General features: G+C 66.8%; 47 protein-coding genes (2 of these 47 running past the window's edge). 16 read left to right on the top strand and 31 right to left on the bottom strand.

Features of this window, described 5'->3' with window-relative positions; all coding sequences use genetic code 11:
• On the bottom strand, positions 1–973 hold the 5' portion of the coding sequence (locus H289_RS0119840) for an amidohydrolase family protein (protein WP_020102565.1). 107 nt of this gene lie to the left of the window's left edge; only the first 973 of its 1,080 coding nucleotides appear in the window; it begins with the start codon at positions 971–973; its stop codon lies off the left edge, out of view.
• 102 nt (positions 974–1,075) lie between these two features.
• On the opposite strand from H289_RS0119840, the gene H289_RS0119835 reads away from it, so the two are divergent.
• Positions 1,076–2,074, top strand: coding sequence for an acyl-CoA dehydrogenase family protein (locus H289_RS0119835; protein WP_020102564.1), 999 nt, complete (start codon positions 1,076–1,078; stop codon positions 2,072–2,074).
• Positions 2,058–3,236, top strand: a complete 1,179-nt coding sequence (locus H289_RS0119830; RefSeq protein ID WP_020102563.1) for an acyl-CoA dehydrogenase family protein — start codon at positions 2,058–2,060, stop codon at positions 3,234–3,236. Before H289_RS0119835 ends, H289_RS0119830 begins: the two co-directional genes overlap by 17 nt.
• A 21-nt stretch (positions 3,237–3,257) precedes the next feature.
• On the opposite strand, the gene H289_RS0119825 is transcribed toward H289_RS0119830, so the two are convergent.
• The 5 genes from H289_RS0119825 to H289_RS0119805 all read right to left on the bottom strand — a co-directional run bounded on the left by H289_RS0119825 (position 3,258) and on the right by H289_RS0119805 (position 7,279).
• A complete protein-coding gene (locus H289_RS0119825) occupies positions 3,258–4,019 on the bottom strand; it encodes a MerR family transcriptional regulator (RefSeq protein WP_029105478.1) in 762 nt (253 codons plus the stop codon).
• A gap of 77 nt (positions 4,020–4,096) precedes the next feature.
• Positions 4,097–5,440, bottom strand: a complete 1,344-nt coding sequence (locus H289_RS0119820) for a cytochrome P450 (RefSeq protein ID WP_020102561.1) — start codon at positions 5,438–5,440, stop codon at positions 4,097–4,099.
• Positions 5,441–5,483: 43 nt separating this feature from the next.
• Positions 5,484–5,678, bottom strand: a complete 195-nt coding sequence (locus H289_RS0119815; protein ID WP_029105477.1) for a ferredoxin — start codon at positions 5,676–5,678, stop codon at positions 5,484–5,486.
• A 12-nt stretch (positions 5,679–5,690) separates the two neighbouring features.
• Complete coding sequence (locus H289_RS0119810; protein ID WP_020102559.1) at positions 5,691–6,551, bottom strand: mycofactocin-coupled SDR family oxidoreductase; 861 nt, start codon at positions 6,549–6,551, stop codon at positions 5,691–5,693.
• 26 nt (positions 6,552–6,577) lie between these two features.
• Complete coding sequence (locus H289_RS0119805) at positions 6,578–7,279, bottom strand: SDR family NAD(P)-dependent oxidoreductase (RefSeq protein WP_020102558.1); 702 nt, start codon at positions 7,277–7,279, stop codon at positions 6,578–6,580.
• 246 nt (positions 7,280–7,525) lie between these two features.
• Here H289_RS0119805 and H289_RS0119800 point away from each other — a divergent pair, with 246 nt between their 5' ends.
• A complete protein-coding gene (locus tag H289_RS0119800; protein ID WP_020102557.1) occupies positions 7,526–8,731 on the top strand; it encodes a CaiB/BaiF CoA transferase family protein in 1,206 nt (401 codons plus the stop codon).
• A gap of 202 nt (positions 8,732–8,933) precedes the next feature.
• On the opposite strand, the gene H289_RS0119795 is transcribed toward H289_RS0119800, so the two are convergent.
• Positions 8,934–10,220, bottom strand: a complete 1,287-nt coding sequence (locus tag H289_RS0119795; RefSeq protein WP_020102556.1) for a cytochrome P450 — start codon at positions 10,218–10,220, stop codon at positions 8,934–8,936.
• A gap of 145 nt (positions 10,221–10,365) precedes the next feature.
• Here H289_RS0119795 and H289_RS0119790 point away from each other — a divergent pair, with 145 nt between their 5' ends.
• Together H289_RS0119790 and H289_RS0119785 are read left to right on the top strand one after the other, a co-directional pair.
• Positions 10,366–10,956, top strand: a complete 591-nt coding sequence (locus tag H289_RS0119790; protein ID WP_020102555.1) for a TetR/AcrR family transcriptional regulator — start codon at positions 10,366–10,368, stop codon at positions 10,954–10,956.
• Positions 10,957–11,041: 85 nt separating this feature from the next.
• Positions 11,042–12,232 carry an amidohydrolase family protein gene (locus H289_RS0119785; protein WP_020102554.1) on the top strand — a complete coding sequence of 397 codons (1,191 nt, stop codon included), beginning with the start codon at positions 11,042–11,044 and terminating at the stop codon, positions 12,230–12,232.
• Positions 12,233–12,312: 80 nt separating this feature from the next.
• Here the strand turns inward: H289_RS0119785 and H289_RS0119780 are convergent, their stop codons facing one another.
• From H289_RS0119780 to H289_RS0119730, 11 genes are read right to left on the bottom strand one after another with little or no spacing between them, the layout of a single operon-like run.
• Positions 12,313–13,731, bottom strand: coding sequence for an aldehyde dehydrogenase family protein (locus tag H289_RS0119780; protein ID WP_020102553.1), 1,419 nt, complete (start codon positions 13,729–13,731; stop codon positions 12,313–12,315).
• A 10-nt stretch (positions 13,732–13,741) separates the two neighbouring features.
• Positions 13,742–15,454 carry a thiamine pyrophosphate-binding protein gene (locus H289_RS0119775; RefSeq protein WP_020102552.1) on the bottom strand — a complete coding sequence of 571 codons (1,713 nt, stop codon included), beginning with the start codon at positions 15,452–15,454 and terminating at the stop codon, positions 13,742–13,744.
• A 12-nt stretch (positions 15,455–15,466) separates the two neighbouring features.
• Positions 15,467–16,414, bottom strand: a complete 948-nt coding sequence (locus tag H289_RS0119770; protein WP_020102551.1) for an acyl-CoA dehydrogenase family protein — start codon at positions 16,412–16,414, stop codon at positions 15,467–15,469.
• On the bottom strand, positions 16,411–17,568 hold the full coding sequence (locus H289_RS0119765; protein ID WP_020102550.1) for an acyl-CoA dehydrogenase family protein: 1,158 nt from the start codon (positions 17,566–17,568) through the stop codon (positions 16,411–16,413). Before H289_RS0119765 ends, H289_RS0119770 begins: the two co-directional genes overlap by 4 nt.
• Positions 17,565–18,455 carry an acyl-CoA dehydrogenase family protein gene (locus H289_RS0119760; protein ID WP_020102549.1) on the bottom strand — a complete coding sequence of 297 codons (891 nt, stop codon included), beginning with the start codon at positions 18,453–18,455 and terminating at the stop codon, positions 17,565–17,567. Before H289_RS0119760 ends, H289_RS0119765 begins: the two co-directional genes overlap by 4 nt.
• Entirely contained in the window at positions 18,452–19,600 is a 1,149-nt protein-coding gene (locus tag H289_RS0119755; protein WP_020102548.1) for an acyl-CoA dehydrogenase family protein, read from the bottom strand. Before H289_RS0119755 ends, H289_RS0119760 begins: the two co-directional genes overlap by 4 nt.
• A 2-nt stretch (positions 19,601–19,602) precedes the next feature.
• On the bottom strand, positions 19,603–20,733 hold the full coding sequence (locus H289_RS0119750; RefSeq protein ID WP_036420921.1) for a CaiB/BaiF CoA transferase family protein: 1,131 nt from the start codon (positions 20,731–20,733) through the stop codon (positions 19,603–19,605).
• The gene (locus tag H289_RS0119745; RefSeq protein ID WP_020102546.1) at positions 20,726–21,637 is read right to left on the bottom strand and encodes an SDR family NAD(P)-dependent oxidoreductase; all 912 of its coding nucleotides are present in this window, start codon (positions 21,635–21,637) and stop codon (positions 20,726–20,728) included. Before H289_RS0119745 ends, H289_RS0119750 begins: the two co-directional genes overlap by 8 nt.
• Positions 21,638–23,485, bottom strand: a complete 1,848-nt coding sequence (locus H289_RS0119740; RefSeq protein ID WP_020102545.1) for a flavin-containing monooxygenase — start codon at positions 23,483–23,485, stop codon at positions 21,638–21,640.
• The gene (locus H289_RS0119735; RefSeq protein ID WP_020102544.1) at positions 23,482–24,822 is read right to left on the bottom strand and encodes an aromatic ring-hydroxylating oxygenase subunit alpha; all 1,341 of its coding nucleotides are present in this window, start codon (positions 24,820–24,822) and stop codon (positions 23,482–23,484) included. The genes H289_RS0119740 and H289_RS0119735 overlap by 4 nt, the downstream gene beginning before the upstream one ends.
• Positions 24,822–25,673, bottom strand: coding sequence for an SDR family NAD(P)-dependent oxidoreductase (locus H289_RS0119730; RefSeq protein ID WP_020102543.1), 852 nt, complete (start codon positions 25,671–25,673; stop codon positions 24,822–24,824). Before H289_RS0119730 ends, H289_RS0119735 begins: the two co-directional genes overlap by 1 nt.
• A 138-nt stretch (positions 25,674–25,811) precedes the next feature.
• Between H289_RS0119730 and H289_RS0119725 the strand changes: the two genes are divergently transcribed.
• Genes H289_RS0119725 through H289_RS0119705 form a run of 5 tightly spaced genes read left to right on the top strand, consistent with a single transcriptional unit; the run spans position 25,812 to position 31,806 of the window.
• Complete coding sequence (locus tag H289_RS0119725; protein ID WP_020102542.1) at positions 25,812–27,395, top strand: SMP-30/gluconolactonase/LRE family protein; 1,584 nt, start codon at positions 25,812–25,814, stop codon at positions 27,393–27,395.
• Positions 27,392–28,123 carry a GntR family transcriptional regulator gene (locus tag H289_RS0119720; RefSeq protein ID WP_020102541.1) on the top strand — a complete coding sequence of 244 codons (732 nt, stop codon included), beginning with the start codon at positions 27,392–27,394 and terminating at the stop codon, positions 28,121–28,123. The genes H289_RS0119725 and H289_RS0119720 overlap by 4 nt, the downstream gene beginning before the upstream one ends.
• 7 nt (positions 28,124–28,130) lie before the next feature.
• Entirely contained in the window at positions 28,131–29,585 is a 1,455-nt protein-coding gene (locus H289_RS0119715) for an AMP-binding protein (protein WP_020102540.1), read from the top strand.
• Positions 29,576–30,343: an SDR family NAD(P)-dependent oxidoreductase gene (locus H289_RS0119710; RefSeq protein ID WP_020102539.1), complete on the top strand. Its 768-nt coding sequence runs from the start codon at positions 29,576–29,578 to the stop codon at positions 30,341–30,343. Before H289_RS0119715 ends, H289_RS0119710 begins: the two co-directional genes overlap by 10 nt.
• Positions 30,340–31,806 (top strand): acyl-CoA synthetase, encoded by a 1,467-nt coding sequence (locus H289_RS0119705; RefSeq protein ID WP_036420983.1) that lies wholly within the window; start codon positions 30,340–30,342, stop codon positions 31,804–31,806. Before H289_RS0119710 ends, H289_RS0119705 begins: the two co-directional genes overlap by 4 nt.
• Here the strand turns inward: H289_RS0119705 and H289_RS0119700 are convergent.
• On the bottom strand, positions 31,798–32,562 hold the full coding sequence (locus H289_RS0119700) for an enoyl-CoA hydratase/isomerase family protein (RefSeq protein WP_020102537.1): 765 nt from the start codon (positions 32,560–32,562) through the stop codon (positions 31,798–31,800). The genes H289_RS0119705 and H289_RS0119700 overlap by 9 nt on opposite strands.
• 56 nt (positions 32,563–32,618) lie before the next feature.
• On the opposite strand from H289_RS0119700, the gene H289_RS0119695 reads away from it, so the two are divergent.
• Genes H289_RS0119695 through H289_RS0119685 form a run of 3 tightly spaced genes read left to right on the top strand, consistent with a single transcriptional unit; the run spans position 32,619 to position 37,140 of the window.
• Positions 32,619–34,172: an AMP-binding protein gene (locus tag H289_RS0119695; protein ID WP_029105475.1), complete on the top strand. Its 1,554-nt coding sequence runs from the start codon at positions 32,619–32,621 to the stop codon at positions 34,170–34,172.
• Entirely contained in the window at positions 34,169–35,647 is a 1,479-nt protein-coding gene (locus H289_RS0119690; protein WP_020102535.1) for a FadD3 family acyl-CoA ligase, read from the top strand. The genes H289_RS0119695 and H289_RS0119690 overlap by 4 nt, the downstream gene beginning before the upstream one ends.
• On the top strand, positions 35,644–37,140 hold the full coding sequence (locus H289_RS0119685) for a class I adenylate-forming enzyme family protein (protein ID WP_020102534.1): 1,497 nt from the start codon (positions 35,644–35,646) through the stop codon (positions 37,138–37,140). The genes H289_RS0119690 and H289_RS0119685 overlap by 4 nt, the downstream gene beginning before the upstream one ends.
• Before the next feature lie 6 nt (positions 37,141–37,146).
• Here the strand turns inward: H289_RS0119685 and H289_RS0119680 are convergent, their stop codons facing one another.
• The 3 genes from H289_RS0119680 to H289_RS0119670 all read right to left on the bottom strand — a co-directional run bounded on the left by H289_RS0119680 (position 37,147) and on the right by H289_RS0119670 (position 41,538).
• Positions 37,147–38,625 (bottom strand): mechanosensitive ion channel domain-containing protein, encoded by a 1,479-nt coding sequence (locus H289_RS0119680; RefSeq protein ID WP_020102533.1) that lies wholly within the window; start codon positions 38,623–38,625, stop codon positions 37,147–37,149.
• Between the two features lie 3 nt (positions 38,626–38,628).
• Positions 38,629–40,827, bottom strand: coding sequence for an adenylate/guanylate cyclase domain-containing protein (locus H289_RS0119675; RefSeq protein WP_020102532.1), 2,199 nt, complete (start codon positions 40,825–40,827; stop codon positions 38,629–38,631).
• 126 nt (positions 40,828–40,953) lie between these two features.
• The gene (locus tag H289_RS0119670) at positions 40,954–41,538 is read right to left on the bottom strand and encodes a TetR/AcrR family transcriptional regulator (protein WP_029105473.1); all 585 of its coding nucleotides are present in this window, start codon (positions 41,536–41,538) and stop codon (positions 40,954–40,956) included.
• 124 nt (positions 41,539–41,662) lie between these two features.
• On the opposite strand from H289_RS0119670, the gene H289_RS0119665 reads away from it, so the two are divergent.
• Complete coding sequence (locus tag H289_RS0119665) at positions 41,663–43,426, top strand: acyl-CoA dehydrogenase (protein ID WP_020102530.1); 1,764 nt, start codon at positions 41,663–41,665, stop codon at positions 43,424–43,426.
• 67 nt (positions 43,427–43,493) lie between these two features.
• Here H289_RS0119665 and H289_RS30890 read toward each other — a convergent pair whose 3' ends face one another.
• From H289_RS30890 to H289_RS0119645, 4 genes are all read right to left on the bottom strand, one after another.
• Positions 43,494–45,797 carry an alkaline phosphatase family protein gene (locus H289_RS30890; RefSeq protein ID WP_020102529.1) on the bottom strand — a complete coding sequence of 768 codons (2,304 nt, stop codon included), beginning with the start codon at positions 45,795–45,797 and terminating at the stop codon, positions 43,494–43,496.
• A gap of 203 nt (positions 45,798–46,000) precedes the next feature.
• Positions 46,001–46,411 (bottom strand): hypothetical protein, encoded by a 411-nt coding sequence (locus H289_RS0119655; RefSeq protein ID WP_020102528.1) that lies wholly within the window; start codon positions 46,409–46,411, stop codon positions 46,001–46,003.
• A gap of 186 nt (positions 46,412–46,597) precedes the next feature.
• Positions 46,598–46,951 (bottom strand): GerW family sporulation protein, encoded by a 354-nt coding sequence (locus H289_RS30885; RefSeq protein ID WP_020102527.1) that lies wholly within the window; start codon positions 46,949–46,951, stop codon positions 46,598–46,600.
• 57 nt (positions 46,952–47,008) lie between these two features.
• The gene (locus H289_RS0119645; RefSeq protein ID WP_020102526.1) at positions 47,009–47,506 is read right to left on the bottom strand and encodes a TspO/MBR family protein; all 498 of its coding nucleotides are present in this window, start codon (positions 47,504–47,506) and stop codon (positions 47,009–47,011) included.
• A gap of 466 nt (positions 47,507–47,972) precedes the next feature.
• Here H289_RS0119645 and H289_RS30880 point away from each other — a divergent pair, with 466 nt between their 5' ends.
• Positions 47,973–48,212 carry a hypothetical protein gene (locus H289_RS30880; RefSeq protein ID WP_051128539.1) on the top strand — a complete coding sequence of 80 codons (240 nt, stop codon included), beginning with the start codon at positions 47,973–47,975 and terminating at the stop codon, positions 48,210–48,212.
• Between the two features lie 109 nt (positions 48,213–48,321).
• Here the strand turns inward: H289_RS30880 and H289_RS0119635 are convergent, their stop codons facing one another.
• The 5 genes from H289_RS0119635 to H289_RS0119615 all read right to left on the bottom strand — a co-directional run bounded on the left by H289_RS0119635 (position 48,322) and on the right by H289_RS0119615 (position 56,508).
• On the bottom strand, positions 48,322–49,674 hold the full coding sequence (locus H289_RS0119635) for a cryptochrome/photolyase family protein (RefSeq protein ID WP_020102524.1): 1,353 nt from the start codon (positions 49,672–49,674) through the stop codon (positions 48,322–48,324).
• Between the two features lie 615 nt (positions 49,675–50,289).
• Positions 50,290–52,224 carry a glycosyltransferase family 39 protein gene (locus H289_RS0119630; RefSeq protein ID WP_029105471.1) on the bottom strand — a complete coding sequence of 645 codons (1,935 nt, stop codon included), beginning with the start codon at positions 52,222–52,224 and terminating at the stop codon, positions 50,290–50,292.
• Between the two features lie 61 nt (positions 52,225–52,285).
• Entirely contained in the window at positions 52,286–53,536 is a 1,251-nt protein-coding gene (locus H289_RS30875) for an ATP-binding protein (RefSeq protein ID WP_231388081.1), read from the bottom strand.
• A gap of 293 nt (positions 53,537–53,829) precedes the next feature.
• Positions 53,830–54,588, bottom strand: coding sequence for a DeoR/GlpR family DNA-binding transcription regulator (locus tag H289_RS0119620; RefSeq protein WP_020102522.1), 759 nt, complete (start codon positions 54,586–54,588; stop codon positions 53,830–53,832).
• Positions 54,589–54,612: 24 nt separating this feature from the next.
• On the bottom strand, positions 54,613–56,508 hold the full coding sequence (locus H289_RS0119615; protein ID WP_231388087.1) for a PTS mannitol transporter subunit IICBA: 1,896 nt from the start codon (positions 56,506–56,508) through the stop codon (positions 54,613–54,615).
• Positions 56,509–56,799: 291 nt separating this feature from the next.
• Between H289_RS0119615 and H289_RS0119610 the strand changes: the two genes are divergently transcribed.
• A protein-coding gene (locus tag H289_RS0119610) for a zinc-dependent dehydrogenase (protein WP_020102520.1) crosses the window boundary here: on the top strand, positions 56,800–57,671 show its 5' portion. It continues 202 nt past the right edge of the window; only the first 872 of its 1,074 coding nucleotides appear in the window; it begins with the start codon at positions 56,800–56,802; its stop codon lies beyond the right edge, outside the window.

Genomic DNA, 57,671 nt, shown 5'->3' with positions numbered 1-57,671 from the left:
GTTGCCAGTGCGGATAGCTGGACCCGTACATCACCATGTCGTCCTTGCCCGTGAAACCCAGCCATTCGCCGGCGATTTCGGCGTCGTCGGGGCCGTCCAGCGCGCCCTGGACGAAATAGACGTGCCCGGGCAGGTAGTCGCTCGGCATCTTCGGCGCCCACGGTGTCTGCTCGAGGTGCGGCCTGCCGAAACAGTCCATGCGCCACATGAACGGGGTCAACAGATCGGCGGCGCCGTCGGCCCAGACGAACTTCAACTCGGGCATCCGCTCGAACACGCCCTCGGCAATCATGTTCATGAGGTGATAGAGGTAGTTCAGCGCCATGAAGCCGACGTACTGCTCGTAGGTGTTCGGCACGCCCGACGGCGTCGGTGCGGACGCGATGCCGGCGCCGACCTCGATGTGCGCGGCCACCGGCAGCTTCGCGTCGATGGCGGCTTCCCACAACGGCCAGAACTGCGGTTTGCCGAACAGTTCCCGCGACTGCAGCGGAATGCCGAGCTGCACCACGCGGGGGTGGTCCTTGTACTTCTCGATCTCGCGCAGCGCGCCGGGGATGTCGTCGGGATTGACGCGGATCGTGCCGCGGAAGCGGTCGCCGAATTCCGGGTGGTCCAGCCAGCGTGACACCAGCATCTCGTTGTGCGCCGCGGCGAGCGCGCTGCCGAGGTGACGGTCGGGCATGACGCCGCGCGACATCGGATGCAGCACAGCGACATCGACGCCGCGCTGTTCGAACAGGTCTCGGGCGACGACCGCGGGGTCGGAGCCGGGGTACTGGCCGTCAGGCCCCTCGGTACCGGACGCGTACTCGCCGCCGGGCGCGCCGTACCAATCCATTTCGTAGTCCGGGAAGCCCCGGCTCTTGAACGGTTCACGCAGCACGTCGCGCAGGTCCCGGTTCGATCCGAAGAAGATGTGCACGCTGGCATCGATGACGGGGGTACGCGTCCCGTCGCCGTGGTCGATCACTTGGCTGCCCTCCCGAGCTCTCGACCCAGTGTAAATCTTAATTACCTCAAAAGAGAATGCTATTCTCACTTCGCGACCGAATTTAGCCGTAGGAGGCGCTGCATGCTTTTGGAGTTCGACGCTGATCAGCGGTTATGGCAGGAGACGGTCCGCGACGCCGTCACCAAGCAGTGTCCAGCCACCCTGATTCGGGACATTGCAGAGAGGGACGCCGACCCGGCTCCGCTCTGGGGAACGTGGGTCGATGCCGGTTGGACCGAGATGGCCGACCCGGATAACGCCGTCGAATTGGCGATCGTGCTCGAGGAACTGGGCCGCGCGACGGACCCGACGCCGTTCCTGGCCACGATGACCCAGTTCGCGCCGCTGGCCGGCGACCGATTCGATCCGCAGCACGCGGGTGCCGCTGTCTACCAAGGAGTTTCGGCGCGCCGGGACGGCAGCGGCTGGGCGCTGGACGGGACCGCGCGTTACGTGCTCGACGGCGACCGCGCCGAAAGCGTCGCCGTGGTGACCGCGGCCGGCGTCTTCCTCGTCGACGCACGGGCGGTGAGGGTCCGGCGGGACCTGGTGTTCGACCCGGTGCTGCACATCGCGGACCTGTCGTTCGAGGGGGTTCGAGTACCCGATTCGGCACGCCTCGGCACCGACGCCGGACGGGCCCGTCACGTCGCACTGACCGGCATGGCGATCACCATGGTCGGAGCGTGCCAGCGCATCCTCGACCTGGTGTTGGAGTACGTGAAGGAACGCCATCAGTTCGGTGTCCCGATCGGCTCATTCCAGGCCATCCAGCACAAGGCGGCTGACATGCACGTCGCCATCGAGCGGGCCCGGGCGCTGTCCTATTTCGCCGCGCTGACCATCAGCGTCGACGACCCGCGCCGGCGCCTGGCCGCAGCGATGGCCAAGGCATCGGCGGGAGAGTGCCAGGCCCTGGTGTTCCGGCAGGGGCTGCAGTCGTTCGGCGCCATGGGATTCACCTGGGAGAACGACCTGCAGTTCGCGCTCAAGCGCGCCAAGGCCGGCGAACTGATGCTCGGCGGCGCCGCAGAACACCGCGCGATGATCGCAGAGGAGTACCGTGCAACTCTCGTATGACGCCGACGTCGAAGCATTCCGCGCCGAGTTCGCGGCGTTCCTCGACGAGCATCTGCCCACGGAGACAGACACTTTGGAGCGGCCCCGGTCGGTGTCGCACATGCCGCAGTGGGCGCGTGACTGGCAACGGCTGCTGTTCGACAACGGCTGGCTGCTGCCCGCCCAGCCGCCGGAGTTCGGCGGCCGCAACGCCACCGTGGTGCAGCAGTTCGTCCATCTCGATGAGCTGTGCCGCCGCCGGATTTACCACAGCTTCAACCCACAGGGCGTGAACATCATTGCGGCATCGCTGCTCACGTTCGGCACCGAGGAGCAGAAGCATCGCTGGGCGGTGCCGGTGCTCCGGGGCGAGAAGACCGCGTCGCTCGGCATGAGCGAACCCAGCGCCGGGTCCGATTTGGCGTCATTGCGCACCCGCGCGGTGCGCGATGGTGACCATTTCGTCGTCAACGGTCAGAAGGTCTGGACGTCGGGCGCACATGACGCCGACTTCCTGCTGACGTTCGTCCGCACCGACCCGGATGCGCCAAAGCACAAGGGCATCAGTGTGCTCATCATCCCGACCGATACACCCGGCGTGGTGTGCCGTCCGTTCGCGGACCTGTGCAGTGAAGAGAACCTGGACTTCAACGAGGTGTTCTTCACGGACGCAAGGGTTCCCGCGGAGAACCTGGTCGGTCCGCTCAACGGTGGCTGGGGTGTCGCGAACGGCTCACTCGGTCACGAACGCACCATGATGTGGCTGGGTTTCGCCGACCGGATCGCCAACATGATCGCGGACTTCCGGCCGCGCACGGCACTCGAGCGCGACCAGTACGCCACGACCATCATGGATTACCACGCCCTGCGCGCCATGGGATCCGCGGCGCTGGCCCGGGCCTCGCGCGGCGAGATGGACACCCAGTCGGTGTCGGTGCTCAAACTCCTGGGGTCGGAGGCCGAGCGCACCGCACTCGAAAATGCGTTGTCCGCGGCGGGAATCGAGGGGCTCAACCACCCCGCGACGTCGGGGCGGTATGAGCACATGAACCTCGACCACTACTTCGTCAGCTGGTTCGAACGCTATGCCCGCAGTTTCGGCGGCACCATCGCCGGCGGCACCTCCGAAATTCAGCGCAACATCATCGCCCAGCACGTGCTGGGCCTGCCGCGAGCCCGCTGACGCCGGCGCGGGCCGAACCGGTCAGTTGCCGGTTCGGTCCGCGTTCGCGTGGATGGCCGCGCGGCAGTAGGCCGCAAGGCCTGGGAGCCCGAATGATTCGTCGTAGGTCGCGACGTACCGCGGGTCGCTGACATACATGTCGCCCAGATTGCGGTGGAAGGCCGGCGGGCAGTCGTAGAACCACCGGTTCACGTGGCGCCGGTGCTGCTCGGCCGCATCCATCGCCTCGACCGAGTCGGGCGGGAGCCCGGCGCGAAAAGCATCGGACAACGCCTTCTCGACGGCCTCGCCCTCGGCCTTGATCTGTACCCAGTCCTCTTTGCCGTAGGACTTCGCCCGGCGCTGCGATTCCTTCCACTCCGGCGTTTCGCCCCACTTCTCCTCGGCTTCCGCCTGATAGTCGTCGAACCCGTCCCCGAAGAGCTCGCGCATGTCGTCGTCCGTCATGGGGGTGTTCGTCATCGCCTTCTCCAATGCCTGATCGATGGCCTCGACGAGTGCTTTCATCTCGTCGAGTTGGGTCATGACGCGTTCGCGCTGCCGAATCAGGTGGCTGACCTCGTCGCCCTCATCCAGCAGGCTCGCGATCTCCTCGAGAGGGAATTCGAGCCTGCGGTAGACGATGATCTGCGACAAGCGCGTCAGATCGGTCGGCGTGTACACCCGGTACCCCGAGGCGCCGCGCCGGCTCGGGGTCAACAACCCGATTTCGTCATAGTGGTGGAGCGTCCGGACCGTGATGCCGAAGCGCTGCGCGACTTCGCCCACGGTGAGTCCGTCCACCGGCATCTCCTGCGTCACATCGATCAGGTTGGTGCCTCACGTCGCGTGAGGGTCAAGTCCAAACCTAGACGACGGGCCTAGATGACGGCCGCTTCCTTGCGCTCGGTGATGGGGCGGGCCAGCTCCTGCTCGTTACAGATGTGCTGCAACTTCTCCAGCGTCTCGTCCAGGCCGGGGCCCAGGCGCTTGCCCGGGGTGAAGTGCGCCGGCAGATTTCGCATGCCCTGGATGACGCCGATGCTGTCGTAGTGCACCGTGCCCTCGGGGTCGCACACGTAGTCGGGCATCCGGTCCAGGACCGCCGTCAGCATTGACTTGAACACCGTGCGGGCCACGTTGGATCCGACGCAGCGGTGCACGCCGATGCCGAAGCTGAAGTGCCGGTTGCCTTTCCGGTCCATGATCAGCTCGTTGGGCTTTTCGAACACCGCGGGGTCGCGGTTCGCCATCGCCCACGACAGCCACAGCCGCTCGTACCGCTTGAACCGATGACCTTCGACCTCGACGTCGTCGGAGAACGTGCGGCCGTCGCCGGGGGCGGGGGTGAAGAAGCGGAGGAACTCCTCGGTGGCGGGATTGAGCAGAGTGGCCCGGTCGCGGCTGAGTCGTGCCCGCTCGTCGGGGTGTTCCCCGAGCCATTCCAGGGCATGGGCGGTGAGCGCGGTCGTGGTGTCGAAGCCGCCGCCGATGATGAGCCCCAGATTGCCCAGGATTTCCAGGTCGGGCGCCGGTTCGCCGTCGATCCGCAACTGCAGCATCGCATTCACCAGCCCGGGCCGCGGATGCTGCCGGATCTCCATCATGTTGTTGATGATGTCGATGCCCATCGCGCGGTGCTGTTCGTTGATCTTCTCGCGTTCGGGCGCGTGCTCGGGGGTGTACACCGACGCGTGGGTGGGCTCGCTGTAGACGTTCCACTTCTTCAGCTCGATGCCCATCATCGCCAGTGTGAACACGGCGGGCACCACGTTGGCGAGATGCTCGACGAAGTCGATGCGGCCCGACTCGATGTGTTCATCCAATGCGGCGCGGGTGATCTCGTCGACGAACGGCTCCCAGCGCTTGATCGCGGCGGGGGAGAGATAGGGGTTCAGCGCACCGCGGTAGGTGCTGTGTTCGGGCTCGTCCATCTCGAGGATGCCGCCCCGGACGGCGCTGGCGCGGCTCGCCTTCGGAATGGTGATGCCCTGGAACGGCGTATCTCCGCTGACGTCGTGGTGGTTGGACACGGCGGGGCAGCGCGCCAACTCGAAGACATGCTTGCTGTCGGCGGCGACCCAGTGACCGTTGTAGGTGTCCGTCCAGGCCACCGGGCACTGTGCCTGCATCTCCTCGGTGATCTGCTCGAACTGCAGCCGGTATTCCGGGGTGTGCCTGTCGAAGTGGAAGGTGTCCTTCTTGCGCTCGTCTTGGACGCTCAAAGTTCCTGTCTCCCTGCTGGTCTCATGTGCGGTCTGGCTTCCGCTACTCTTCGATCGTGATGGCCTGTTCGGGGCAGGACTGCGCAGCCTCGCGGACCGCGTCTTCGAGCCCCGGCGCCACGACGTCGTGAACCGGTGACGACGTACCGTCGATGTCGTTGAGTACGAACGCATCCGGCGCGATCATCGCGCACAACGTGTGTCCCTGGCAGCGCTGCCCGTCAACCCAAACCTTCACTGTCACTCCCGATCAGACGTGGTAGTCGTACCACTTGAGGTAGCCGCCGGCGTCGACTCGCAACTGGGTGCCGGTGATGTAGCGAGCCTCGTCCGAGACCAGCCACAGGATGGCGTTGCTGATGTCCTCGGGTTCGACGAAGTTGACCTTCATGGCCTGCTGGACACCGAAGACCGGCTCGGCGTCCTCGCGCGTCGGATTCGGCAGGTCCGGTCGGAACGACTTGTACATCGGCGGGCTCTGCAACATCGCGGTGTTGACGTTGGTCGGGTGCACCACGTTGAGACGGATACCGCGTGGCGACAGCTCGGTGGCGAGATCGTGTGCGTATTGGGACAGAAGGCGTTTCGACGTCATGTAGGCGAAGCCGCCGATGTCGTTGCCGGGGTCCATCTTCAGATGGGTGTCCATCAGAGCGGCCGTGGAGCCGGTGGCGACGATCGCGGCGCCCTCCCGCAGATGGGGCAGACACACCTGGATGGCGTTGATGGTGCCGATCAGGTTGGTGTTGATGGTGTCGATCCAGGCCTGCAGCGGGATATCGCTTTTCATGCCCGCGACGCCCGCCTGCGCGAGGACGATGTCGACCTTGCCGAACTCGGACAGGCCGGCCTCGAGCGCCGTCCGCAGCTGCGTCACCTCGCGGACGTCGGCATGGGCGGTGACGATGCGCTGACCGGTCTTCTCCACGAGGTTCCTGGTCTCGTCGAGATCCTCGGGCGTGGCCATCGGGTATCCGATGGACTCGATGTCTTCACACAGGTCGACGGCGATGATGTCGGCGCCCTCTTCGGCCAGCCGGACTGCGTGGCTGCGGCCCTGGCCGCGTGCCGCGCCGGTGATGAAGGCGACCTTGCCCGCTACCCGTCCCACTGAAGTCATTGAAAAGCTCTCCCTTGCTAGGTGTTTCGTCCGCCGTTGACGCCAAGGATCTGCCCGGTGATGTAACCGGCTTCTTCTGAGATCAAGAACGCACATGCGGCCGCGATGTCCTCGGGGCGGCCGATGCGCCGCACCGGTGTCGCGTCGATGCTCTGCTGGACCCTGAGGTATCCGCGCTCCTCGGACTTGCGCAGCATGGGAGTGTCGATGAAACCGGGCGGGACCGCGTTCACCGTGATGCCCGCGGGCCCGTACTCCAGCGCAAGCGATTTCGTCAGTCCGTTGACGGCCGACTTGGCGGCGACGTACGGCGACATGTACGGCTGCCCGGAGTGGGTGCTCGACGACGAGATGTTGACGATGCGACCCCAGCCCGCGTCCAGCATGTCCGGCAGCACCGCCTGGATGCAGTGGAAGACACCGTTGAGGTTGACGTCGATGACGCGCTGCCAGTCCGCGAATTCGAGGTCGGTGAACCGCTTGAACTTCTCGAGCCCGGCGGAATTGACCAGCACGGTGATCGGCCCGAGCTTCGCGCGGATGCCGTCGAGCGCGGCATCGACCTGAGTGCGGTCGGTGACATCGGCCGTGAAGCCGAAGTCGTCGTCGTCCGACGGGTTGAGATCAAGGGTCGCGACGTTCAGGCCATCGGCCCGCAGGCGTGCCACGATGGCGCGACCGATGCCGGACCCACCTCCGGTAACGACGGCATTCTTCACGACTGGCTACCGATGTAGATCACCTTGAGAAATCTCCCTTCCGATTTTGAGAACGATACTCTCCGCGTTTGGCATCCCGCAATAGAACCGCCGATAGGGGAGTCGACCTGCGCGGACTGTCCGGTCCGCCGCCGCGGGTCGCCAGGCGGCGGTCGGCCTGGATGTCGGATACCCATCGGAAAAGACGTGCTGTGCGAGTAGGATTACCGAAATTGAAGAATGAGCTTTCCCAACAGAGGAGGTCGGATGGGGCCCTTGGATGGTGTCCGAGTCCTGGAGGTCGCGATGTACGGCTTCGTGCCGTCCGGTGGCGCGGTGCTCGGCGAGTGGGGTGCCGACGTGATCAAGGTCGAGCATGCCGTGACGGGCGACCCGCAGCGCGGCCTGCGCCAGACCGGCGTGTTGCGCGTCGAGGGCGACCCCAATCCCAACATCGAGCACGCCAACCGCGGTAAGCGGAGCATCGGGCTCGACATGTCGGTTCCCGAGGGGCGCGAGGTCCTGCTGGAACTGGCGCGGCGCGCCGATGTCTTCCTGACGAGTTTCCTGCCCGGTCATCGCCGGAAGTTCGGCATCGACGTCGACGACATCCGGGCCGTCAACCCGGCGATCATCTACGCGCGCGGTAGCGCGCTCGGCCCGCGCGGGGCGGAGTCCGAAAAGGGCGGCTACGACATGACGGCATTCTGGTGCCGGGCCGGTACTGCCGCGACGATCACGCCGCCGGGTACGCCCGGCATGATCGGGCCGCCGGGACCGGCCTACGGCGACACCATTTCCGGGACCAACCTGGCCGGCGGCATAGCCGCCGCTCTGTTCAAGCGCGAGCGCACCGGTGAGCCGTCGATCGTCGACGTCTCGCTGCTGGGCAGCGGACTGTGGTCGATGGGCCACACCATCGCATTGACGTCCCACCTCGGCCAGTTGATGCAGGCGCCGCCCCCGGGCGTGCACGGTTCGCCCATCAATCCTCTTGTGGGCCTTTATGAAACGGCTGACGGGCACATCATCTCGCTGGTCATGATGCAGCCGACGAAGTTCTGGGCCGACGTGTGCCGGCACATGGAACTGGATCAGTACATCGACGATCCGCGCTTCGCGACGGCGCAGGTCATCGCGTCCAACACCACGGCGGCCGTGGAGATTCTGAGCAAGGCGATGGCGACCAAGACGCTGGCGGAGTGGCGAGAGCGATTCGCCACCCTCTCCGGCCCGTGGGCCCCGGTCCAGGACACGCTGCAGGCTGCCGACGACGCGCAGGTCCGGGCGAACGACTACCTGGTGCAGGCGGGCGAGCTCGAATTGGTCGCCAACCCAGTGCAATTCGACGTGGCCCCGCCGCAGACCGGCCCGGCGCCGGGCTTCGCCGAGCAGACCGAGGAGATCCTGCTGGAACTCGGGTTGGACTGGGACCGGATCATCGAGCTCAAGTCGGCCGGGGCGGTCACCTAGGCCCGCACCGGTCCTCTTGTGGCACTTGCGAATTGGAGACGTCAACTTTCCTTGGCCGTTAGGGAAAGTTGACGTCTCCAGATCGAACATGCCACTGGCAGGCGGTGGGCGGCGGCCACCCCGACGGTGCGCACAGATCGCCTTCCGGCCGCATTTCTTGATCTGTACGCACATTCGCGGTGTCGCCGCCGTCGCCGCAGGCTCAGGCCCTGGCGGCCAATGGGGTGAAGTTGATGTGCAGATCGGTGACGCCGCGCAGGACGAACGTCGGCTCGTAGTTGTAGTGCCGGTCGCCGTCGGCGCCGTGCGCGGTCTCGTCGAGCTGGATGTCACCCAGGCGGTCCAGGATCCGCTCCAGTGACACCCGGCCTTCGACGCGGGCCAGTGGGGCACCAGGGCACGAGTGCACGCCGCGGCTGAAGGCCAGGTGTTCGCGAACGTTCTTGCGGTCCAACTGGAATTCGTGCGGCTGCTCGAACCGGCGCGGATCACGGTTGACCGCGCCCGGGCTGATCATGACGATGGTGCCGGCCGGGGCGTCCATGTCGCCGACCTTCGTAGACTTGCGCGCCAACCGGTGCAATGTCTTGACCGGGCTTTCCATGCGCAGGCATTCCTCGACGAAGTTCGGAATCCGGCTGCGATCCTCGCGCAGCCGCTGCTGCAACTCGGGTTGCTCGCCGAGGAAGCGCATCGCGGCGGTGAGCAGCTTGGCCGTCGTCTCCTGTCCGGCGCCGAAGAGGAACGTCGCGGTCTTGACGACGTCGCTGATCTCCGGAGTGGATCCGTCTTCGTACTTCGCCGTGGCAAGGGAGGTCAGCACGTCGTCGCGCGGATGGCTGCGCCGGTCTTCGAGGTACTGACCGACCTTCTCGTCGGCCCATTCCAGCGGGTTCGACGCCAGCGGTTCGTGGTCGAGCGCGCCGACACGACTGCCGGGGCGCTCGGCGCCGAACGCCTCACGGAACTCCTCGTGGTCCTCTTCGGGGACGCCGAGGAGATCGGCGACGACGAGCAGCGAGAATGGCCGCGCATAGGCGGCCAGAAACTCGCACTTGCCGTCTGCGATGAACTCGTCGATGTGGCGGTCGGCGAGCCGCCACATGAAGTCCTCGTTCTCCTTGAGGCGCTTGGGCGTCAGGAGCCGGGACAGCAGCGAGCGGGCGCGCGTGTGCTCCGGCGGATCCATGGTGATCATGTGCTCGAACATCGGGATGGCGGTGCGATGCTCGGCGAGCTGGGCGCAGATGTCGTCGCCTTCGGGCGTGAACGGCAGCGGGGTGAACGGCCCGGTCACCGCCACGCATGCGGAGAACGAGTCGGCGTCCTTGTAGACCGCGTTGGCCTCTTCCCAGCCGGTGACGGCCACGACACCGTAGTGGTTCTCCCGCGTCACCGGACACTTGCTGCGCAGGTGATCGAAGTACGGGTGCGGGTCGGCTACGAGTGACTGGTCGGTGTAGTAGTCGACCTCGTCGAAGTTCGTCATGTGTGGGCTGGCCTCCAGGCATCGATTTGCAACCAAAGTGCTGGGCACTTGCTTAGCATCTGGATTGTGGCGTGGTCAAGGTCACACGGCGGGATGTGGACAATTACGATCGGCGCGGCAGCGATCGAGAACGGACTGTGACGGCATGGCATCGGAACGAAGGATCGGCGGACCCGAGGCGAAGAACCGCGGGGCCCTACTGGATGCCGCCGAGGCGCTGATGCTCGACGAGGGCTACGCCGCGGTGACCTCCCGCCGGGTCGCCGAAAGAGCCGGTCTCAAGCCGCAACTCGTCCACTACTACTTCCGCACCATGGACGACCTGTTCCTGGCCGCCTTCCGGCGCCGGACCGAGCAGGGGCTGGCGGCCCAGTCGATGATCCTGTTGGCGCCGAACCCGTTGCGGGCGCTGTGGACCTTCCTCATCGAGAACCGCGATACCGCGCTCATCATGGAATATGCCGCACTGGCCAACCATCGCAAGGAACTCGGGTCCGAGATCGCCGGCGCCGCACAGCAATTCCTCGAAGGGCAGGCGGAGTTGGTCGGCTCGGTCCTCGCGCAACACGGCGTCGATGCCGATGAGCTGCCGCCGATCGTCGCGATCTCCTTGATCGTGGGGATGTCACAGCTTCTGACGATGGAGGCCGCGCTCGGGGTCTCCGTCGGCCACGACGAGATTCTCGCCTACTTCGACCGGTACCTGCGCAAGCTCGATCCGGCCGCCGACAACTAGGCCTCCGACCAGTAACCACGGTGAAGTGATTGCGTGTTCGCGCCATATGAGAATAAGATTCTCATGAATCGCGAAGGAGAATTTCATGGGACAACTGTCGCATCGGGTCGATATTCCGTTTCCGCTGTTCGACGCGGACAACCATCTCTACGAGCCGCCCGAGGCACTGACCAAGTACCTGCCCAAGGAGTACAAGGACGTCGTCCAGTACGTCGAGGTCAACGGCCGCACCAAGATCGCGATCCGAGGCCAGATCAGCAACTACATCCCGAACCCCACGTTCTCCGTGGTGGCCCGGCCCGGTGCCTGGGAGGAGTACTTCAAGTACGGCAACCCCGAGGGCAAGACCCGGCGCGAGCTCTTCGGTGAGCCGATGAAGGCCATCCCGGCGTTCTTCGAGCCCGCTCCGCGGCTCGAGCTCATGGACCAACTGGGCCTCGATCGCACACTGATGTTCCCGACGCTTGCCAGCTTGATCGAAGAGCGGCTGCGTGACGACCCGGTCGCCATCCACGTCCTCATCCACTCGCTCAACCAGTGGCTCGACGAAGTGTGGGGGTTCAACTACAAGAACCGGATCTTCACCACGCCGGTGATCACCCTCCCCATCGTGGAGGAGGCCATCGAGGAGCTGGAGTGGTGCGTCAAGCGTGGTGCGCGCGCCATCCTGATCCGGCCGGCGCCGGTGCCCGGTTTCCGTGGTCCCCGGTCGTTCGCGCTGCCCGAGTTCGATCCGTTCTGGCAGAAGTGCGTCGAGTACGACGTCTTCATCGGGATGCACTCCTCCGACAGCGGCTACTCCCGCTACACGTCCGAGTGGGACGGCGCGGCACAGGAGATGCTGCCGTTCCAGACCAACGCAATGGCCATCCTCAACGAATGGCGCCCGATCCAGGATGCGGTGGCTTCGTGGGTGATCCACGGCGCGCTGTTCCGCCACCCGAAGCTGAAGGTCGGCATCGTCGAGGCGGGGTCGAAATGGATGTTCCCGTTGCTCGATCAGATGGCCGAGGTCTATAAGAAGGCCCCGGAGTCCTTCCTCGGAAATCCCATGGAGGAGATCAAGAACCGCATTCACGTCAGCCCCTTCTACGAGGAGGGCATCGACGACCTGATCAACCTGGTCGGTGTCGACCAGGTGCTCTACGGATCCGACTGGCCGCACCCCGAGGGTCTGGCCGAGCCGACGCACTACGTGACCGCGCTGCAGCACCTGCCGGTCGACGATCAGGCAAAGATCATGGGCGGCAATCTCGCCCGGCTCGTCACGGTGTAACTCCGGGCGAACTGCGCAACTCGAGACGAAGAAGGGGCCGCCGGCGATATTGCCGGCGGCCCCTTCTTCGGATCGGAATGTCAGCCGTGGCCGAGGACGCTCTTGGTCTCCACGTACTCGTGGAAACCCGCCTCGCCCCACTCGCGGCCGTTGCCGCTGTGCTTGTAGCCGCCGAACGGCGCGTTCATGTCGAAGGCATGGTTGATCGAAATCCAGCCGGCCCGGATTCTGCGGGCCACCGCACGGGCGGCGTCGATGTCGGCGCCCGAAACATAGCCGGCCAGGCCGTATTCGGTGTCGTTGGCGATGTCGACGGCGTCATCGATATCGTCGTATCCGAGCATGCACAGCACCGGTCCGAAGATCTCCTCGCGGGCAATGGTCATGTCGTTCGTGACATCGGCGAATACCGTTGGGCGGACGTAGAATCCGCGGTCCACGCCATCAGGACGTCCCTCGCCACCGGCGACCAGCTTGGCGCCGCCGGCGACCCCCTTGGCGATGAGGCCCTGGATGCGCTCGAACTGGGCGCGCGAGGCGACCGGCCCGATGGCTCTCGGGTTGTCGACGTCGGCGACCTGCACACTGTCGATGGTCTCCGCGGCGATCGAAATGGCTTCGGCCATCCGGGAGTTCGGCACCAACATGCGTGACGGCGCATTGCAGCTCTGGCCCGAGTTCGGCATCATCGCCGAAACGCCGGCCGCGACGCTGGTGGCGAAGGCGTCGTCGTCCAGCACGATGTTCGGGCTCTTACCGCCGAGCTCCTGGCTGACCCGCTTGACGGTCGGCGCCGCGGACCTTGCGACCTCGATTCCGGCCCGGGTCGAGCCGGTGAAGGACACCATGTCGATGCCGGGATGGCTCGAAATGGCCGCTCCCACACCGGCTCCGTCGCCGTAGACCAGGTTGTACACGCCGGCGGGCACTCCCGCGGCGTCGATGACCTCGGTGAAGATCTGCGCCGAGAACGGGGCGACCTCCGACGGCTTGAGGACCACGGTGCAGCCGGTCGCCAACGCGGGGAACACCTTGACGGCGATCTGGTTGAGCGGCCAGTTCCATGGCGTGATGAGGCCGCAGACACCGATCGGTTCGCTCGTCACCAGCGTCTTGCCGAGCTGACGCGAGAACTCGAAATTCTTGAGCACCTCGATGGCGGTCATCAGATGTCCGATGCCGAGCTGCACCTGCGCACCTGCGGCCAGTGCCGGCGGGGCACCGATCTCCTCGCTCACGGCCGCGGCGAGATCGCCTTGGCGCCTGAGATATTCGGCGCTGATCGCCTGCAGCAGGTCGAGGCGTTCTTCGCGGCTGGTCTGCGACCACGACCCGAACGCACGACGTGCGGCCGCGACCGCCTTGTCCACGTCTGCCGCCGAACCCAGGGCAATGCGGCCCGCAACCTCTTCGGTGGCGGGGTTCTCGACGTCCAGTGGCGACAGCCCGACCGGGTCGACCCACTGTCCGTCGATATAGAACTGCAGATACTCGCGCATTGCCTCTCCTTTACTGTGTGCCCTCGGCGTACCAGGTGCGGAATCGGTCGTACTTGGGCATCTCCTCAGAGTTTGCCTTCGGGTCTATGCACACATGCACCACTCCGACCTTGCCGCTGGCGTAGGCACGCGCAATGGCCGGGCCGATCTCGTCTTCTTTCTCAACGTACTCGCCGTGGCAGCCGAAGCCCTCGGCGATCTTGTCCATCCGGACGTCCTTGCTCCAGTGCACTCCGGGTTGCGGCGACGGCTGTGCGAAGGTCCGCTTGTAGACGCCGACCTCCAGGCCCCACTGATGGTCGACACCAACTACACATACCAGTGGAAGGCCCTCGCGCGCAGCGGTTTCCAACTCCGCGATGTGGAACAGGAACGCCGAGTCGCTCGTCAGTAGCATGACCGGCCGTTGGCGGCCCTCGGCGATCGAGGCGCCGACCGCGTAGGGGAGACCGGTGCCCAGGTGGCCGAAGTTCTGATTCCAGATGACGTCGCGCGGCTTGGACTGGGAATAGGTCCACTGGAAGATCACGGTCGCGCCACCGTCGCGCACCAGGATGCCGTCATCGAGCTCGTTGAACGCCTTGGTCGCCTCGACGACATAACGTGCAGAGTGGATGGGCGCCCGTCCGGTCGGCGCGCGCTCGGCGAGCCCCGCGAGTTCGGCGGCGTCGGACGCGATCAGGGCCTCGAGGTTGGCCGACGGTTCCCGCGGGGTGTCGCGCAGGGCCTCGACGAGCTGCGGGACGACTCCGCGCAGGTCGCCGACCAGCGCCACGTCGAACGAGCGATTGACGCCGATGGCCGTCGGATCCTGTTCGATGTAAACCCATTTGCGATCGGCGTTGCCCGCCGCCCAGTGCTGGGTCCGGCCGTAGTGCATGGGTTCACCGAGTTCGGTGCCCAGCGCGACGCACAGATCGGATTCCTCGACGGCCTGGTTCGCGGCCGGCGAGAACAGGTACGGGAACGTCCGGTCCTGCAGGCCGGGGATGAAGGACGTGCCGCCGGAGGTTTGGATGACGGGGCAGTTCATCAGCTCGGCGAGTTCCTTGACCTCCCGCTGGGTGCGCGAGGTGTGCACGCCGTGACCGACCAGCAGGATCGGGCTCGCGGCCTCCCGGATGAGCTTCGCGGCGTCGGCGACCTCACGCGCGCCCGCGCCCTGGTTGACAAGGCGGTAGGACGCGGGGCTCGGTGCGTCTGCCACCTCGAGTTCGTCGAGGATGACATGCGATGGGAACTCGACGTAGGCCGGTCCCGGGGTGCCCGACATCGCCCGGCGGATTGCCTCGTGGATGATCTCGTCGGTCTGATCGGCGTATTCGATGGAGCTGCTGTACTTCACCGACGGCGCGAAAAGTCCTTCTTGCTGGACGAATTGGATCCGTCCGCGGCGCACCCGGCGTTCGGTGATGCGGGCACGCTGGCCGCCCAGGAAGATGACCGGCGAGTTCTCGACCAGTGCACACATCATCGCGCCCGCGATGTTCGCGACGCCCGGACCGAGTGTGCCGATGCACAGACCCGGTTTCCCCGTCATCCGCGAGGCGGCCTCGGCCATGAAGCCGGCGCTCAATTCGTGGTGTGGCGCCACGACGGACCAGCCGCGGGCCTCGGCTTCGGTGAACATGTGCACGAAGTTCGGGTCCGGGATGCCGAACAACGTGTTGACGCCCTCGGCCTCGAACAGGTCGAGAATCCTCTTGTAGACCGGTACACCCATCTCAAAACTCCTTTATCGGTAGCGCTTGGCCAGTTGTCTGCGATGTGCCGCAGGGGAGCCGAACAATGAACGGTTGAGCGCAGCGCGTTTGAGGTAGACGTGGATGCCGCTTTCCCACGTGTAGCCGATGCCGCCGTGGAGCTGCATGGCCTTGCCCGCGACATCGACGGCCGCACTGCAGGCGTACGCCTTGGCCATCGACGGGACGGAATCCGCCCGGCCCTGCACCACGGATTCGACTGCCGCGCTGACGAGTTGGCGCGCCACCTCGACCTGGACGAGCATGTCCGCGCAGGCATGTTTGACGGCCTGGAACGAGCCGATCGGCCGGCCGAATTGATGGCGTACCTTGGCGTAGTCCACCGTCGCGGCGAGCATCGCTTCGGCGATACCGAGGCTGTCGGCGGCAACCGCCACGGCCGCGCGGTCCCGCAGGCGCCCGACCGGGTCTGCAGAAGCGTCCGCGTAGCGCAAGGTTTCGGCGCGCCGGCCGTCAGTGGTTACGTTCGCCAGCCGACGCGTCTCATCGAGCACGGGTCGGGGCACAGCACGTGAGTCGGCGATGCAGACGCCACTGTCGGTGACGCGCAGGATGCGGTCGGCGCCGTCAGCATCGGGTACGAAGTCGCACGAATCGATCGCCACGGCGAGTCGGATGCTGCCGGCAGCCACGCCGGTCAACAGCTCGTCGCGAAGCGCGCTGGGCGCCAGCATGTTCAGCGCGCCGACGGTCAGCACCGCGCTGCCGAGGTAGGCGGTGGCACTGGCCGCCCGGCCCATCTCCGCGCAGATGACGGCGACTTCGGCGAACGTCGCGCCAGCGCCGCCGAACTCCTCCGGTACCTCCAGCTCCGCCCAGCCGGCCTCGACGACGGCCGGCCACTCGACGTCGCGGCCTTTGGCCAGCAGCTCGCCGGCCACCGACCGCAGTTCGTCATGGAATTCGGTGAATTCGGTCACGGCGCACTCAGTTCCCGCGGCAGCCCGAGGCCCCGTTCGCCGATGATGGTGCGCTGAATCTCGCTTGCCCCGCCGGGAATGGTCCACTCCCACGAGCCGATGAAGTCCAGCAGCCACGAACCCGATTCCCAGCCGCTCGACATCGGTTTCGCCAGGTCGGTGTGGGCGTCGAGGCCGCCGGCCTCGACGCCGAAATCGGTGAGGCGTTGCAGCAGTTCACTGTAGAAGAGTTTGACGATCGACGCGCCGGCCGGTCCCACGGTTCCTTCTTCTGCGTTCTCCACCAGCCGGCGGCACAGACCACGCAGCCCGGTGATCTCGATCTCGAACTGGGCGAGCCGGTCGGCGATCACCGGATCCTCGGCGGCGCAGGACTCGACGAGGCGGCGAAAGCCGTTGTGGAACAGGCGCTCCGACAGCTCCAGCATCGTCAGACCACGCTCTGCGCCCAGCGTCGACTGGGCCACCTGCCAGCCGGCGTTCTCCGGGCCGACGAGATTGGCCGCCGGAATGACCACGTCGGTCAGGAAGATTTCGCAGAAGTGCGAGTCGCCCATCGCGTTGCGGATCGGCCGGACGTCCACGCCCGGGCTGCGCATGTCGAGCAGGAAGTACGAGATGCCCTTGCGTTTCGGGGCATTGGGATCGGTGCGGGCCAACAGCAGGCACCAGTCGGCATGCGCGCCGCCACTGGCCCACAGCTTCTGGCCGTTGACGACGTACGAGTCGCCGGATCGGCGGGCCGAGGTCCGAAGGCTCGCCAGATCGGAGCCTGCCTCGGGCTCGGAGAATCCCTGCACCCAGATTTCGCCGTCGAGAATCGCCGGAAGATGGCGCCGCCGTTGCGCTTCGGTGCCCGCCGCCAGCAAGGTGGCCGCGGCGTGGTGGATGCCGACGAACGCCAGCACCAGCCGCGGTGCGTCGTGCGCGGCCAGCTCCTGGTACAGCACGATCTGGTCGGCGACGCTCATGCCGCCGCCCCACTCGCGGGGCCAGTGCGGGACAGCGAAGCCCGCGGCATGCAGCTCGGCGAACCACGCCTTCTGGAACCTGACGAATTCGGCTTCTGTGACGCCGGTCTGGGTCCGCCGCCAGTCCCGGGGGACATACTCGTCGCACCAACGGCGGACATGGTCGCGGAAGTCGGCGGTCATGACATCCTCCGCGTCAGTTCCGCTTTCGTCGCAGACAGTCCGAGCGGCAGGCGGCGCAGCGGTTGGCTGTAGCGCGACAGCCACGACAGGGTGGTCTCGTCACAGAAGCCGACGGCGCCGTGCAGCTGATGGCAGACCCGGAACACGACATCGGCGGCTTCGATGGCCGACATCCGAAGCGCCAGGGCGTCATTCAGTGCTTCTGACCGGCAAGTCCCGACGCTCCACAGTGCGTGCTTGGCGAGGATGTCCAGTCCACTGCGTTCCACCTCGGCTTCGGTCAGCTGGAACTGCACACCCTGGAATGACGACAGGGGCGCACCGAACTGCTTGCGCATCGTGACATGCGCGATGGTCAGCTCCAGCGCGCGGTCGAGCATGCCCAGCAGGGTCCAGCACGGCAGCATCAAGGCGAGCGCCACATCTGCCGCGCCGCGGTCGTCGACAGCCGACAGCTCGAGGGGAGCCACGAACGCCGGTGCGGCCGGTCCGTGTCCGGCCACCTCGCTGCGGATGCCGGCGACGGTGACGGCCGCCCACCGGCCGTCGAGTCCGGCGACCGGGGCGGCGGGGTTGACGTCGGCCACCACCGACAAGCCGCCGACCTCGAGATCGTCGGGCCGGGAGAGGGTTTCGGCCACCGGATAGGGCAGCGCCCAGTACCCGGCGCTGCGGCAGAGCGCGGCCGCGGCTTCGAGTTCGTCGGCGTCGGATCGCGGGCTCAGGTCCCAGGTGCCCAGCTCGCGGAGCACGCCGTCGGCGAGCTCGGCACGGGTATCCGGCTTGGCCTCCGCCTGCTGCACGAGCGCGTCGCCGCCGGCCGCTTCGAAGGCCCGAAGTGCCTGTCGGCCGAACTCTTTGGCCTGTTCGCCGAGATCGAGGATCATCGTGCCGCCAACAGGGCGCGCGACAGCAGGATTCGCTGCATCTCGATGCTGCCGGACGACACCGTCGACGCCTGCGAATAGCGCCAGTGGTCGGCCACTTCGGCCTGAAACCAGCGCGTGTACGGGGTGTCGTCGGTAACCTCTGCGGCCAGATCGGTCAGCACCTCGGCACTGTCCTGATCCAGCCGGGTGACGGCGATGCGGTAGGCCGCCGCATCGGCAGGCTGCACCTGTCCGTCGGCCTGCAGCGCCACCACCCGGTAGGCCATCAGGCGGGCCCGCCGGCAGTGCGTCACCATGCGCACCCACCGGCTGCGCAACTCGTCGGGTAGTGACCGCCAGCGGTCGCCGAGAGCCGTCGGCGCCGCGGCGAGCAACCGTTCACAGCGCGCATAGCGGGCGATGCCGACCCGCTCGAACGACATCACATCCTGCACGATCGACCAGCCCTCATCCACCGTGCCGAGCACATCGGCCCGGCTGACACGCAGCTCGTCGATGAACACCTCATTGAGATGGTGGGGGCCGAGCATGGTGCGGATGGGCCGCACCTGGATGGACGGATCATCCATCGGCACAAGGAAAATCGTGAGCCCCCGCTGCTTCTTCTCCTGCCGGGACGTCCGGGCCAGCAGGAAGCACCACTGTGCCATGGTGGCGTAGGAGGTCCAGATCTTCTGACCCGTGATCCGCCAGCCGTCGCCGTCGGGACGTGCCGTGGTGCGCAGCGATGCGAGGTCGGATCCGGCTTCGGGCTCGGAGAAACCCTGGCACCAGATCACTTCGCCGCGCGCGATCAGTGGCAGGTGCTGCTGCCGTTGCTGTTGGGTGCCGTGGCGCATGATGATCGGCCCGACCCAGTTGACGCCCATGTACTGTGCCCCGCGCGGTTCGTGGTGCGCCCACATCTCCTCGCGCACCACGGTCTGTTCCCACACCGAGGCACCGCGGCCGCCGAACTCCTCCGGCCAGGCCAGGCACAGCAGGTCGTGCTCGGCGAGGGTGCGGCAGAACCGCTGTGCCACTGCGAGATCCGCCGGATCGTCGGTGAAGGCGCCCAGGAAGTCGTCCGGCACATGCTCTTTCACGAGGTCGCGGAGCTGCTGGCGCAACGCCGTGGCGTCGGCGCCCATCTCGAAGTTCATACTCACAGTTCGCTCAACACCTCATCGGTGTCGGCGCCCAACAACGGTGCCGGACCTGCGACCCGGCCGGGCGTGCGGGAGAACCACGTCGGCACACCCGGAAAGCGCACCGGGCCGTGCGGCGTGTCCACCGTTTCGAACAGGCCCACGGCATTGAGGTGGGGGTCGTCGAACAGGGCGTCGGGGGTGTTCAGCGGTGCGGCCGGAATCTCCAACGTACGGAACAGCGCCAGCCATTCGTCGGTGGTCCGTTCCTTCATGGTCTCGGCCACCAGCCCGTAGACGATGTCGATGTTGCGGGCGCGTTGTTCCAGCGTGGCGTAATGGTCGCCGGCCCATGGCGGTTGCACGGCATCGATGAATGCCTTCCAATGCCGGTCGTTGTAGATCAGCGCGGCGATCTCACCGTCGCTCGTGCGATAGGGGCGGCGGTTGGGTGCCACGGTGCGCGGGTAGACGGCAGGACCCAGGGGAGGGTCGAACATGGCGCCGTTGGCATGTTCGACCAGCATGAAGGAGGCCATGGTCTCGAACATCGCGACCTCGACCTCCTGTCCCTCCCCGGTGCGCTCCCGGTGGAACAGCGCCATGGTGGTGGCGTAGAGCGCGGTCAACCCGGCGATCTTGTCCGCCATGATCGTGCCGACGTAGTCGGCCTGTCCGGTGAGCTGTGCCTGGACGGCAGGCAGCCCGCATTCGGCCTGAATGGTGTCGTCGTATGCGGGACGGTCGCGGTTCGGTCCGCGGCGTCCATAGCCGTAGCAGTTGGTGTAGACGATGTGGGGATTGAGCGCGGCCACATCCTCGTAGCCGAAACCCAGCCGGGCGATCGCTTTGGCCCGCATCGAATGGATGAAAACGTCGGCCGTCTCGCACAGGGCCCGCAGCGCCGTTTTGCCGGCGTCGGTACGCAGATCCAGCACCACGCTGCGCTTGCCGCGGTTGACGTTGACGAACACCCCGCTCATGCCGGGGGCCGGCCCCACCGAGATGAACCGGGTGTCATCCCCTTGCGGCGGTTCGATTTTGACGACGTCGGCGCCCATGTCGGCCATGATCTGCGTGCAGTAGGGCCCCATGACCATGGCGGTGAGGTCGACGACGCGTACTCCTGCCAGCGGCCCGCTAGCCATGAGCGGCCATCGCGAAGCTGTAGCGGATGTGATCGCCGTGTCCGTCGGGGACGACGGGGAAGTTGACCGGATCACCGGCATCGCGGATCGCGGTCGACTGCGCGGCCACGTCCTCGATGGTCCACGACGGCCGGTACACCCCGGGTGTTTCGGTGACCACGACACGCGCCACCCGGCCGGCCAACGCGACGAAGATTTCGCCGGTGACCGAACAGGATTCGTGGGCCAGCCAGCCGACGACAGGTGCGACGAGGTCGGGTGACATCGGCGGATAGGCCGAGGTGTCGATGCCCTCGGCCATGCGGGTGACAGCCGCCGGGACCACGACGTTGCAGGTGACTCCCGCCGAAGCACCTTCGAGGGCAACGACATTCGACAGCCCGATGACGCCGGCTTTTGCCGCTGCATAGTTCGCCACCTGGTGGTTGCCGTATAGCCCGCCGATCGACGACGTCAGTACGACGCGGCCGTAGCCCGCGTCGCACATCACCGGAAATGCCGCTCGCACGACATGAAAGGCGCCGCGTAGGTGCACATCGAGGACCGCGTCGAAATCGTCGGACGTCATCTCCCGCAGCGGAGCCCGCCGGACGTTGCCGGCGTTGTGGATCAGGACGTCGACCCGTCCGTAGTGCCCCAGCGCGGTGTCGATGATTGCCTGACCGCCGTCCGGGGTGGACACCGACTCGGTGCAGCCGACGGCCTGGCCACCGGCTGCGACGATCTCCTGTACGACGTCATGGGCCGGGCCTGCGTCGACCCCGGTGCCGGACAGGGCACCGCCGGAATCATTGATCACCACACGCGCGCCGCGAGATGCCAGTAACCGGGCGTATGCGCGCCCGAGTCCCCGGCCCGCACCGGTGACGATCGCGACGCGACCCTCGAATCTCGAGTCGGGCATCTAGTCTCCCAACTCCAGGCCGTCGAGGTCGCCGGCGTCGCGCCAGGCCTTCAGCAGGTCGTCGAAGGCGTAGAAGCCGGGCGTGTACACCTCGCCCAGGAAGGATCGGGTGGCGGCGCCGAACCCGCGGCCCTCGTTGTTGTAATAGCCAGGCGTGCAACTGTTGTCGAAGGCCGAGTTGTCAAAGGCGAGTTCGCGGATGGTGGCCACCCACGCGTCCTGGCCGGCCTGGCTGGGCTCCACGGTCGCGGCGCCGCGCTTGATGGCCTCGGCGATGATGTAGGCGATGTGCTCGGCCTGCTGCTCGAACATGGCGGTGGTGTTGGCCGACACACCGCCCTGGATGAAGCCGGTGTGGAACTGGTTGGGAAAGCCGCGGCTCGTCATCCCATGGAGCGTCTGGTAGCTGTCACGCCAGTGGTCGAACAGCGACACGCCGCCGCGGCCCTCGATCGTCTCCATCGCGTAGCGGCGGCTGATCTCGGTGGAGATCTCGAAGCCACTGGCGAAGATCACGCAATCCACCTCGTACTCAACGCCATTGGCGACGATTCCGGCCGGGGTGAGTCGCTCCACGCCCTGCGACGCCGAGACGTCGACCAGCGTGACGTTGGCCCGATTGAAACTCGGCAGGTACTCGTCGCTGGACGTCGGCCGCTTGCACATGAATCGGTAGTACGGCTTGAGCGCCTCCGCGGTGCCGGGGTCGTCCACGACGTCGGCGATGCGGCGGCGCAGCCGCTCCATGATCTTGTAGTCCTCTTCCTCGCGCATCGCCATGATCTGTTCGACGCCGAGGGCGGTAGGGTCGGGGCTCGCCGCGATGCGGGCCGTGAGATTGCGGCCCAGCTCGGTCCAGAAATCGCAGACCTGGTCCGGCGCATCGAACACCACGCCTTCGAAGGGTGACCACCGGTGGAAGTTCCGCTTGCGTTCGGTCTGCCAGCCGGGCTGTAGCGACTGCGCCCACGCCGGATCGGTGGGTTGATTGCCGCGGAAGTCCACCGATGAGGGCGTGCGCTGAAAGACATAGAGGTGCCGGGCATCCCGGGCGAGGTGCGGGACCAGCTGCACTCCCGTCGCGCCCGTGCCGACCAGGGCGACGCGCTTGTCGGCGAGCTTGTCGAGCCCACCGCTCGCGTCTCCGCCGGTGTACTGGTAATCCCAACGCGCGGAATGAAAGACGTGCCCTCGAAAGTCTTTGATCCCAGGGATGCCCGGCAGTTTCGGCCGGTTGTACGAGCCCTGCGTCATGACCACGAAACGGGCCCGGATGTCGTCGCCACGATTGGTCGACAGCCGCCACCGCTTGATGTCCTCATCCCAGCGCACGGTGCGCACCTGGGTTGAGAAGAGGGCACCGTCGTAGAGCCCGAAGTGCTTGCCGATGTGCTGGCAGTGCGCGAGGATTTCGGCGCCGTCGGCGAACTTCTTCGACGGCATGAAGCCCAGTTCTTCGAGCAGCGGGATGTAGCAGTAGGCGTCGTTGTCGCACTGGATTCCGGGGAAGCGGTTCCAGTACCACACGCCGCCGAAGTCGCCGCCGGCCTCGATGACGTGGATGTCCTCGACGCCGGCTTTGGTCAGGTAGGCGCCCGCCAGCAGTCCGGCGATCCCGCCGCCCAGGATCGCCACCTCGAGGTCCGCATCGATCGCGGCGCGCGGCGCGACCGGCGTGTGCGGATCCACGTCCGCGAAATCCGCGAAATCGTCTTTGACTTCCAGGTATTGAGCCGAGCCCTCCGGCCGCACGCGCTTCGCGCGCTCGTGCGCGTACTTCTCGCGCATCGCGTCGATGTCGACGTCGTCGGGCGTCTGCGTGGGTCCGCAGGTGTCGAACAACGTCATCGCAGCTCCTGTGGTTCGCCGGTACCCATGTACTTCGACAGCTGGTGGTGCAGGTTCACGGTGCTGCGCTCTCGGTAGGGATTGGGTTTGGTGCCCGGAAAGCCGGCGGATTTCATGCCCTGCTGCACCGCGGCCATGTTCGAGAAGTCCTGCGGCAGCACCGACAGCCAGTTCGGGCTGTCCTTCGGGGTGTACTCCCACTGGGTCTGCGGCTCTTGCCCTTTCGGGTACAGCTCGAACACCGCGACCTCGAAGATGCACTTGTTCGGGTCATAGCTCGGGTCCGGCCGCGCGGTGTAGCACAGCGCGCTGGTCAGGCCCTGACCGATCTGGAAATTCGGGAAGATCTGCCATGCGGTGCCGCTCTGGCCCAGGACGTCGGCGGGGATGGTCGGCCAGATGACGCCGCGCGCCGCGTCGTCGCGCCGCGCCGAGGACAGCCAGTGCTCGAGCACCTTGTCGGCAGGCGTGTCCTCCGGCAATTCGTCAACCAGACGTTTTGCGGCCTCCACCAGCGTCTGCGTGGTGGTCGCATTGGTCTCTTCCATGGTGTAGACCTGCATTTCGGCGGTTGAGACGCGGGGGTCGCCGATGCCCAGCCGGATCTTGGACTTGGTCTCGTCCATGCCCTTGGGGGCGTCGTAGCCGATGTTGCTGTGCCGGCCCTGCGCTTTGGCCCAGCCCTTGAACTCGCCGAACCGGTTGAATTCCGGATGAGTGGTGAACACGTGGTAGGTCTCGTTGAAGGCCTCCATCGCGACTTTCCAATTGCAGTCGAAGTTCAGCCATTTGCGCCACTTGTAGCGCATGTTGTCCAGCCGGAACGGGTCGAGGATCTTCGCGGCGGGAAAGAGGTAGTCCGCCAACGGTTCACAGTCGCTGTCCATGTTGATGAACAGCCAGCCGCCCCACGTGTCGACGCGCACTGGCGCCAGGTGCGTGTTCTCCGGGGTCAGCGCCCCCTGCCAGTCATCCTGTTCGCGAATGTGGGTACAGGCGCCGTCGAGCCCGTAGGTCCAGCCGTGGAATCCGCACACGAAGCTCTTGTGGCTGCGCCCGCAGGCGTTCTTCGCGCCGCCGGGGGTGTCGATCAGCCTGCGTCCGCGGTGCATACAGACGTTGTGGTGGGCGGCGAACTCGTCGGGTCCGGTGCGCACCACGATGATCGAGTCGTCGAGGATGTCGTAGGTCAGGTAGCTGCCGACCTCCGGCAGCTCCTCGACGCGTCCCACCTGCTGCCAGACCTTGCGCCACAGCCGATCCCGTTCGGCACGCGCGTACTCGGGGCTGACATAGGCTTCGACGCCGATCGTGGTCGGCTGTGACAGTTCCTCCATCACATCTCCTTGATCGTCGCGCGGAAGGTCTCGTCTTTGAGGAACAGCGAGGTGTGGTCCGCGCCGAGGTGACTCCACTTGAGGTTCAGGCCGCCGTCGACCAGCAGGGTCTGTCCCGTGATGTAACTCGACAGGTCCGACAGCAGGAAAAGGATTGCGCCCGCCTGTTCTTCGGGTGTGCCGCGGCGTCCCATGGCAATGGCCGCGCGATCGCGTTCCGGGTCGTCATCGACGTAGGTGGCCGAGGCGACGGTCTGCGTGACGCCGGGAGCGACGGCGTTGACGCGGATGCCGTCGGCCGCGAGCTCGACGGCCATGGTCCGGGTCATCGCGACGATGGCGGCCTTGGCTGTGCCGTAGGCGATGTGAAACGGCGCGGTGTTCATGCCGCTGACCGAGGACACGGAGACAATCGACCCGGGACGGCGTGCCGCGCGTAGTTCCCGGCTGACTGCCTGGCTCATGAAGAACGCCGTCTCCAGGTTGCGGCTGAAGAGCTCCCGCCAATCGGCGCGGCTCACCCGCGTCGAGGGCATCCAGGTGTCGGGATCGGCGCCGCCGGCGACGTTCACGAGGCCGTGCAGCGCACCGGCGGTGCGTCGTACCGCGTCGATGATCGCCGCGATGCCGTCGTCGGTCGACGCGTCCGCGGCGACGGGGACGACGGCGAGGCCTGCGGTGGCCAGCGGGGCGACGTGCGCGTCGAGGTTCTCCCGTGAGCGACTGACGGCGACGACCGTGGCTCCGGCTTCCGCGGCCATCCGGGTCACGGCGGTGCCGATGCCTCCGCCGCCGGCGCCGGAGACGACGACCACGCGGCCGTCCAACCTCAGGAGTTCTGTGGCCGACATGCTAATTGTCCGGACAACATAGCGTGTTCTGCATATTGGAGAACACTATTCCGCAGCGAGAATCGGCTAGTCAAGAGGTTCGGCGGGAACGAATCGCCCTATTGTCTGGACTACTGTCGCTTGATACCGTCGCCCGGCATGAGCCGCTACATCGCGACCGAACCGAGCGTTGCGCAGGGCTGGCGTCTGGAGCGGGTGACCGCGTCGAGTCGGCTGTTCGGCGCGAACGGACTACGCACCGGTCCAGACGGACGCATCTATGTCGCGCAGGTGACAGGCAGCCAGATCAGCGCGCTCGATCCGGTTACCGGAGCGCTGGAGACGGTGGCCGCCAAGGGTGGCGACATCATCGCGCCCGACGACGTCGCGTTCGACGGGGCCGGGAACCTGTACGCCACCGAGGTGATGGACGGTCGTGTGAGCGTGCTCGACACGGCCGGCCGGACCCGCGTGCTGCGGGACGACCTGCCCAGTGCCAACGGCATCACCGTGCATCAGGATCGTTTGTTCGTCAACGAATGCCGTGACGGCGGACGGCTGCTGGAACTCGACCGCGCCGGGGGAGTGTCGCGAATCCTGCTGGACGACCTGCCGTCACCGAACGCGATGGAAGTCGGTCCCGACGGCATGCTGTACTTCCCGCTGCTGAGCGCCAATGAGATCTGGCGGATCGATCCGGATGGTGGTGAGCCGCAGCGGGTTGCGGCGGGCCTCGGGGTGCCCGACGCCGTCAAGTTCGACGCCGACGGCTTCCTCGTCTCCACTCAGGTGGCGACCGGCCAGGTACTCCGCATCGATCCGCGCAGCGGTGAGCAGCAGGTGCTGGCGCAGTTGTCGCCGGGCTTGGACAACCTGACGTTTGTCGGAAAGCGTTTGTTCGCATCGAATTTCACCGGTGAGATCACTGAGATCCTCGCTGACGGCTCGACTCGGGCTCTGCTGCCGGGTGGGTTGAATTGGCCGCTGGATCTCGCGGTAGCCGCCGACGGGCGGCTGTATGTCGCCGATGGCACGTACTTCTACGCCGTCGGCGCCGATGGCACGTTGAACACGGTGGGGATGCTGTTCTCGCCGGGCTATCCCGGGTTCATGAGGGGACTGGCGCCGGGTGGCGCCGGGGAGTTCGTGGTCACGACCTCTGGCGGTCAGGTCAGCAGGTATGCGCCCGACCGCGCCGAAACCGAGGTCCTGGCAGAGGGATTCGACCAGCTCTACGGCGTTGCGGTCGATGGCGCCACCGTCGTCGTCGCCGAACTCGGCACCGGGCGGGTGCTGGCGCTGCGCAACGGCTCGGTGGAGGTGCTGGCTACCGGGCTGCTCGACCCGGTGGGTGTGGCGTTCGCGCCCGACGGCGGCGTGCTGGTCGCGGAGTCCGCGGCGGGCCGGGTGCTGAAGCTGGGCGGCTTGTCCCTCGACGTCGTGGCCGACGGACTCAGTGCTCCGCAGGGCATCGCTGTCGCCGGAGGTCTCCTGTACCTCGTCGACGCGGGCGCCAAGGAAGTGCTCGTGATCGACCTGAACGACCTGTCGCGCAACACCATTGCCACGAATTTGCCCATCGGTGCGCCACCCGGTGTCGAGCCGAAACCGCTCAAGGGGTTGCCACCGTTCTCCGGGCCACAGGGCCCGTTCGCGGGCATCGCCGTCGGGCCCGACGGCACGCTCTACGTTTCGGCAGACGGCGATGGCAGCGTGCTGGCCCTGTCTCGGGAGCCCTCATGACCGCCGCCACCACCGAACACCGCTATCTTCAGGTGGCCCGCACCCTGCGGAAGGAGATCGTCGACGGGATCTATCCCGTGGGCTCGCAGCTGCCGACCGAACACGAACTCTGTGAGCGATTCGCGGTGTCCCGCTACACCGTTCGGGAAGCACTGCGGCGACTCCGCGATGACAACCTGGTCGAGTCGAAGCCGCGCGCCGGAACGTTGGTGGTGCCCAGGTCGGTGGCGAACACCTACGCACAGGACGTGATGTCGATCGACGATCTGCTGGCCTTCGCCGAAGGCGCCCAGTTCGAGATCGTGTCCACCACCATGGTCACCATCGACCCCGGCCTCGAGAACAGGACCGGGCTGGTCGCGGGTTCCCAGTGGTTGGCGGTGGACGGCTTTCGCCGTGGTGATGATGCGCCCATCTGCCGGACGGAGTACTACATCAACCGGGAGTTCGCGGCCGTGGGCCGGTTACTGCACCGGCACTCGGGACCGATATTCCCGCTGATCGAGGATCTGTTCGGGGTGAGTATCGCCGAAGTGCACCAGGAGATTTCGGCGGTGGTCGTGACGCCGGAGCTGGCGGCGCAGCTCAAGGTGGAGGCCGGGACCGCGGCGCTGCAGATGCGGCGTACCTACCGGACGTCGGACGGCGACGTCGCCCAGGTCACCGTCAACACGCATCCCGCGGCGCGGTACCGGCATTCGATGACGATGCGGCGGGTCAAGAGCTGAGGCGGTGATGCGCACGATCATCGATGGTCTCCGCACACTCGCGGACGACAACCGGACCGTCCTGGTCGACGGCGCGCACCGCGTCGCCGGCACGGCGTTGCACGACGAGGCCCTCGGGCTTGCCGCTCACCTTGCCGAACGCCTGCCGCGCGGCAGTGTGGTGTCGTTCATGCTGCCGAATTGGTCGGAGGCTGCCGTCGTCTACCTCGGCGCGCTGCTGGCCGGGATGGTGGTGAATCCGATCCTGCCGTCGCTGCGCGACCGTGAGCTGGCATTCATCCTCGCCGATGCGAACTGCCGGATGATCTTCATCCCCAAAGAGTTTCGCGGCCACGACTATATCGCGATGCTCTCGCGAGTGACGGCGGACATGGCTGCGCCACCGGAGATCGTCGTGGTGCGCGACGGCGCACTGCCGGCGGCGGCGCCACGGGAGTTCCCGGCGGTCGTGCCCGAGGACCCTGCGCTGCTGCTCTATACCTCGGGCACCAGCGGGCGAGCCAAAGGCGTGCTGCACAGCCACGATTCGATCGGCGCACTGATCGGGCAACTCCGTGACCACTGGCTCATCGAGCCCGGTGACACGTTCCTGGTCCCGTCGCCGATCGCCCACATCGGCGGTTCCATCTACGCGTTCGAATGCCCGTTGTTGCTGGGTACCACCGCGGTGCTCATGGAACGTTGGGACGCCGACGCGGCAGTCGCGCTGATGACCGCGCAGCACTGCACGCACATCGCCGGCGCGACACCGTTCCTCGAACAGATTCTGGCGGCGGCCGAGCGCGCCGGCACCCGGCTGCCCGATCTGAAGGTCTTCATCTGCGGCGGCGCCTCGGTACCGCCGTCGTTGATCCGCAGAGCCACCGCGTATTTCGCGCACGCCAAGGTCAGCCGCGTCTACGGGTCCACCGAGGTTCCGGTCACCACCGTCGGTGCGCTGGACGATCCCGACGCCGCCGCGGACACCGACGGCCGTGCCGGGATCGCCGACATCAGGCTCGTCGACGGCGAAATCCGAGTGCGGGGTCCCCAGATGCTTCTCGGCTATCGGCACGCCGAGGATGAATCCCGTGATGCCGAAGGGTATTTCCGGACCGGCGACCTCGGCAGGTGGGACCGTGACTGCCTGGTGGTGACGGGTCGGGCGAAAGACATCATCGTCCGCAACGGGGAGAACATCGCGCCCAAGGAAGTCGAGGACATCCTGGTCGGCCACCCGGGCATCGCGGAGGTCGCCGTCGTCGGGTTGCCGGACGAGCGGACGGGGGAGCGCGCGTGCGCGGTGATCGTGCCGGCCGCCGGTTCGGGCCCGGGGATCGCCGATCTGCGAACGTTCCTCACGGCCAAGGGGATTGCCCGATTCAAGATCCCCGAGCAGGTCGAGACGTGGGAGACGTTGCCGAAGAACGATGCGGGCAAGGTACTCAAGCACCAGATCAGAGCGAGGCTGACATGCAGGTAGCGATAGTCACAGGCGCCAGCAGCGGGATCGGATTCGGGTGCGCGACAACGCTCGCCGCGGCCGGCATCGCCGTCCTCGGCACCGGCCGGGACGAGGACCGCCTGGCGGACCTGCAGCGGGCCGACCCGGAGCGCATCGCCACCGTCGCGGTGAACCTCACCGACAACGACGCGCCGTCCCGCATCGTCGAGGCCGCACTGAACCGATGGGGACGCATCGACTTCCTGGTGAACAACGCCGGCGTCGGCAGCCCGAAACCGTTGCACGAGACCGACGACGATGCGCTGGACTATGCGCTCGGCCTGATGCTGCGCGCGCCCTTCCGCCTGGCCCGCGAGGTCATCCCGCACCTGGCTCCCGGATCGGCGATCATCAACGTCACATCGACCTTCGCGGTTGTCGGTGGGTTGCGCGGCGGTGCGTACTCGGCGGCCAAGGGCGGGCTGACCGCGCTGACCACACATATCGCATGCCAGTACGGCGCGCAGGGCATCCGGTGCAACGCGGTGGCGCCGGGGGTGACGGTGACGCCGATGGTCGCCCACCGGCTGGAAGACGACCGGTTCCGCAAGATCAATGTCGAGATGACGCCGCACCAGCGGCTCGGCCGGGTCGAGGACATCGCCGGCACTGTGGCCTTTCTCTGTTCGGAGGCAGGCAGTTTCATCAACGGCCAGACCATCGTCGTCGACGGCGGGTGGAGCGCCACCAAGTACCTGTCGGACCGTGCACTGGACTCGGAGTGGATCGCGCGGTGAACATGTTCGCGCTGCTGGATTCTGCTGCCACCCGATTCGGTGACCGCGGCGCGGTGTATCGCGGACAGTCGCAGCTGTACACCTGGAAGGAGTTGCGGGAGCGCGCGTTACGCCTGGCCGCCGGTCTCGGCCCGCCCGGTGCGCGGATCGCGATCGCCAGCGAGAACCGTCCCGAGATCGTCGAGCTGCTGTTCGCGATCTGGGCCGCGCAGTGTGTGGCGGTCCCCATCAACTACAAACTGCACGCGCGCGAGATGGCGCAAATCCTCGACGACAGCGGCGCATCGCTGGTCTTCGCGTCGCCGGCCATTGCGGCCCGCCTCGAGTGGCCATCGGAAGTCATTGGTGCTGAGGGCTATTCGCGCCGCCTGGCCGCGCCGCCCAGCGCGCCACCGGACACCGACCCGGCAGCATTGGCCTGGCTGTTCTACACCAGCGGCACGACAGGACGCTCGAAAGGCGCGATGCTGTCGCATCGCAACCTGATGGCCATGACGCTCGCCCACCTGGCCGACCTCGACGACCCCGACGAGAACTGCAGCCTGCTGCACGGGGCGCCGATGTCGCACGGATCCGGGCTGTACATACCGCCCTACGTGCTGCGCGGCGCGCGCCAGGTCATCCCCGAGTCCAGCGCGTTCGACCCGGACGAGTTCCTCGACCTCTGCGACCACCACCCCGGCAGCAGTGCGTTTCTCGCTCCGACCATGGTGGCGCGTCTCGTCGACACCGGCCGCGCCCGGCCGCGCAATCTGCGGACCGTCATCTACGGGGGCGGGCCGATGTACCTGGACGGTCTGAAGAAGGCGATGGCCGCGTTCGGTCCGGTGTTCGCGCAGTTGTACGGGCAGGGGGAGGCGCCGATGACGATCACCGGGCTTCGCCGCGTCGACCACGAATCCGGTGACGATGCGATCCTCGGCTCGGTCGGCTACGCCCGTTCCGGTGTCGAGGTGGCTGTGCTGCGGCCGGACGGCAGCCGCGCCGGTACCGGTGAGATCGGTGAAATCGTCTGTCGCGGTGACGTTGTCATGGCCGGCTACTGGCACAACCCCGCGGCCACCGCCGACGCGTTGCGGGGCGGCTGGCTGTACACCGGGGACATAGGTTCGTTCGACGACCGCGGGTACCTGACGCTGCGCGACCGGTCGAAGGACGTCGTGATCAGTGGCGGCAGCAACATCTATCCGCGGGAGGTCGAGGAAGTGCTGCTGGAGCACCCCGATGTCGCCGAGGCCGCGGTGGTCGGTGCGCCCGATGCGGAGTGGGGTGAGATCGTCGTCGCGTTCATCGTCGGCGCCGCACCGGCCGACGAGCTGGATGCCCACCTGCTCGACCGCATCGCGCGCTTCAAGCGGCCGAAGCGCTACGTGTACCTCGACGAGATGCCCAAGAACAGCTACGGCAAGGTGCTCAAACGTGAACTACGGGCGCAGCTGACGGCCGGTGGCGCGTCAGGCTGAGCGTCCGGCGTCAAGACTCTGCACCGGTTTGGTGCGGTTGTCGACGGCCGCCCAGTGCTCGTCGGCCACCCAGTGCCGAGCGAAGGCGTCGACAGCGTCGGCAGGCGGCAGTCCGCGGACGACGCGCTTGATGTCGCGCACGGGCGCAGCTGTCAGTGCCTGGGCCACCTGGCGCCAGCCGTCTTCGAAGCGTGACCGCTCGAAGACCCTGTCCACCAAGCCGATTCGCTCGGCATCGCCGGCCGTCAGGATTTCTCCGGTGCCCGCGAGCAGCAGCGCCCGGCCGGTGCCCACCAGGGCGGCGAGCCGTTCGGCGCCGCCCCACGCCGGCATGATCTGCAATGTCACCTGGTTGAAGCCGATCTTGATGTCGTCGGCCGCCAGCCGGATGTCGGCAGCGGTGGCGAACTCCGCACCCCCGCCGAGCGCATGACCGTTGAGGGCAGCGATCACCGGGCCGGGAAAACTCACCAGCCGGTCGCAGATCGCGCGCATCCGCCACGCCATCTCGGCGGCGCCGTCGTGCGTCGTGATGGCGGCCAGCTCTTTGAGGTCACCGCCCGAGACGAAGGCGCGCTCACCGGCACCCTTCACCACCAGCACCCGGGCCTCGGCGACGGTGTCCAGCGCGGCATTCAGCTGGTCCATCGTGTCCAGCGAAATGGCGTTGCGGGCGTGCGGCCGGTCGATGGTGAGCACCGCCAACCCGCCGTCGAACTCCACGTTCACGGCACTGTCGCTTCGCTCGCCCTGCATGTGCCACCTAACTGATATTGGCATTCTCTCTTTTGGAGAATAACATCACCAGCGTCATGACTGGTCTCCGCAGCCCCGTAAACCGCACAGTTCCCGCCGGTCTCGTCGCCCGCTACCGAGACAACGGCTGGTGGACCAGCGAGACCGTCGGCGACCTGCTGGCCGCCGGTCTGCGGTCCGCGCCAGACGCCGACTTCCGGATCCACTCGGCCGTCCGGGACTGGTCGGGTACCTACGCCGAGGCCGAGCGGGTGGCCCGCCGGCTCGCGGCAGGCCTGCGGGCCCGTGGCGTGGGCCCGGGCGACGTCGTCGCTTTCCAACTGCCGAACTGGATGGAAGCCGCCGCGGTGTTCTGGGCGTCGGCATTCCTGGGCGCGGTCGTCGTGCCGATCGTGCACTTCTATGGGCGCAAGGAATTGGCCCACATCCTGGCCGATGCCGCGCCGCGCGTCTTCATCACGGCCGACAACGCCGGCCGCCCCGCGTGCCACGCCGACCTGTGCGCCGACGTGCCGATCGTCGCGGTGGTGGGCCGGGACTTCGACGACCTGCTCGCCGACGAACCGATGACGGGCACGTTGGCCGTGGATCCCGCGGCACCGGCGCTCATCGCGTACACCTCCGGCACGACGAGTAATCCGAAAGGCGTCGTGCACAGCCACCAGTCGCTGGTCTGTGAGACGCGCCAGCTCAACGCCGGGTACCCCACCAAGCGCGGCAAGGAGTTGACCGTCGCTCCCGTCGGCCATTTCATCGGCATGGTCGGGGCGTTCCTCATCCCGGTGCTGGAGGGACGGCCCATCAACCTCTGCGACAGCTGGGACGCCGGCCAGGTGCTGGCCTTGATGAAACGCGACGGGCTTTCGGTCGGCGGCGGGCCGCCGTACTTCGTGACGAGTCTGCTCGACCATCCCGACTGCACCGACGAACACCGTTCGCTGCTGAAAACCGTTGGCCTGGGCGGATCGTCGGTGCCGGCGGCCGTGACGCGCCGGCTCTCGGATCTCGGCGTCTTCGTCTACCGCGCCTATGGGAGCACCGAACACCCGTCGATCACCGGTACTCATCCGAGTGCGCCCGAGGACAAGCGCCTCTTCACCGATGGCGATCCCCGGCCCGGCGTGGAGATTCGGCTCAATGAGGACGGCGAGATTTTCAGCCGCGGCCCTGATCTGTGCCTCGGCTACACCGACGACACGCTCACCGCGAAGGCTTTCGACGATGAGGGCTGGTACCGCACCGGTGACATCGGATTCCTCGACGACGACGGATATCTCACCATCACCGACCGCAAATCCGATGTGATCATCCGCGGTGGCGAGAACGTCAGCGCCGTGGAGGTCGAAGAGGTGCTGCTCGGCATGACGGGCATCGCCGATGCGGTGGTCGTGGCGGCGCCCGACGTCCGGCTGGGGGAGCGCGTGGCCGCCGTGGTGCGGGTGCGGCCCGGCCACGTCCTGCCCACGTTGCAGCAGGTGCGCGAACACTTCGCGGCCGCGGGCGTGGCACGCCAGAAGTGGCCCGAAGAACTGCACGAGGTGGCGGACTATCCGCGGACCGCCAGCGGCAAAGTGCAGAAATTCCTGGTGCGCCAAGGACTTCGGTCATGACGTGGCACACGATTCCGGAGATGGCGCTCAGCGCCGCCGACAGGTTCGGCGATGCCGAGGCTCTGGTCGACGGGCCGTTGCGGCTGTCGTATACCGAACTGGCGCAGCGCATCCGGCGAGCGGCGGGGGCCTTCCATACGCTGGGCGTCGACAAGGGTGATCGCGTGGCCATCTGGGCGCCGAACTCCGCTCACTGGGTGATCGCAGCGCTCGGTGTGGTGACCGCGGGCGGGATAGTGGTGCCGGTCAACACGCGGTTCAAGACCGAAGAAGCCGCCGATATCATCACGCGCAGCGGCGCCAAGGCGGTATTGGTCGAGAAGGGTTTCCTCGGACAGGATTTCGCGGTGCCCGCGGGTGTCCCGGCTATCGACCTGAAGTCGGGATTTCTCGACGATGCCGAGCCATTCGAGTGCCGCGACATCGACGGCGATGACATCGCCGACATCATCTACACGTCGGGCACCACCGGCCGTCCCAAGGGCGTGATGATGAACCACCGGCAGACGCTGCGCCAATACGCCGAATGGTGTGACCGGGTCGGTCTCCGCGCCGGTGACCGGTACCTGATCATCAATCCGTTCTTCCATACCTTCGGCTACAAAGCGGGCATCATCGCGGCGATGATCCGCGGCGCGACGATGCTGCCCATGGCCGTATTCGATGCCGATACTGTGGTGGAACTCGTTGAGCGGGAAGGCGTCACGGTACTGCCCGGACCGCCGACGCTGTATCACTCACTGCTCGCCGTACCCGACAAGTCCAGGCTCGCGACATTGCGGGCCGGCGTCACGGGAGCCGCCGACATCCCGGTGGAGTTGGTGCGCCGCGTGCTGCACGAGTTGCCGTTCGAGGCGCTCGCCACCGGGTACGGCCTGACCGAATGCGGCACGGCCACGATGTCACGGCCGGGCGATTCGTTCGAAGACATCGCCACCACGGTGGGCCGGCCGTCGGACGGCGTCGAGGTGCGGATCGCTGATGACGGGGAGGTCCTCGTTCGCGGCTACACCGTGATGGCCGGCTACTTTGACGATCCGATCGCCACTGCGGAGGCCATCGACGCCGATGGTTGGTTGCACACCGGCGATCTCGGATCGTTCGACGGCGGTGGCCGGTTGCGCATCGTCGGCCGCAAGAAGGACATGTTCATCGTCGGCGGCTTCAATGCGTACCCGGCCGAGATCGAGGGCTATCTGCTCGAGCATCCGGCGGTGGATCAGGTCGCGGTCATCGGCGTTCCCGACGACCGACTGGGGCAGGTCGGTATGGCCTTCGTCGTCCCGGCGTCGCCGGTCACCGAGCAGCAGTTGGTGACGTGGAGCCGGCAGCGGATGGCGGGGTTCAAAGCGCCGCGGTTCGTCGAGTTCGTCGCCGAGCTGCCGCAGAACGCCACCGGGAAGGTCACGAAGGATGCCCTGGTTGCGCGGGCCGGGCTGCTGTTGGCGCGTCGTACGACAAGGAGTGTTCATTGAGTCTCGCGATCCTGCTCGACATGGCGGCATCGGCCAATTCGGACCGTGCCGCCGTCGTCTCCGGCGAAACCCGCTGGACCACAGCTGAATTGAACCGCCTCGCCGACGGCGGTGGTGGCGTGGTCGCCGAGTCCGGCGCCGGCAGCGTCGCCTACATCGGGACCGGCGGCGCCATGCTGCCCCTGCTCATCTTCGCCGCGGCGCGGGCGAACCGTCCGCTGACGCCGCTGAACTACCGGCTCAGCCCGGGCGCGTTGCGCGAACTCATCGCACGCCTGCCCGATCCGCTGGTGATCTATGACGAGGAATTCGCCGATGTCGCCGAGACCTTCGGTCGCGCAATGGAATCGAAGGCCTTCGTCGACGCGGCGACCACCGCGGACCCCGCAGCCGAATTCGCGGACCCGGACGACGTCGCCATCGTGCTGTTCACCTCCGGCACGACCAACAAGCCGAAGGCCGTCGAGCTCTCCCATCACAACCTGACGAGTTACATCACCGGGACTGTGGAATTCGATTCTGCAGACGCGCAGGATGCCGCGCTGATCTGCGTGCCGCCGTATCACATCGCCGGCGTGAGCGCGGCGCTGTCGAACCTGTACGCGGGCCGAAAGATGGTGTACCTGACCAAATTCGAGGCCGCCGAATGGCTGCGCCTGGCGAACGCGGAAAGCGTCACGTCGGGCACCGTGGTACCCACGATGCTGGACCGCATCGTCGCCGAACTCGTGCGCGGCGCGCCGGCCCCGAGTTCCCTGCGCAACCTGGCCTACGGCGGATCGAAGGTGCCACTGCCACTGGTCCGGCGAGCGCTCGACCTGTTGCCCGACGTCGGATTCGTCAACGCCTACGGGCTGACCGAGACGAGTTCGACCATCGCCGTCCTGACCCCCGAGGACCACCGCGACGCCCACGAATCACCGGACCCGGACGTCAAGCGGCGCTTGGGTTCGGTCGGCAGGCCGGTGCCGGGTATCGAGGTGGAGATCCGCGCCGAAGACGGTAAGCCGTTGGGCCACGGCGAGATCGGTGAGCTGTTCATCCGGGGTGAGCAGGTGTCGGGCAAGTACACCGGCATCGGGTCGGTGCTCGACGAGAACGGTTGGTTCCCGACGCGCGACCTCGCCTGGCTGGACGCCGAGGGCTTCCTGTTCATCAACGGCCGGTCCGACGACACCATCATCCGCGGAGGAGAGAACATCGCGCCCGCCGAGCTGGAGGACGTCCTCGTCGAACATCCCCACGTGTGCGACGTCGCGGTGGTCGGTGTGCCGGACCCCGAGTGGGGGCAGATCATGGTCGCGGTCGTCGTCCCGGAGGCGGACACCTCACCCGACCCCGAGGAACTACGCGAGTACGTACGGGCGGCTCTGCGTGGCTCCCGCACCCCCGACCGCGTGGTGTTCCGCGACCAGTTGCCGACCTCGCCGACGGGGAAGGTGCTGCGGCGCGAGCTGGCCGGTGAATTGAGCGTCGCCGCGGGCACTGCGTGACGGGGGCTAAGGGGACTCGAACCCCTTGGCTCCACCAGCAGTGCCGAGCTGTGCGGCCCCGGCATCACGAATTGCCTTGGCGCGGTCTGCTTTCCCCGCGGATCTGATGGTGGCTCTGGCCTCGCTCCGCCGTTCGTCGATGAGGCGGCCGAACTCCCGGGACAGTTGGGGCCGGTCGGTGAGCAGGCGCTGGATTTCGTCGTGCTCGATCTGCAGCAGGGTGACTTCGTCGAGGGCGTGCACGTAGGCGAGGTTGGCCTGGTGGGTGAACGCGGCGACGCCGATGAGCGCGCCCTTGTCCAGGCTGCGCACGCCGGCGACTGAACCATCGGCCGTCGGCACGGTCAACCGGACCCGGCCTGACACCACCACGTTGATGGTTTTCGGGACCTCGCCGGGCGCCTGGATGAGCTCGCCGGTGCCGTACCGGATCAGGCGTGCGTACGGGGCGAGAGCCTGCTGGTCGGCCTTGTTCAGCCGGAGTGCGGCCGCCGCCGCCTCCTCGAGCGCTTCGTCGACACGTTTGGGGGTGGAGTAGTCGTCGGCCACACCGTCGAGGTGCAGCTTGTCGCGCCGGGCCGCGTACCAGGCCCAGCGCAGGAAGGTGGCCTGGACGGCGTCGTCGTCCCCGGGCGATTTGAGCCCGATGGTGGTGCGGTACTTGTGATCGCCGATGGGCACCGTGCTGGGCTCGACGTCGTCGCCGCGGTTGGGCAGGGCGGCCGCAATCCGGGTGAGCATCGCGCACACCTGATCGGGCGGGTCAGTGGCGGCGAACGTGGTGGTGACGGTCGTGTGCGAGGTGGCCAGCCGGCTCAGGTTGGTGAACGACGTGCCGGCCAGCACCGAGTTGGGGGTGATCTGCACGCCGGTGCTGGACTCGATGTGCACGGCGCGCCAGTTGACTTCGACGACGCGGCCACGCGCCGCGGCGGTGTCAAGCCAGTCGCCCATCCGGAACGGCTGCTCGAACAACATGAACAACCCGGACACGATCTGCCCGACGGAGTGCTGCAGCATGAGGCCGAGGACCACCGAGCTGACGCCGACCGCGGTGAAGACGCCCTTGACGTTGCTGCCCCAGATATAGCGGGAGATCACCGCCAAGCCCAGGATGATGAGCACCATCCGGGCCACGTCGAGGAAGATGCGGGGGATGCGGCTGCGCCACGAGGTTTCCGGGGCGTTCGCGAACATCGTGTTGCTCAAGCCGGACAGCACCAGCAGCAGCACCAGGAACACCAGGACGGTCGCCACGATCCGGATGGGAACGTCGCGGGCGGGGACGACGGCGACCTTGAGCATCAGCAGCAGCACGGCGATCACCGGCAGCAGATACGTGCGCAGGAGCCCGACGGGCGCGGCGAGCGGGCTGCGCCGGCGGATCAGGGAGCGGCGCCACTCGGTCAGGATGATCAGGCCGACAGGTAGCCCGATGGCGATGGCTGCGACCCACAGGAACCATGACGAACCGGAGGAGTACACGGGTTACCGCCGCCCGGCCAGTCGCCAGATGGGCTCTTCGACGTCGTCGACCGTGTGCTGCCCGGCCGGTGTGAACCGGTGGGTGTCGTGCACGGCGTCGTACACCCGCCCGGTGATGTAGATCCCGGGCTCGGCGCCGCCGGCCTGAATCTGATAGGCCAAATCGACTGCGCTGCCCCACATGTCGTACATCATGGTGGCGCCGCCCACCAGGCCACTGGTGACGGTGCCGGTGTCGATGCCGGCCCGGAAACCGAGCTGCAGATTGTCCTCGTCGTTGAGGCGGGCCACGATGCGCTGCAACTCGATCGCGAAGTTGACGATGCGCTCGACGTTGTCCAGCCGGGGCACGTTCAAACCGCAGCTCGCCGTGTAGCCGTTGCGCAGGATGCGCACCGGCTCGACCCCGCTGCGTTCGGCGGCGTCGTCGAACTGGCGGACCAATTCGTTGACCACGGTGAGGAATTCGTCGGCCGGCAGCGCACTGGAGAGGGCGTCGAGGCCGTCGATGTCGGCGAAGAGCACCGCGACGTCCTGGTGGTTCTCGCTGATGGTCTCCTCGCCGCTGCGATAGCGCTCGATGACCGATTCGGGCATCAGCGAGCGCAGCAGCTGGGCGTTCTCCCGGCGTTCGCGGCGCAGCAGGTCGTCCTTGATGCCGAGCAGCCGGCTCATGTCATTGAATGTCTTGGTCAGATCCCCGAATTCGTCGCGCGTCCGCACCGGGATCATCGCGTCGTAGTCGCCCCTGCTGACCTTCTGGGCACCGGCCTCGAGCCGTCGGATGGGCCGTACGAACAGTTGCGCGAGCGCCATGGCGGCCAGGCAGTCCAGGATGACGATCGCGGTCACGGCGACGCCCATGGTCCGGGTGAAGACACGCTCGGGCGCAAAGGCTTCCGCGGTGTTGATCTTCGCGACGATCGACCAGTTGACGTCGGGACCGACGGTCACGGGCGCATATGACTGCAACGTCTCCTGACCGAGGTAGTCGGTGGCGATGAGGACCCCCGACTGGCCGCGCTGCGCCGCGCGGGTGGCGGGGCCGCCGACGGGCTGTATCAGCGTGGTACCGCCGAGCCGGACGGCCCGCTCCGCCAGCTCGGCCGGTGTCCCGGCCGCGACGACGTCGCGTTGATAGGTCTGCCGATTCTCCTCGAAGACGCGCGAATTCGACCGCATGAGGTCGTCGGTCCCGGCGAGATAGGTTTCGCCAGTGGCGCCCAGACCGTTCGCCTGCCACTTGCCGTTGAAGGTCATCAGGTCATTCAGCCCGGAGATCGGGAACTGCAGTGCCACCACTCCCACGGTGCGCCCGCCCGAAACGACCGGCGCTGCCATCCAGGCGATGGGGTGGTCGGCGGCCGGGTGATAGGTCTGGTAGTCGGTGATGGCGACGTACCCGACGCGGTCGGCGCCCATCGCCTTGGCGTAGGCGTCGTGCAGGTTGCCCTGTTGGTACGGGCCGGACAGGACGTTCGTACCGAGGTCCGCGCGCTTCTTGGCTGAGTAGACGACATTGCCGGCGGCATCGATCAACAGGGCGTCGCCGTAGCCGAACAACCGCACGACCTCTTGGAAGAACAGGTTGTAGCGGTTGGCGGCGGCGCCCCAGGCGGTGGGATCGGGCGGCGGCGGCGGGCCGTTCGGCCGAGCCGCGGCGACGGTGTACCGTGCCTGCAGGTACTTGGCCGCGTTGGACGACGGCAACAGCACGTTGAGGTTCAACTTGGCGCCCGTCGCGCGTTCGACCGGGTTGATCAGTTCCTGGTTGTAGTAATCGACGATTGCGTTCTGCTCAGCGGGATCGATTGTGGCATTGGCCAATTCGTTGAATCCGGTGCTGAAGGCCTGCACGGCTTCGGCCATCGCGGGCCCGCTGGTGTAGATGAGCAGCGCGTTCTTCAGATTGGTGACCTGGACGGCGAACTGCCGGGCCTGCGTCTCACGGACCTGCGTCAACCGGTCGAAGGCGGCGTTGCGCAACGAGGCCTGCCCGGTCTGATATCCGATGAAACCCACGATGGCGGCCGAGACGATGCTCGCGGCCAACAACATCGTGATGAGCTTCGACTGGATGCTGAATCTGCCGCGCACGCGGCGCAACCGGACCTCGGTCGTTGGCGCGTCGCCCGTGGTGGACGGGCTGTCGTCGGCCGCCGTCGCGACCTCTTCGCGGTCCTCCGGTGGAGGGTTGACCATCGGGCCTCCTGTCGTCGGCAGCAAGTACATCACGACGGCCGCCGGTCACCGGCAGGTTATGGCAGGTAGAACCCGAAAAATCGGGGGCGCGCGACGGCGCTTCCGACGGAACTCCGCAGGGTGCGGTCAGCGCACCAGACGGGCGGCGACCTGGGCGTAGATCTCGCCCAGTTTGTGGGGGTCGCGGTGCGTGCGCGAGGGGAACCATCGGCAGACGTCGACGCACAGCGACGAGATCGCCATCACCACGTCGTCGAGGTTGTCGACATGGAATTCGCCTGTCGCCATGCCGGTTTCGATGATGTTGGCGATGACGGCGGTGACCTGGTGCCGCAATGGGGCGATGGTTCGGTAGTGGGCCGGGGTCAGGCCGTGGAGTTCGTATTGCACGACCCTGGCCTGCTTGCTGTTTTCCGCATGCCAGGTGGCGAACGCCGCGACGACCGTGTGGAAGCGCTCCGCGCTCGGTGCGGCGGCATCATCGGTGGCGCGCAGCGTCGCCAGGAGGCTGCCGTGCCCTTCCAGGGCAATGGCGTAGAGCAGTTCTTCTTTCGAGCGGTAGTGCGGGTACATGGCCGTCGCGCTCATGTTGAGGCGTTTGGCGATCTGACGGGTCGAGGTGCCGCCGTAGCCGGACTCCGCGAACGCCTCGATGGCCGCCCGCCGGATGCGCTCGGCTGCGGCCGAGTCGGTCGTCCGGTCGGTCTTCATGTGCACGTGATCGTACACACAGTTGACACAGGCCTGACCGATAGGCGATATTAGCAATCGCTTAGGAAATGAGCGACTGCTAATGTCTGGCTGCATTGGAAGGTAGAACCCAGTGACTGATTTCATGTCTCGGCGCGACCTGGACTTCTTGCTGTACGAGTGGCTTGACGTCGTCGAGCTCACCAAGCACGAGCACTTCGCGGAGCACTCGCGGGACACCTTCGATGCCGTCCTCGATCTGAGCGCCGACATCGCCACCAAGCGCTTCGCGCCGCACAACAAGAAGGCCGACCACAACCCGCCGTTCGTGGACGAGAGCGGCAAGGTCGTGCTGATCGACGAGATCAAGCAGGCGCTGGACGACTTCAACGGCGCGGGCCTGATGGCCAGCTCGTTCGACGAGCGTGTCGGCGGTATGCAGCTGCCCAACGTGGTTGCGCAGTCGTCGGCCGCGTTCTTCCGTGCCGCGAACCCCGCCACTTTCTCGTACGCGTTCCTCACTGTCGGCAACGCGAACCTGCTGACCGAGTACGGCACCGAAGAGCAGATCGACACCTGGGTGCGCCCGATGCTCGAGGGTCGCTACTTCGGCACCATGTGCCTCTCCGAGCCGGACGCCGGCTCGTCGCTCGCCGACATCAGCACCAAGGCCACCAAGGCGGCCGACGGCACCTACCGCGTCACCGGCACCAAGATGTGGATCACCGGTGGTGACCACGAGCTGTCCGAGAACATCGTGCACCTGGTCCTGGCCAAGGTCCCCGGCGGCGGCCCCGGCGTGAAGGGCATCTCGCTGTTCATCGTGCCGAAGTTCCTGACCGACGGCACCCGCAACGACGTCGCGCTCGTCAGCCTCAATCACAAGATGGGCAACCACGGCACCACCAACGCCCTGCTGAACTTCGGTGACGGCAGCCACCAGCCCACCGACGAGCCCGGCGCCGTCGGCTACCTCGTGGGTGAGGAGCACCGCGGTCTGGCCTACATGTTCCACATGATGAACGAGGCCCGCGTGGCTGTCGGCTCCATGGCCACCGCCATCGGCTACGCCGGTTACCTGACGTCGCTGGAGTACGCCAAGGTGCGCACCCAGGGCCGTCCGGTCGGCGACAAGGATCCGTCGCGGGCACAGGTCGCGATCATCGAGCACGCCGACGTCAAGCGCATGCTGCTGGCCCAGAAGTCTTACGTGGAAGGCGCTTTGGCGCTCGGCCTGTACTGCGCACGGCTGGTCGACCAGATCAAGATCTTCACCGGGGCCGAGCGTGACGAGGCCGAGCTGATGCTCGAGGTCCTCACGCCGATCGCCAAGAGCTGGCCGTCGCAGTGGTGCCTGGAAGCCAACAACCTCGGCATCCAGATTCACGGCGGCTACGGCTACACCACCGAGTACGACGTCGAGCAGCAGTACCGCGACAACCGCCTCAACGCCATTCACGAAGGCACGCATGGCATTCACGGCATCGACCTGCTCGGCCGGAAGGTGGTCATGCAGGGCGGCGCCGGCCTGAAGCTGCTGCAGAGCCGGATCGGTGACACCGTCCAGACCGCACTGCAGTCGGAGGCGACGGCCGGCTACGCGCGTGACCTGCAGGCGCAGACCGACCGCCTCGCCGAGGTCACCGCGGTGCTGTGGGCCGCGGGCGATCCCGAGACCACGCTCGCCAACTCGACCGCTTACCTGGAAGCCGCCGGCCACATCGTGATGGCCTGGATCTGGCTGGAGCAGCTGGTTGCCGCCGGCGGCAACACCGGCAACTTCTACGACGGGAAACGTGCTGCCGCGCAGTACTTCTTCCGTTACGAGCTGCCGAAGGTGACGACCCAGCTGGACCTGCTGGCCAGCCTGGACCGCACCACCGTCGAGGCGCAGGTCGACTGGTTCTGATCCGCTGACCCAACGGTAAGCAGACGTCGGACCCGAGGTTTTCCTCGGGTCCGACTGTCGTTTTGGGCTACGGCATGACCGGCGGCGTGCCCCAGAAGTCGTTGAGCGGCGCGGCGTAGGCGTCGTTGTTGGTCAACGGCCCCAATTGCAGTGAATCCTCGATAGTGCGCAGCAGGCTGTAGTGGTTGGCGTAGCTGGTGCTGGTGAAGTTCCCCGAACGCATCCCGGCGTCGACGGCTGCCGGAGATGGGATCACCACGGTGACAACGCGATTGCCGCCGTTGCCGAAGCCGAGCGAGAGGTTGTCGGTGTCTTCGTCGAATGTGACGACGATCGCCGACTTCTGCGTCGGGTCGTTCCAGACCGCCGAATTCAGAATTGTCGGGATGGTCTGCTGAGCGAACTGGTCGGCCGCCTTCACGTTGTACTGGTGGTTGGTGAGCAGCGCCCCGATGTAATTGAGATAGCCGCCGGGGAAGTCGAGCGGCCCTTCACCGTTGTTGGCCTCGTTGGCCGCGAACCACACGAAATTGGGAGTGGTGGCCGACGACGAGAGATCTGTCGCCATCTGGGTCAGTGGGTGCAGATGCGCGGTGGCGCGGGCCTGGTTGTTGTAGATGTCGCTATATGCCAGGAAAGGCAACTGGTCGGGCGCGTAACCGCTTGTCGACACGTAGGGCCCAGCGGCGGACATGCCCTGCGCGTAGCCGGCCCATGTCTTGCCCGCCGATTCGATTCTGTCGGCAAGGTTGGTGGCATCGATGCAGTTGGTCGCGCAGTTGTAGCTGAGGCCGAAGTCGGAGCCGCCGAGGATCGGGTAGTAATTCGGATCGCTCGGGTGCGTCAGCGCGTGGTAGTCGGTCGCGACGCCGTAGGTGTCGATCAGGCTGTTGAGGTACGGCGCGTTGGCGCTGCCGACGATGTCCTTGTAGCCCTTGTTCTCCAGGTAGACCATGAAGATGTGGTCGAGTGCGCCGACCGTCGACTTCGGCGGCGTGGGCGGCGGCGGTGCCGGCAGCGACGCCCCGACGGTGAAGGACAGATCGTCGGCGAACGCGTTGTTGTAGCCGCCGGTCAGCGGGTTCGAGTCCTTGAGCGTGACGACCACCTGCGCGGTTCGGGTGTTGACGGGGATGGTGCCTTCGGTGCTGCGTTCGAGCAATCCGGTCTGGAACCAGCGCTCGAGGGGACCGACCGGTGCCACTTTGCCGACGCCGAGCTGTGTCCCGCCGGCGTCGAAGAACGTGACCTTGATCGACGCGGCCGAAGGATCGATCATGGCGCCGCCCAGGAATCCGCTCAGCTTGAACGGTGTCGTGCCGGCGTCGATGCCCGCCGCGGCGCCGCTGAGATCGACCGTCTGGGTCAGCGTGGAGGTTGCGACGTTGCCGCCGCCGAAGAACTGGGTGTCGCCCGGGGTGGGCCGATCGCTGGGGAAGTTGAAGATGGCCGGGAGCGTCGGCCCCGGCGTCGGCAGACCCAACGGGAGCTGGCGCACGGTGCCGTACTTGATTACGGTCGGCGTGCCGGTGACGGTCCAGCCGGGGATGGACACCGTGCTGCCGCCGGACAGCGACGGATCACCCAGCTCCGCGCCGGGGTTGGTCAGCAGGTTCGGGCTGGTCACATTCCAGGCGGAAACCACATGGGGCGGAAGGAGATTCGTCTCGATCTGCCTGCGCACCCACGCGAGTACCGTCCACAAGGCCGGTGAATTGGCGGGCACGTTCGACGGCAGGACCGACACCAGCGGTTTCAGCGCGATGCTGAGGAGTTGCTTTGCCGCGGTGACGATCTGGCCGATCGGGTTGGGAACAGTCGGGGCCGACACGTTGGGCGTGACGACCGCTGCCAGTGGTGCCGCCGCGGTACGGACTACCGATGCGGTCGCGGGCACGGCCGCGGTTGTGACGATGGCCGGTGTGGGGGAGCGCTTGACCGTGGCGGCGGGCTGCGGCTGACTGATTTTTGTTGTGGCGCCGATGGATTCGCCGGAAGTTGAGGTCGGCCCTGCCTTGACGGCGCTGTCCGCGTGGTGACTGGGGTTCGCGTCACGGCGCTTGTCGGCGGCGTCCGCGCTTCTGCCTTCGCCGCCCTTGTTTTTGGGCTGTCGCTTGGGTTTGTGGGCCGATGGCGCCGGCCCGTCTGATGACGTGGCCGCCGCGGCATCGGGCGCTGCCGCTGTCGCCGGGGCGGGCGCGTGCTTGGGCGCCGGTTTGCCGGGGGTTGCCGCCTCCGCGGCATGCGAAGTGTCTGTCGACGGCGATGACGGCTCGGCGTAGGCGGTCGTCTGTCCGGTCGTGATCGATACGCCGACCCCGAGAAACACTGCCAGAGCGCCGACCCGGCCGATGTACCGTGAGCAACCCATGGTCGTTCCTTCCGCCCGCCCGCTGTTGACCGTCCGCGGTAACGGTAGAAAGAATTGACGTCCGAGTTAGCATTTCTGCCTGGGATGCGGCTGGGAGTTTCCGTACAGTTTCCCGGGATTGTGCTGACCAGTGCTGCGGTCGGCGGCCTGGCAGGCGACCGCCACCCCGTCACTACGACAGGGTGGCGGCCGCTTGTTACTGGCTAGATGCGAATGAACGCACTGCCCTGCATGTCCCAGACGCCCCAAGCGCCCAGGTCAGGGTTCCAGACCACCTGCATACCGGTGGCCCAGTCCGGGAGCGGCGGTGCCGGTGGCGTTCCCATCGGCGGCACGACCGGGACCAGGACCCAGGACGGTGTCGCGGTGAACGGAATGCGGTCCTGCGGCATCGGTCCGCCGTGTCCAGGAGGCGGGAGGTAGCCGTGTCCCGGCGGGAGCGGATTGCCCGGAGTTCCGGCGTTTACGCCAGGTCCGGTCATGCCGGGTACCGGCGGTGGCGGCGGCATCGGGGTATGCGGATCCGCCTGCGCGAGACCGGCCCCGATACCGAGTCCGGCCAGGCCAAGCATGCTGGTTGCGACTGCACGCGCTGCGGTCTTCTTCAAGGTCATGGGTTGAACTCCTTGCGTGTGCTCGTGATGAAAGAGGAATCGCTCTTCCGCGCTGTCCCGCGGCAGAACAACTCCACGACCCCCGCAACACCAGATACCCAGAGGCGGGCTCGCGAAACTACGCAAGTGTCGACAAGCCGACGATTTGAATCTGTGAGATGAAATCCGCGCCCGGCGCGGACGAACTCAGCGGTGCCGACGCGAAGCCGGGTGTCCGTGGTCGGACAGGTCCGGCCAGGGCGGGCGCCGCAGCAGCGTCAGGCAGCCGATCGTCGCGGCCACCAGGCCCGTCACCACGCCGATCAACGCGATCCGGTCGGCATCGACGGCCGGCACCCAGGTCGTTCCGTCGTCGCGGATCACGAAGACGCCCAGTGGTTTTGCCGTCGTTCCGCTGCCGGAATGGCTGACCTTGGCGACGGGAATCACAGTCGATCCATCGGGTGTGTGGTACGGCTCGGCGAACACCCGCCCGGCCGCGTCATCGGCGAACTGGTCGAGAAAAGCTTCCGGATTCTGCAACCTGGCCTCCGCATGCATCGAGCGATAGTCGCCAGCGTAAGTCGATTGCCCCGTGCTGTGCCAGACCTTCGGACGCTATGACTGTTCGGCTCGGCGGTTCAGTTGCCGGATGTGCCCGCACAACACGGTGGCGAAAGCGCACCACAACGGATACAGCGCCAACGGCGCGGCGCGCCCACCGATGGCGTCGGTGGCCCGCCGCGTCAGATCGGCGCTGCTCACCGTCAGCGCGGCGCTGACCGCGGTCGCGGTGCCGAAGCGACGGCGGTTGAAGAACAGCCAGGACCACGCCGCGTTGAGCGCGAGGTTCAGTGCGAGCCCGTTTCGGTAGGCACGGCGCTCGCTGTCGCGGCCGGTCGCCCCCAATTCGTCGATCGCGGCGGCCGACACCACGGCGATGTCGGCGTAGAGCGCCGGCCAGACCACCGGAAACACCTGACGTGGCGGTTGGTAGGCCGGCTTGCGCAACTGCGCATACCAACTCGATCGGACCGCCGGCGCCGTGGCCGCTCCGCCGATCGCCGCGGTGGCAGCAGTCGCAACTCCCGTGATCAGCAAGGTGGTGACACGCATGGAAATCCTTCCCCCGGGTACGGCCGAATCTCGAGCGCTCCGGGCAAATGCCAGGGACGCTCATTCGATGCTGCCATACGCCGCGGTATCGACCTGATTTCCGCGGTGCGCGCGACGTGATCGTGGTTGTTGCGACTCACGTCCGCCCCCGAGCCTGGGGAATTCGTATGAGTTCCGTATTGCGCCGATATGAATATGGCGCCGAGATGGGTGATCGGAAAGTGTGCAATGTGTTCTATTCACTCGTTCGGTGAGTGAATCAGAATTGTAGGGCCGTGTGCGAACTCGTGAAAGTGGTTGTCCAACAATGGAGTTAGCCGCATTCCGGCTGCTGGTGAAATTGACCGAATCGTTTTTCGAATAACGTTCCGGGGTGCGATGTTATCGAAATTTGACAATTCACCCCACTTACAAATTGCGTTAGTGTCGGCGACTGTCAGTAGTTCCACAACGAGGAGATGTGCGAATGTCAATGCAGCACAAGACACGTCAACGCGCAGGGGTCGCATTGCTTGCGATCGCGCTGATGGGTACCGGCGCGGGATTCGGCGCCGCGATTGCCGGCGCGCAGCCGCCCCCGCCGCCCGGTCCGGGCATCCTGCCGCCCGGACCCGGTTTGCCGCCGCCCGGTGGTCCCGGCGTCCCGCCTCCGGGGCCGGACGTTCCGCCGCCGGGTGGTCCGCTCCTGCCGCCTCCGCCGTTCTGATCGGACGCTGAGTCGGCGTAGCGACTCGACCGCCCGGCACGTGCACCGGTTACCGCTGATGTGGACCGGGGGCGCAGCCGGGCGGTCGGCACGTTTCGCTGGCGGCGGTTCAGCCGCGACTCCCGATGGCGTGATATCGCCGAAGTGCTTCGGCGCGTTCGTCGCCGTGGTCGACGATCGGTGACGGGTAACCGGGTGGACGTGGACCCGAGGCGAGGTGAGCGTCCGCGACATCCGCGAGCTCGGGCACCCACCGGCGGATGTACGCCCCCGATGGATCGAACTTCTGCCCTTGCGCCGTGGGGTTGAACACCCGAAAGTACGGAGCGGCGTCAGTACCGCTGCCGGCGGACCACTGCCAGCCGTGCTGATTGTTGGCGATGTCACCGTCGATCAGCTGCTCCAGGAACCAGCGGGCACCCCATTGCCACGGCAGGTGCAGGTCTTTGACCAGAAACGACGCGGCGACCATCCGCAGGCGATTGTGCATGAAACCGGTCTCGCTCAATTGCCGCATGCCGGCATCGATGAACGGGAAGCCCGTCCGGCCCTGCTTCCACGCCTCGAACAATTGGATCGCCCCGGCGTCGGTGTCCATCTCGATCGCGTCGAAATCGCGGTTCCAGTTGTGCCACGCGCTGTCCGGCCAGTGGTGCAGCACCGCGGCGTAGAAATCGCGAAACGCCAACTGCCGCAAATACGCAGCATGACCGCCCTCGCCGAGGTCGAGATCGGCGACCATGGTGCGCGGGTGGATGGTGCCGAACTTCAGGTGCGCGGACAGACCGCTGGTGCCGTCGGCCTCGGGACGGTCTCTTTGTTCGGCGTAGTCCGCGAGTCCCGAGTCGGCGAATCGTCGCCACTGCTGCAACGCCGACGCTTCGCCGCCGGGCAAGTAGAGCGACACACCGGGATTCGGGATATCGGCCGGTTGGGTCGCCGCTGCAGTCAAACCGTCCGGATCCACCCACTGTGCCGACTGAACCCCGGTTCGCGCCGGCCCACGCCAGCCGTGATCGCGCCACCGCCGGAAGAACGGGGTGAACACCCGATAAGGGGTGCCGTCGTCCTTGACGACCCGGCCGGGTGAGACCAGATACGGCGAACCCGTCGGCACCAGCGGTACGTCACCCAGCGCCTCTTGGACCCGCACATCGCGCCGATGCCCGAACGGGGTGAAGTCTGCGGACACATGAACCGCGGAGGCGCTGATCTCCCTGGCGATCAACGGGATTCGTTCTTCCGGCCGACCACGGGTGACCAGCAGTCGGCCGGCCAGATCAGCGTGCAACCGGCTGAGGGAATCTCCCAGGAACTGCAGGCGGCGAGCGCTCGAAGACGCCTCGAGACGGGGGTCGAGGACGAAACAGGCGAGCACCTCACGGTCTTGCTCGACCGCCGCCGACAGTGCGGGCAGATCGCTCAACCGGAGGTCTCGGCGGAACCAGAGCAGGGACGGCACGGTTCCATCCTTACCGACCGCCGGGCCACAACGCCAGCCGGTTCAAGGTCAACGCTGGGGAATTCGTATGGATTCCGTATTGCGCCGATATGAATATGGCGGCGCTCGCGGTGTCCGACGGGCCTCGTGTCGTCAATCGGATTCGATCCCGGTCGCCGTCGGCGGCGGTCGATGAGAGATGAAATGCCTTTCGCACCAGAGTATTAGCCGGACGCGGCGATTATGGGTGTCTGTCCGTGAGTCACGGTTCGCAGCCCATTTCCGGTGCTCTGCCTGCACTTTCGAGAGCTCGGCGCGCGGCACGTCGCTGAGCTATGGTCTGCGGCTGTCAGGATGTTCTGCAACGAGGAGATGGTCTCATGGGCGTGCAGCGCACGACGCGTCGTCGGGCTGGGATCGTGCTGGCGGCCGTCGGGTTGGTAAGTGTCGGAGCAGGATTGGGCGCGGCCGTTGCTGCCATCGTGATTCAGCAGGTCACCGAACCTGCTGCCGAGATCGCTGTCAGGTCCTTGCCCGAGCGGACCCGAACGCAGCCGGGCGGCTGACCTGATCGTCAACCGCCCGGTGCGTCATTCGCTGTTGCGTTGTCCGTCAACCGAATTCTGCGTCGGCGGCTTACTTGACGTCGTACTGCGGCGCGGTCAGGTCGTAGTACGTCGTCCCGTCGAGGGCGGCAGCGGTGAAATTCTGCTTCACCCAGTCGGCGATCTTGGTGCCCTCGGTCGGTGACTTGTCCTTGTCCTGCGGCCCGGGCCCGTCAGGCATCCCGGGTCCACCCGGTCCACGAGACCCGATGAAGTAGTGAATCTGCCCGTCAGCGACGTACTTCTGGAACTGAGCCAGCGTCGGCGACGGGTCACTGCCGATGAATCCGCCGATCGCCATCACAGGCTCGCCAGAAGCCAACTGGTAGTTGGCTGCTTCGTTGGAGCCGTTCGTGGCCGCCGCCCACGTGTACTCGGCGGCGTTCGCCTGCAAGAGCTGTGCCAGGTTGGCGCTGGGCGCCTTGTCGAATCCGGGGAGCGGCCCGGGGGAGTGGCCGCCTGCCACCTGCGGGCCCGCGGTCACGATGCCGCCACTGTGTGACGTGGCCACGGTCTGCACGCAGTACGAGAACGGGCCGGCCAGCGCCGCGACGACGGCGAGGGCGGCAGCCCACGATCCGAATCGGGCGCCGCGCAGGCGGTCCAGCAGCAACAGCGCCGTTGCGGCAATCCCGGCCGCCAGTACGGCCCAGCGCAGCCAGGGCACGAAATCGGGTGTGCGGTTCAGCAGTACCCACGACCAGCCCGTGGTGATCGCGGTCGTCGCGGCCAGCACCAGCCAGATCCAGGTGGTCGATCGGCGGCGCCAGAGATCGGTCGCCCCGATACCGACCAGTGCGGCGACCGCGGGGGACAGTGCCATCGTGTAGTAGTCGTGGTACATCCCCGACATGAAACTGAGCACACCGCCGGTGCCGAGCAGCCAACCGCCCCACACCAGGTACTGAGCGCGTCCGGCGTCTGTGCGGACAGCCTTGCCGCACAGGATGATTCCCACGGCCAGGAAGATCAACGCGGCAGACAGCAGCCAGGAGACCTGGGCCCCGGATTCGCCGGTGAACAGCCGGAGGATGCTCGGCTCCGACCCGAACGGGAATCCGCCGTGCGAGCCACCAGGGGGCGTGGGAAGTCCCGGTGGCGGCTCCGGGAACCCGCCTTTACCGCCGCTGAGGCGGGACATGCCGTTGTAGCCGAACGTCAGATTCAAGAAGCTGTTGTCGGTCGACCCGCCGATGTAGGGCCGGTCGGCGGCGGGGATGAGCTCGACCAGGGCGACCCACCAGCCACCTGCCGCCACCATCGACAGCAGAGCTGCGATCAGTTGGAGCAACCGGGCGCGCAGCCGCGGCGGACCGGCGACCAGATAGGTCAGGGCCAGTCCTGGAACCACCAGCATGACCTGCAATTGCTTTGTCAGAAAACCGAATCCGATGAGCGCACCGCACAGGACCAACCACCGGGTGCGGCCGTCCTCCACCGCCTGCAACAGCGCGCCGACCGCGCCGATCATCAACAGCACCAGCAGCGCGTCGGGATTGTCGTAGCGGAACATCAACGTGGCCACCGGCGTCAAAGCGAGCGCGGCACCGGCGATCAGGCCGGCCACTGCGCCGAATCGCCGTCGCACGATCAGATACAACAGGGCGACGGACGCGACGCCGATCAAGACCTGCGGGAGCAGGATGGACCAGGTGTTGACGCCGAAGATCCTGGCGCTCAACTCCATCGGCCACAGCGACGCGGGTGGCTTGTCCACCGTGATCGCATTGGCGGCGTCCGATGAGCCGAACAGGAAGGCCTTCCAGCTCTGGGTGCCGGCCTGCACCGCAGCGGCGTAAAACGCGTTGGCCCAACCCATCCGGCCCAGCGTCACACTCCAGAACGCGGCGGTGGACACCAGTAGCGCCACGACAGCGGGCCGCGCCCACCTTGGGTCTGTCACTGAGGACCGCGAATGAGCGGTCTGGGGCAGCCGCGCAGGGTGCAAGGTCGGATTCTGCAACATGCTCGCATCTTCTGCGGCCTAGCTGGGTAGTCCGTTGGTTGACTCTGGGGCGCGGCTATGACTATGCGTCGCGTGCCGGGAGCATCACTGTGAATGCAGACCCATTCGGGCTGCTGTCGACTGCGATGGTGCCGCGATGTGCCTTGGCGACGGCTTGCGCGATGGCCAAACCGAGGCCGGTGCTGCCGGCAGCACGCGATCGGGATTCGTCTCCTCGCGCGAAGCGTTCGAAAATGTCCGGCAGCACATCGGCGGGGATGCCGGGCCCGTTGTCGGACACCGTCAACGAGATGGCACCGTCGGCGGTATCGGTGAGCGCAGTGACCACCGTGGTGCCGGCGGGGGTGTGGACGCGGGCGTTCGACAGCAGATTGGTCAGCACCTGTTGCAGCCGCGGCCGGTCGCCGACGGCGATCACCGGGTGATCCGGCAGGTCCAGGGCCCACCGATGTTCGGGGCCGACGGGGTCTCTGGTGCTGATCGACCCGATGAACTCCAGCGTGGCCAGATCCGGAGCCTCCGCCGGGACGGTGATCAGCAGTTGGGTGCGCGGCGAACTGGCGACGTCCCCGCCGCGGGCCGCGATATCCAACACCGCCTCCAGCGCATCCGCGCGGCGCCGGGAAGCCGAGCGCACATCGGGGCTGCCGTCGGGTTCGGGCCGCGGCGCGGACCCTTGTTCGATCGCCGCGATGTATTTGGCGCCGACTTCGGCGTCCAGGTCTGCGCGGATCTGGACCCGCCCGTCGCTGGTGACGCGGTGGTCGGCGGTGTTGATCGACCGGTCCTCGGCGGCCGGCAGGCCACCTTCAGCGGCGGCGACCCGGTTGCCCAACCGGCGGGCGCGTTTGTCGATGTCGGTGGGGGTGGCGCCGGAGAAGAACTGTCCCAACAGATCGGTCACCTGCGCGAACCGGGCTTCTTCGTCTACCTCACCGGGTGCGCGGGCGCGTATGTGGTTGATGCCTTTGACGATCGCATCGACATGCTCCCCGGAGATCGCCCCGTCGGCAGCATGCGCCGCGAGCGTGGGTAACGCCGGCAAGGCGCCCGATACCCGGATAAAGCGCTCGGCCACCGACGGGGCACATCCCAACGTCACTAGCAGCTCCCGCGGCGTCTGCCCCTGCGCGGCGGCCACCCCGCGGCGATCCAGCGCCCCGGTCAGCATCGCTGCCAGATGATCGATCACATTGCGCAGTTTCATCACGCACGTCATCGCCGCCACCGCGTCGTCCCTGGACATGTCGTCGGTGACGGCCACGTCGCGAAGGCGCTCGAGAAGAGCGTTGAGATCCGGCGTGATGCCCATGCCCAATTGTATCGAACATATGTTCGAACAGCAAGGAGTTTTTCGGCCTACATCAGGAGATCGGTGACGGTTCGGCTGTTCGTGGTGAAGGCAGTTGGGCCCTCAAGCTCGGGCCTTGCAACTGCGTAGCGCATCGCGCGAACCGTCCGGAAGGTTGGGCGCCAACTCGGCCGGGTAGCGCATGTGCTCAGCCAGGCTCGCCCGCGCACCGATGTAGCGATACACGTTGACACCCCGACCCGGCGGGCCAACGGCGCTGCGGGATCGGCTCGATCGCAACGCTCACGCAACGCTCACGCGCGCACCACCGACGGCCCTAGTGCCTCATAGCGCGCCGCCTCCGCGGCCGGCAGTTCCGTACCGGTGACGATCGCGTCGAAGTCGGACACGTCGGCGAACCGGCAGAAGCTGGTCTCACCGAATTTGGAATCGGCGGCCACCAGGATGCGGCGCATCGCGACCGACATCGCGGTCTGCTTGACCGCGGCCACCGCGGGATCGGGGGTGGTCAGCCCGTGCTCGGGCGTGATGCCGTTGGTGCCGAGGTAGGCGACGTCGATGACGAGGCTGCGCAACCGCTCAACGGCCCAGTTGTCCACCGTGGCCAGGGTTCGTCCGCGCATTCGTCCGCCGAGCAGCATCACCGTCACGGTCGCGCTGTGGGCCAGCGCTTCCGAGGCCAGCAGCGACGACGTCACGACCGTCAGCTCCTGATCCGCCAGCTGCTCGGCGATCAGCCGCGGAGTGAAACCCTCATCCAGATAAACGGTTTCGGCTCCGTGCAGCAGATCCGCGGCGGCGGCCGCGATCCGGTGTTTCTGGGCCAGGTCGACCTGGCTGCGGTACTCCACCGTCGATTCGAACGCTGCTGTCTCCAGCGGGATGGCGCCACCGTGGACCCGTTTGAGCATGCGGCGCCCGGCCAGCACCTTCAGGTCGCGGCGGATGGTCTCCGACGCCACGTTCAGTTCTTCGGCCAGCGCCAGCACCTCGACCCGCCCGCGGGTGCGGGCGAACTCGACGATCTGGCGCTGGCGGCTGTCTGAATCCACGGATGACATTCTTGCGTCCGTCGTCTACCGCGCTTCGCTCAGCACCGCCCGGACCTCTTCGGCGGTGCTGGCCCGGCGCAGCCGGTCCACCTCGTCCTTGTTCAGGAACACTTGCGCGATCCGCGTGAGCAGCGCCATGTGGTCCTTGCCCGCGCCGGCGATGCCCACCACGAACTCGGCGGGCTTGCCGTTCCAGTCGATGGGCTCGGGATAGCGCACGAACGAAATCCCGGAATGACGGATCGAGCTCTTGGCATCGTTGGTGCCGTGCGGGATCGCCAGGCCGTTGCCCATGTACGTCGACACGGATTTCTCCCGCTCGTGCATGGCGTCGACATAGGAGACGTCGACGGCGTGTGCGGACACCAGCAGGTTGCCGGCCTCGGTGATGGCGGCCTCGGCAGTGGTGGCCGAGCCGGCCAGCACGATCGAGTCGAGCGACAGCACATCGTCGGAATCGGCAGCGGGTTCGCTTGGCGCCGTGGCGGATTCGCCCGACGGCCCTGGTGCGCCGTTGGTACGCCCCAGCAGTTCCAGGATTTCGTCGTAGCGGGGCGAGTTCATGAAGTCGTCGACCGAGACGTGGATCGCCGACGGGGTCTTCTGCCGGGCGCGGTCGGTGAGATCGCGGTGGGTCACGGCCAGCCCGTAGGTGTCGGTGAGATTGGAGATGGCCTGGTTGACGACCGTCACTCCAGTGAAGCCGGCGTCACGGATCTTCTTGCGCAGCACCGAGGCTCCCATCGCGGACGAACCCATGCCGGCATCGCAGGCGAACACGATATTGGTGATGGGAGCGGACGCGGAGCTGCCGACCAGTGCCGAGGCCACGCTGGAACGCTTGCCCTTCAGCGCCTCCATTTCGGCGGTGGCGGCAGCCAGATCGGGCTCGTCGGTGGCGCGGTCGGTCTTGAGTAGCACGGAGGCCACGGCGAACGAGACGGCTGCGGCCCCGAGCACCGACAGCGTGACGCCGAGGTAGCTGCCGGACGCGGTCTGGGCGTAGACGGCGATGATGGAACCGGGTGCGGCGGGTGCGCGCAGGCCGGAGCCGAACAACACATTGATGAAGACGCCGGTCATCCCGCCCAGGATGGTGGCGGCGATCAGCTTCGGCTTCATCAGCACGTACGGGAAGTAGATCTCGTGGATGCCGCCCAGGAACTGGATGATGGCCGCGCCCGGTGCGGATGCCTTGGCGGCGCCGCGGCCGAACACCATGAACGCCAACAGGATTCCCAGGCCAGGTCCCGGATTGGCTTCCAACAGGAACAGCACGGATTTGCCGGTGGCGAGCGCCTGGGTGGTGCCCAGGGGAGTGAGCACGCCATGGTTGATGGCGTTGTTGAGGAAGAGCACCTTGGCAGGCTCGATGAAGATCGAGGTCAGGGGCAGCAGGTCGTGGCCGACGAGGAAGTCGACGCCGTGGCCCGCGCCGCGGGTGAACGCCGATACCACCGGACCGACACCGAAGAACCCGATGACGGCCAGCACCAGGCCGGCGATGCCGGCCGAGAAGTTGTTCACCAGCATCTCGAAGCCGGGGCGGATCTTGCCGTCCCACAACGCATCCAGCTTCTTGATGACCCAGCCGCCCAAGGGCCCCATGATCATTGCGCCCATGAACATCGGAACATCGGATCCGGCGACCACGCCCATGGTGGTGATGGCGCCGACGACGGCTCCACGGGTTCCGTACACCATCCGGCCGCCGGTGGATCCGATGAGGATCGGCAGCAGGTAGGTGATCATCGGCCCGACGATGCCGCCCTTTTCGTAGGCGCCCCAGCCGCCGATGTGGGCCACCCAGCCGTCCGGGTTCTGCAGCGCGTGAAAGAGGCCGGGCAGCCAGCCGGTCTTGATGAACAGCGCGGTGATCAGGCCCCAGGCGATGAAGGCGCCGATATTCGGCATGACCATGTTCGACAGCGCGGTGCCGAGCTGCTGCACCCGCACGCGCAGACTGGCGCGCTGCGGTGTTTCCGTCGTTGCGTTCACTGTGCTGGACCTCCACCTTGACCGGCCGCGAAGGTGATGCCCGTCACATCACCGTGTGTTTATGAGTAAAGCCCACATGTGGGCACGATGGCAAGCAAATGGGCAAAAATGGGCAGAGAAAAGTTTGGATTTATGCCCGAATTGCCGTTAGAGTGGGCACAGAGTGAACCACGACACACTTGCCGGCCAGGCCGGAGAACCGGAAGGAACGCCATGAAAGCGCTGCGCTACTACGCACCCGAGGACGTCCGGCTCGAAGACGTGCCCGAGCCGGTATGCGGACCCGACGAGATCAAGATCCGGGTGCGTAACTGTTCGACCTGCGGGACGGACGTGAAAATCCTGCACAACGGGCACCAGAACCTGACGCCGCCGCGGACCATCGGTCACGAGATCGCCGGCGACATCGTCGAGGTAGGCGCCGATGTGAACACCACCTACGGCACCGAGTGGGCCGAGGGCGACCGGGTGCAGGTGATCGCAGCGGTCCCGTGCGGTGAGTGCCACGAGTGCCGCAAGGGCTGGATGGCGGTCTGCCAGAACCAGACCTCGATGGGCTACCAGTACGACGGCGGGTTCGCCGAGTACATGATCGTGCCCCGCCAGGTACTCAAAGTCGATGGGCTGAACCGGATTCCGGACAACGTCGGCTACGACGAGGCGTCTGCCGCGGAACCGTTCGCGTGCGCCATCAACGCCCAGGATCTGCTCGGCATCGAGCCGGGTGACACCGTCGTGGTGTTCGGTGCCGGCCCCATCGGTTGCATGCACATCCGCATCGCCCGCGGTGTGCACGACTGCGGGCCGGTGTACCTCGTCGACGTCAACGACGCCCGCCTGGCGATGTCCGCCGATGCCGTGCACCCCGATGCGGTGATCAACGCGGCGGAGGTCGACGTCGTCGAGAAGGTCATGGAACTGACCGGCGGCCGCGGCGCCGACGTGGTGATCACCGCGACCGCCGCCAACATCACCCAGGAGCAGGCCATCGCGATGGCCGCGCGCAACGGCCGCATCTCGTTCTTCGGCGGCCTGCCCAAGACCAACCCGACGATCACCTGCGACTCCAACGTGGTGCACTACCG

The organism is Mycobacterium sp. 360MFTsu5.1 (genome assembly GCF_000383495.1).
Lineage (GTDB): Bacteria > Actinomycetota > Actinomycetes > Mycobacteriales > Mycobacteriaceae > Mycobacterium > Mycobacterium mucogenicum_B.
This window is presented reverse-complemented; position numbering and strand designations above follow the sequence as displayed.

Excerpts from the sequence above, each read along its gene's own strand:
- H289_RS0119835 (WP_020102564.1), top strand. The coding sequence starts at position 1,076 with ATGCTTTTGGAGTTCGACGCTGATCAGCGGTTATGGCAGGAGACGGTC.
- H289_RS0119800 (WP_020102557.1), top strand. The coding sequence starts at position 7,526 with ATGGGGCCCTTGGATGGTGTCCGAGTCCTGGAGGTCGCGATGTACGGC.
- H289_RS0119795 (WP_020102556.1), bottom strand. The coding sequence starts at position 10,220 with ATGACGAACTTCGACGAGGTCGACTACTACACCGACCAGTCACTCGTA.
- H289_RS0119790 (WP_020102555.1), top strand. The coding sequence starts at position 10,366 with ATGGCATCGGAACGAAGGATCGGCGGACCCGAGGCGAAGAACCGCGGG.
- H289_RS0119785 (WP_020102554.1), top strand. The coding sequence starts at position 11,042 with ATGGGACAACTGTCGCATCGGGTCGATATTCCGTTTCCGCTGTTCGAC.
- H289_RS0119780 (WP_020102553.1), bottom strand. The coding sequence starts at position 13,731 with ATGCGCGAGTATCTGCAGTTCTATATCGACGGACAGTGGGTCGACCCG.
- H289_RS0119775 (WP_020102552.1), bottom strand. The coding sequence starts at position 15,454 with ATGGGTGTACCGGTCTACAAGAGGATTCTCGACCTGTTCGAGGCCGAG.
- H289_RS0119765 (WP_020102550.1), bottom strand. The coding sequence starts at position 17,568 with ATGACCGCCGACTTCCGCGACCATGTCCGCCGTTGGTGCGACGAGTAT.
- H289_RS0119760 (WP_020102549.1), bottom strand. The coding sequence starts at position 18,455 with ATGATCCTCGATCTCGGCGAACAGGCCAAAGAGTTCGGCCGACAGGCA.
- H289_RS0119755 (WP_020102548.1), bottom strand. The coding sequence starts at position 19,600 with ATGAACTTCGAGATGGGCGCCGACGCCACGGCGTTGCGCCAGCAGCTC.
- H289_RS0119750 (WP_036420921.1), bottom strand. The coding sequence starts at position 20,733 with ATGGCTAGCGGGCCGCTGGCAGGAGTACGCGTCGTCGACCTCACCGCC.
- H289_RS0119745 (WP_020102546.1), bottom strand. The coding sequence starts at position 21,637 with ATGCCCGACTCGAGATTCGAGGGTCGCGTCGCGATCGTCACCGGTGCG.
- H289_RS0119740 (WP_020102545.1), bottom strand. The coding sequence starts at position 23,485 with ATGACGTTGTTCGACACCTGCGGACCCACGCAGACGCCCGACGACGTC.
- H289_RS0119735 (WP_020102544.1), bottom strand. The coding sequence starts at position 24,822 with ATGGAGGAACTGTCACAGCCGACCACGATCGGCGTCGAAGCCTATGTC.
- H289_RS0119730 (WP_020102543.1), bottom strand. The coding sequence starts at position 25,673 with ATGTCGGCCACAGAACTCCTGAGGTTGGACGGCCGCGTGGTCGTCGTC.
- H289_RS0119725 (WP_020102542.1), top strand. The coding sequence starts at position 25,812 with ATGAGCCGCTACATCGCGACCGAACCGAGCGTTGCGCAGGGCTGGCGT.
- H289_RS0119720 (WP_020102541.1), top strand. The coding sequence starts at position 27,392 with ATGACCGCCGCCACCACCGAACACCGCTATCTTCAGGTGGCCCGCACC.
- H289_RS0119715 (WP_020102540.1), top strand. The coding sequence starts at position 28,131 with ATGCGCACGATCATCGATGGTCTCCGCACACTCGCGGACGACAACCGG.
- H289_RS0119710 (WP_020102539.1), top strand. The coding sequence starts at position 29,576 with ATGCAGGTAGCGATAGTCACAGGCGCCAGCAGCGGGATCGGATTCGGG.
- H289_RS0119700 (WP_020102537.1), bottom strand. The coding sequence starts at position 32,562 with ATGCAGGGCGAGCGAAGCGACAGTGCCGTGAACGTGGAGTTCGACGGC.
- H289_RS0119695 (WP_029105475.1), top strand. The coding sequence starts at position 32,619 with ATGACTGGTCTCCGCAGCCCCGTAAACCGCACAGTTCCCGCCGGTCTC.
- H289_RS0119690 (WP_020102535.1), top strand. The coding sequence starts at position 34,169 with ATGACGTGGCACACGATTCCGGAGATGGCGCTCAGCGCCGCCGACAGG.
- H289_RS0119675 (WP_020102532.1), bottom strand. The coding sequence starts at position 40,827 with ATGGTCAACCCTCCACCGGAGGACCGCGAAGAGGTCGCGACGGCGGCC.
- H289_RS0119670 (WP_029105473.1), bottom strand. The coding sequence starts at position 41,538 with ATGAAGACCGACCGGACGACCGACTCGGCCGCAGCCGAGCGCATCCGG.
- H289_RS0119665 (WP_020102530.1), top strand. The coding sequence starts at position 41,663 with ATGTCTCGGCGCGACCTGGACTTCTTGCTGTACGAGTGGCTTGACGTC.
- H289_RS30890 (WP_020102529.1), bottom strand. The coding sequence starts at position 45,797 with ATGGGTTGCTCACGGTACATCGGCCGGGTCGGCGCTCTGGCAGTGTTT.
- H289_RS0119655 (WP_020102528.1), bottom strand. The coding sequence starts at position 46,411 with ATGACCTTGAAGAAGACCGCAGCGCGTGCAGTCGCAACCAGCATGCTT.
- H289_RS30885 (WP_020102527.1), bottom strand. The coding sequence starts at position 46,951 with ATGCATGCGGAGGCCAGGTTGCAGAATCCGGAAGCTTTTCTCGACCAG.
- H289_RS0119645 (WP_020102526.1), bottom strand. The coding sequence starts at position 47,506 with ATGCGTGTCACCACCTTGCTGATCACGGGAGTTGCGACTGCTGCCACC.
- H289_RS30880 (WP_051128539.1), top strand. The coding sequence starts at position 47,973 with ATGTCAATGCAGCACAAGACACGTCAACGCGCAGGGGTCGCATTGCTT.
- H289_RS0119630 (WP_029105471.1), bottom strand. The coding sequence starts at position 52,224 with ATGTTGCAGAATCCGACCTTGCACCCTGCGCGGCTGCCCCAGACCGCT.
- H289_RS30875 (WP_231388081.1), bottom strand. The coding sequence starts at position 53,536 with ATGGGCATCACGCCGGATCTCAACGCTCTTCTCGAGCGCCTTCGCGAC.
- H289_RS0119615 (WP_231388087.1), bottom strand. The coding sequence starts at position 56,508 with ATGGTCATGCCGAATATCGGCGCCTTCATCGCCTGGGGCCTGATCACC.